General features: G+C 69.5%; 43 protein-coding genes and 1 pseudogene. 20 read left to right on the forward strand and 24 right to left on the reverse strand.

Annotated features, from left to right (window positions below; all coding sequences use genetic code 11):
* From AB4Z01_RS24950 to AB4Z01_RS24960, 3 genes and pseudogenes are all read right to left on the reverse strand, one after another.
* Positions 1 to 161 (reverse strand): annotated as a pseudogene (locus AB4Z01_RS24950) (IS66-like element ISBrsp5 family transposase); the annotation flags it as partial.
* A gap of 169 nt (positions 162 to 330) precedes the next feature.
* A complete protein-coding gene (locus AB4Z01_RS24955) occupies positions 331 to 1,149 on the reverse strand; it encodes a zinc-binding dehydrogenase (protein ID WP_441698597.1) in 819 nt (272 codons plus the stop codon).
* Entirely contained in the window at positions 1,115 to 1,243 is a 129-nt protein-coding gene (locus AB4Z01_RS24960) for a hypothetical protein (RefSeq protein ID WP_441698600.1), read from the reverse strand. Before AB4Z01_RS24960 ends, AB4Z01_RS24955 begins: the two co-directional genes overlap by 35 nt.
* Before the next feature lie 125 nt (positions 1,244 to 1,368).
* Between AB4Z01_RS24960 and AB4Z01_RS24965 the strand changes: the two genes are divergently transcribed.
* Entirely contained in the window at positions 1,369 to 1,965 is a 597-nt protein-coding gene (locus tag AB4Z01_RS24965) for a helix-turn-helix domain-containing protein (protein ID WP_441698559.1), read from the forward strand.
* A 6-nt stretch (positions 1,966 to 1,971) separates the two neighbouring features.
* Here AB4Z01_RS24965 and AB4Z01_RS24970 read toward each other — a convergent pair whose 3' ends face one another.
* Positions 1,972 to 2,820 carry a hypothetical protein gene (locus AB4Z01_RS24970; RefSeq protein ID WP_441698560.1) on the reverse strand — a complete coding sequence of 283 codons (849 nt, stop codon included), beginning with the start codon at positions 2,818 to 2,820 and terminating at the stop codon, positions 1,972 to 1,974.
* A complete protein-coding gene (locus AB4Z01_RS24975) occupies positions 2,817 to 3,263 on the reverse strand; it encodes an ABA4-like family protein (protein WP_441698561.1) in 447 nt (148 codons plus the stop codon). Before AB4Z01_RS24975 ends, AB4Z01_RS24970 begins: the two co-directional genes overlap by 4 nt.
* A 75-nt stretch (positions 3,264 to 3,338) precedes the next feature.
* On the opposite strand from AB4Z01_RS24975, the gene AB4Z01_RS24980 reads away from it, so the two are divergent.
* Positions 3,339 to 3,977, forward strand: coding sequence for a TetR/AcrR family transcriptional regulator (locus tag AB4Z01_RS24980; protein WP_441698562.1), 639 nt, complete (start codon positions 3,339 to 3,341; stop codon positions 3,975 to 3,977).
* Between the two features lie 8 nt (positions 3,978 to 3,985).
* Here AB4Z01_RS24980 and AB4Z01_RS24985 read toward each other — a convergent pair whose 3' ends face one another.
* From AB4Z01_RS24985 to AB4Z01_RS25015, 7 genes are all read right to left on the reverse strand, one after another.
* Positions 3,986 to 4,915 (reverse strand): histone deacetylase family protein, encoded by a 930-nt coding sequence (locus AB4Z01_RS24985; RefSeq protein WP_441698563.1) that lies wholly within the window; start codon positions 4,913 to 4,915, stop codon positions 3,986 to 3,988.
* Between the two features lie 13 nt (positions 4,916 to 4,928).
* The gene (locus AB4Z01_RS24990; RefSeq protein ID WP_429226874.1) at positions 4,929 to 5,159 is read right to left on the reverse strand and encodes a sulfurtransferase TusA family protein; all 231 of its coding nucleotides are present in this window, start codon (positions 5,157 to 5,159) and stop codon (positions 4,929 to 4,931) included.
* A 47-nt stretch (positions 5,160 to 5,206) separates the two neighbouring features.
* Positions 5,207 to 5,575, reverse strand: coding sequence for a DUF423 domain-containing protein (locus AB4Z01_RS24995; RefSeq protein ID WP_441698564.1), 369 nt, complete (start codon positions 5,573 to 5,575; stop codon positions 5,207 to 5,209).
* A 200-nt stretch (positions 5,576 to 5,775) separates the two neighbouring features.
* A complete protein-coding gene (locus AB4Z01_RS25000; protein WP_441698565.1) occupies positions 5,776 to 6,780 on the reverse strand; it encodes a 4-hydroxyproline epimerase in 1,005 nt (334 codons plus the stop codon).
* Positions 6,781 to 6,787: 7 nt separating this feature from the next.
* The gene (locus tag AB4Z01_RS25005) at positions 6,788 to 8,011 is read right to left on the reverse strand and encodes an NAD(P)/FAD-dependent oxidoreductase (RefSeq protein WP_441698566.1); all 1,224 of its coding nucleotides are present in this window, start codon (positions 8,009 to 8,011) and stop codon (positions 6,788 to 6,790) included.
* 1 nt (position 8,012) lies between these two features.
* Entirely contained in the window at positions 8,013 to 8,762 is a 750-nt protein-coding gene (locus tag AB4Z01_RS25010; RefSeq protein WP_441698567.1) for a GntR family transcriptional regulator, read from the reverse strand.
* A gap of 223 nt (positions 8,763 to 8,985) precedes the next feature.
* Positions 8,986 to 9,675: a TetR/AcrR family transcriptional regulator gene (locus tag AB4Z01_RS25015; RefSeq protein ID WP_441698568.1), complete on the reverse strand. Its 690-nt coding sequence runs from the start codon at positions 9,673 to 9,675 to the stop codon at positions 8,986 to 8,988.
* A gap of 129 nt (positions 9,676 to 9,804) precedes the next feature.
* On the opposite strand from AB4Z01_RS25015, the gene AB4Z01_RS25020 reads away from it, so the two are divergent.
* Together AB4Z01_RS25020 and AB4Z01_RS25025 are read left to right on the forward strand one after the other, a co-directional pair.
* The gene (locus AB4Z01_RS25020; protein WP_441698569.1) at positions 9,805 to 11,841 is read left to right on the forward strand and encodes a glycoside hydrolase family 3 protein; all 2,037 of its coding nucleotides are present in this window, start codon (positions 9,805 to 9,807) and stop codon (positions 11,839 to 11,841) included.
* Between the two features lie 151 nt (positions 11,842 to 11,992).
* Positions 11,993 to 13,111: an HNH endonuclease gene (locus AB4Z01_RS25025; RefSeq protein WP_441698570.1), complete on the forward strand. Its 1,119-nt coding sequence runs from the start codon at positions 11,993 to 11,995 to the stop codon at positions 13,109 to 13,111.
* Positions 13,112 to 13,125: 14 nt separating this feature from the next.
* Here AB4Z01_RS25025 and AB4Z01_RS25030 read toward each other — a convergent pair whose 3' ends face one another.
* Positions 13,126 to 14,067: a cupin domain-containing protein gene (locus tag AB4Z01_RS25030; RefSeq protein ID WP_441698571.1), complete on the reverse strand. Its 942-nt coding sequence runs from the start codon at positions 14,065 to 14,067 to the stop codon at positions 13,126 to 13,128.
* Positions 14,068 to 14,177: 110 nt separating this feature from the next.
* Here AB4Z01_RS25030 and AB4Z01_RS25035 point away from each other — a divergent pair, with 110 nt between their 5' ends.
* Entirely contained in the window at positions 14,178 to 14,537 is a 360-nt protein-coding gene (locus AB4Z01_RS25035) for a carboxymuconolactone decarboxylase family protein (RefSeq protein ID WP_441698572.1), read from the forward strand.
* 24 nt (positions 14,538 to 14,561) lie between these two features.
* Here AB4Z01_RS25035 and modC read toward each other — a convergent pair whose 3' ends face one another.
* The 5 genes from modC to AB4Z01_RS25060 form a co-directional block, all read right to left on the reverse strand.
* Entirely contained in the window at positions 14,562 to 15,686 is a 1,125-nt protein-coding gene (gene modC, locus AB4Z01_RS25040; RefSeq protein WP_441698573.1) for a molybdenum ABC transporter ATP-binding protein, read from the reverse strand.
* Entirely contained in the window at positions 15,683 to 16,375 is a 693-nt protein-coding gene (modB, locus tag AB4Z01_RS25045; RefSeq protein WP_441698574.1) for a molybdate ABC transporter permease subunit, read from the reverse strand. Before modB ends, modC begins: the two co-directional genes overlap by 4 nt.
* Before the next feature lie 143 nt (positions 16,376 to 16,518).
* Positions 16,519 to 17,310 carry a molybdate ABC transporter substrate-binding protein gene (gene modA / locus AB4Z01_RS25050; protein ID WP_441698575.1) on the reverse strand — a complete coding sequence of 264 codons (792 nt, stop codon included), beginning with the start codon at positions 17,308 to 17,310 and terminating at the stop codon, positions 16,519 to 16,521.
* 110 nt (positions 17,311 to 17,420) lie between these two features.
* Positions 17,421 to 18,221 carry an LOG family protein gene (locus tag AB4Z01_RS25055; RefSeq protein WP_441698576.1) on the reverse strand — a complete coding sequence of 267 codons (801 nt, stop codon included), beginning with the start codon at positions 18,219 to 18,221 and terminating at the stop codon, positions 17,421 to 17,423.
* 79 nt (positions 18,222 to 18,300) lie between these two features.
* Positions 18,301 to 19,269 (reverse strand): glycosyltransferase family 2 protein, encoded by a 969-nt coding sequence (locus AB4Z01_RS25060; RefSeq protein WP_441698577.1) that lies wholly within the window; start codon positions 19,267 to 19,269, stop codon positions 18,301 to 18,303.
* A 557-nt stretch (positions 19,270 to 19,826) separates the two neighbouring features.
* Here AB4Z01_RS25060 and AB4Z01_RS25065 point away from each other — a divergent pair.
* The 7 genes from AB4Z01_RS25065 (at position 19,827) to AB4Z01_RS25095 (ending at position 27,780) form a co-directional block, all read left to right on the forward strand.
* A complete protein-coding gene (locus AB4Z01_RS25065) occupies positions 19,827 to 20,741 on the forward strand; it encodes a hypothetical protein (protein WP_441698578.1) in 915 nt (304 codons plus the stop codon).
* Positions 20,738 to 22,114 carry a hypothetical protein gene (locus AB4Z01_RS25070; protein ID WP_441698579.1) on the forward strand — a complete coding sequence of 459 codons (1,377 nt, stop codon included), beginning with the start codon at positions 20,738 to 20,740 and terminating at the stop codon, positions 22,112 to 22,114. Before AB4Z01_RS25065 ends, AB4Z01_RS25070 begins: the two co-directional genes overlap by 4 nt.
* A gap of 54 nt (positions 22,115 to 22,168) precedes the next feature.
* Entirely contained in the window at positions 22,169 to 23,041 is an 873-nt protein-coding gene (locus AB4Z01_RS25075; protein WP_441698580.1) for a class I SAM-dependent methyltransferase, read from the forward strand.
* 46 nt (positions 23,042 to 23,087) lie between these two features.
* Complete coding sequence (gene galE / locus AB4Z01_RS25080; RefSeq protein ID WP_441698581.1) at positions 23,088 to 24,074, forward strand: UDP-glucose 4-epimerase GalE; 987 nt, start codon at positions 23,088 to 23,090, stop codon at positions 24,072 to 24,074.
* Positions 24,075 to 24,214: 140 nt separating this feature from the next.
* The gene (locus AB4Z01_RS25085; protein WP_441698582.1) at positions 24,215 to 25,675 is read left to right on the forward strand and encodes an oligosaccharide flippase family protein; all 1,461 of its coding nucleotides are present in this window, start codon (positions 24,215 to 24,217) and stop codon (positions 25,673 to 25,675) included.
* A gap of 149 nt (positions 25,676 to 25,824) precedes the next feature.
* Positions 25,825 to 26,769: a polysaccharide pyruvyl transferase family protein gene (locus AB4Z01_RS25090; RefSeq protein WP_441698583.1), complete on the forward strand. Its 945-nt coding sequence runs from the start codon at positions 25,825 to 25,827 to the stop codon at positions 26,767 to 26,769.
* A gap of 12 nt (positions 26,770 to 26,781) precedes the next feature.
* Positions 26,782 to 27,780, forward strand: coding sequence for a glycosyltransferase family 2 protein (locus tag AB4Z01_RS25095; protein ID WP_441698584.1), 999 nt, complete (start codon positions 26,782 to 26,784; stop codon positions 27,778 to 27,780).
* Between the two features lie 3 nt (positions 27,781 to 27,783).
* On the opposite strand, the gene AB4Z01_RS25100 is transcribed toward AB4Z01_RS25095, so the two are convergent.
* Together AB4Z01_RS25100 and AB4Z01_RS25105 are read right to left on the reverse strand one after the other, a co-directional pair.
* Positions 27,784 to 28,848 (reverse strand): glycosyltransferase family 4 protein, encoded by a 1,065-nt coding sequence (locus AB4Z01_RS25100; protein WP_441698585.1) that lies wholly within the window; start codon positions 28,846 to 28,848, stop codon positions 27,784 to 27,786.
* A gap of 145 nt (positions 28,849 to 28,993) precedes the next feature.
* Positions 28,994 to 30,625, reverse strand: coding sequence for a glycosyl hydrolase family 28-related protein (locus tag AB4Z01_RS25105; RefSeq protein ID WP_441698586.1), 1,632 nt, complete (start codon positions 30,623 to 30,625; stop codon positions 28,994 to 28,996).
* Positions 30,626 to 30,842: 217 nt separating this feature from the next.
* On the opposite strand from AB4Z01_RS25105, the gene rfbC reads away from it, so the two are divergent.
* From rfbC to AB4Z01_RS25125, 4 genes are read left to right on the forward strand one after another with little or no spacing between them, the layout of a single operon-like run.
* Entirely contained in the window at positions 30,843 to 31,403 is a 561-nt protein-coding gene (gene rfbC / locus AB4Z01_RS25110) for a dTDP-4-dehydrorhamnose 3,5-epimerase (protein WP_441698598.1), read from the forward strand.
* Positions 31,400 to 32,434, forward strand: coding sequence for a dTDP-glucose 4,6-dehydratase (gene rfbB, locus AB4Z01_RS25115; RefSeq protein WP_441698587.1), 1,035 nt, complete (start codon positions 31,400 to 31,402; stop codon positions 32,432 to 32,434). Before rfbC ends, rfbB begins: the two co-directional genes overlap by 4 nt.
* Positions 32,431 to 33,285, forward strand: coding sequence for a dTDP-4-dehydrorhamnose reductase (gene rfbD, locus AB4Z01_RS25120; RefSeq protein WP_441698588.1), 855 nt, complete (start codon positions 32,431 to 32,433; stop codon positions 33,283 to 33,285). Before rfbB ends, rfbD begins: the two co-directional genes overlap by 4 nt.
* Positions 33,286 to 33,318: 33 nt before the next feature.
* Positions 33,319 to 34,146, forward strand: a complete 828-nt coding sequence (locus AB4Z01_RS25125; protein WP_441698589.1) for an NAD-dependent epimerase/dehydratase family protein — start codon at positions 33,319 to 33,321, stop codon at positions 34,144 to 34,146.
* 40 nt (positions 34,147 to 34,186) lie between these two features.
* Here AB4Z01_RS25125 and AB4Z01_RS25130 read toward each other — a convergent pair whose 3' ends face one another.
* Both AB4Z01_RS25130 and AB4Z01_RS25135 read right to left on the reverse strand, forming a co-directional pair.
* Entirely contained in the window at positions 34,187 to 36,097 is a 1,911-nt protein-coding gene (locus AB4Z01_RS25130; RefSeq protein ID WP_441698590.1) for an ABC transporter substrate-binding protein, read from the reverse strand.
* A gap of 170 nt (positions 36,098 to 36,267) precedes the next feature.
* Positions 36,268 to 37,347 (reverse strand): LacI family DNA-binding transcriptional regulator, encoded by a 1,080-nt coding sequence (locus AB4Z01_RS25135; protein WP_441698591.1) that lies wholly within the window; start codon positions 37,345 to 37,347, stop codon positions 36,268 to 36,270.
* A gap of 184 nt (positions 37,348 to 37,531) precedes the next feature.
* On the opposite strand from AB4Z01_RS25135, the gene AB4Z01_RS25140 reads away from it, so the two are divergent.
* The 4 genes from AB4Z01_RS25140 to AB4Z01_RS25155 all read left to right on the forward strand — a co-directional run bounded on the left by AB4Z01_RS25140 (position 37,532) and on the right by AB4Z01_RS25155 (position 41,967).
* Entirely contained in the window at positions 37,532 to 38,356 is an 825-nt protein-coding gene (locus AB4Z01_RS25140) for an ABC transporter substrate-binding protein (protein WP_441698592.1), read from the forward strand.
* 68 nt (positions 38,357 to 38,424) lie between these two features.
* Positions 38,425 to 39,942, forward strand: a complete 1,518-nt coding sequence (locus AB4Z01_RS25145; RefSeq protein WP_441698593.1) for an amino acid ABC transporter permease/ATP-binding protein — start codon at positions 38,425 to 38,427, stop codon at positions 39,940 to 39,942.
* 19 nt (positions 39,943 to 39,961) lie between these two features.
* Positions 39,962 to 41,092 carry an NAD(P)/FAD-dependent oxidoreductase gene (locus AB4Z01_RS25150; RefSeq protein WP_441698599.1) on the forward strand — a complete coding sequence of 377 codons (1,131 nt, stop codon included), beginning with the start codon at positions 39,962 to 39,964 and terminating at the stop codon, positions 41,090 to 41,092.
* Positions 41,093 to 41,160: 68 nt separating this feature from the next.
* The gene (locus AB4Z01_RS25155) at positions 41,161 to 41,967 is read left to right on the forward strand and encodes a class I SAM-dependent methyltransferase (protein ID WP_441698594.1); all 807 of its coding nucleotides are present in this window, start codon (positions 41,161 to 41,163) and stop codon (positions 41,965 to 41,967) included.
* A 129-nt stretch (positions 41,968 to 42,096) separates the two neighbouring features.
* Here AB4Z01_RS25155 and AB4Z01_RS25160 read toward each other — a convergent pair whose 3' ends face one another.
* Together AB4Z01_RS25160 and AB4Z01_RS25165 are read right to left on the reverse strand one after the other, a co-directional pair.
* Positions 42,097 to 42,522 carry an organic hydroperoxide resistance protein gene (locus AB4Z01_RS25160; RefSeq protein WP_441698595.1) on the reverse strand — a complete coding sequence of 142 codons (426 nt, stop codon included), beginning with the start codon at positions 42,520 to 42,522 and terminating at the stop codon, positions 42,097 to 42,099.
* A 64-nt stretch (positions 42,523 to 42,586) separates the two neighbouring features.
* On the reverse strand, positions 42,587 to 42,910 hold a 324-nt coding region (locus AB4Z01_RS25165), incomplete at its 5' end, for an alpha/beta fold hydrolase (protein ID WP_441698596.1).

Below are 42,910 nucleotides of genomic sequence, written 5' to 3' on the forward strand. Positions count from 1 at the left end.
TTGCTGCTATTGCTGCTATCCAGCCCAAGCCGACGTTCCAACTCGGCAACCCGCGCCGTCAGCACTGCGTTCTGCTGCTCCAGCATCCGGTTGCGCGCCTGCAACTCGCCAATTAGGGCCAGAAGACCTTCCTCGGACAACGATGGGGGTGGCGGCGTCATCCTTCCTTGACTCACAAACCTCCCAGATCGGTCAAGAGGTTAAGGTCCTCCTGGGCAGTTACGCGTAGCGAAGCAATCCAGGGGCCGCCCGTACCGGCCCCTGGATTGCTTCGTCGGCTTCGCCTCCTCGCAATGACGGTGAGGGGATGGGGCTCTGTGAGCCGGCGGCTCAGCCCACCCCGTCCGGCACCAGCACGATCTTGCCGGTGACGCTGCGGCTCTCCAGCCGGCGATGTGCATCGGCGCCGCGCGACAGCGCGAAGACCTCGATCTCCGGCAGGGCGAACTCCCCGGCCCGCAGCGCGGCGAACAGCGCGGCGGCGCGGGCCAGCCGGCTGTCGCGGCTGTCGAGATGGTCCCACAGGTCGCCCCCGACCACCGCCTTCGACTGCTCCATCAACTGCCGAGGGTCGATCGCCGGCGGGTCGCCGCCCGCGGTGCCGTAGGCCACCACCGTGCCCCGCGGCCTGGTGGCGGCCAGGCTGTCCGCCAGCGTCGTGCCGACCGAATCATAGGCGATGTCGACCCCGCCATCGCTCAGCCGCCGCACCGCCGCGACCCAGTCGCCGTCATAGGTCAGGCTGTGGGCCGCGCCCCGGGCGACGGCGATCGCCACCTTCGCGGGCGTCGAGGCCAGGGCGATGACGGTGGCGCCGCGCCGCGTCGCCATCTGCACCAGCAGCTGTCCGACCCCGCCCGCCGCGGCATGCACCAGCACCCGCGACCCGGCGCGGACTGGGGCGCTGTCCGCCACCAGATACTGCGCCGTCAGCCCCTGCAGCAGGATCGCCGCCGCCTCGCGATAGCCGATGTCGTCCGGCAGCGGGATGGCGCGGTCCACCGGGACGGTGACGCGGGTGGCGTTGGCGAAGGGCACGTCGGCGAAGCCGATGCGGTCGCCGCGGCGGATGCCGTCGACCCCGTCGCCCAGTGCCACGACCTCGCCCGCGCCCTCATAGCCGGCGATGTGCGGTGCCGCGCCAGCCAGCCGGTAGTTGCCGCGGCGGCACCGCCGGGTCCGGCAGTGTCCGGTATTCCAGCACCTCGGGGCCGCCGAACCGGTCGAACACCAGCGCTTCCATGATCTCGTCTCTCCACAGCCGCCGGTCGCGCCGGCCTCGATTCTGTCTACTATAGTGGAAAATTCCATCATAGTGGAAATGCGCTTGACCAGCTAACACCACCGACCGACAAGCGGATCGGTGTAATGGCGAGATCGATCATGCCCCTGATGGACGATAGCGCCCCACCGATCGACCTGGCGGAGACCGCCCGCCGGTTGCGTTCGGAGCGGGGCTGGACGCTGGAGGAGGCGGCCGGCCGTACCGGCCTGTCGCGGTCGGCGCTGTCGAAGATCGAGCGCGGAGAGATGTCGCCGACCTTCCAGGCGATGCAGAAGCTGGCGCGGGGCTTCGAGATCGAGCTGGCCGCGCTGTTCGGCCCGGCCGATTCGCCCCTGCGCGGCCGCTGGATCGTGGTGCGGGCCGGCGATGGTGCGGCCACCGAGATGCCGAACTACCGCCTGCGGCCCTTCAGCGGCGAGCTGCGCAACGCGCCCTTCCTGGCATCCGAGGTTACCCTCCGCGCCCGGTCCCTCGACGATTTCGAGGATTGGGAGCGGCACGACAGCGACGATTTCCTCTATGTGCTGGCCGGCCGGGTGACGCTGCTCAGTGAGCAGTACGACCCGGTCGAACTCGGTCCCGGCGACGCCGCGTATTTCGACGCCCGGATCGGGCACGCCGCGATCGCCTCGGGCGAGGAAGAGGCGCGGGCGCTGTGGGTCACAGCGCCCGCGCGGTAGACTTGGTCACAGCGCGATCAGCGGCTTGCCCGCCATCGCCTGGGCGAAAGCGGCGAGGGTGACCAGGACATAGAGGGCTGACACCAGCCAGACCGCTGGCCGCGCGCGCCGGGGCCAGGCGGCGGCCAGGCCGGCGCCGGCCAATGGCAGCAGCTGCTGGGCGTGGACGCCGAGGAAATGCGGCACCCGCAGGTCGCCGCCGGTCGTCGACCAGCCGAGCAGCAGCAGCCCGGGGTGGTCGGGGATGCCGCCCACGGCATGGCCGCCATGGGCGGCGATGGCCACGCCGGCGCCGACGCCGAGGACGAAGGTCAGCACCAGCCCCAGCACGATCGCCAGGCGCAGCGCCGGGGACAGCCCGGTGCCGTGCCGGGCGATCTCGCGCGCCAGCGGCAGGGTGGTCGCGGTCAGGGCCACGGCGCCGATTCCCATCAGCGCGAACATGACCGTGTGGAACGGCGTCGACTCGTTGAAATGCGAAGGCTGGCCGAGCGCGGCCTGCCAGGTGATGTAGACCAGCTCGAACGTGCCGGCGCCGATAAGGGTCCAGCGCGCGGCGCGGATCGGGGCCGCGCCTCGCCGTGCCTCGGGAAGGTCGCCGATGAACCAGGCGCTGGTCAGGGCGAACAGCCCGACCGAGAGCAGGAACTTGACCGGCTTGGCCCAGACATCCTCGCCGTGCAATTGGCGGGCATCGAACGCCCCGGCGACGCCCAGGACGACGGCGAGCGCCAGCAGGGCCAGGCCGAAGCCGGCCAGGATTGGGTCGCGGCGCCGGACCGCCCGGAGCAGGGTCGACGGCCCGCGCATCGGGCGGCGCGGCAGCGGATCGAAGGCCAGCGAGGACATGGTCATGCCTCCGCGACGAGGCCCGGCGCGCGGCGGCCGAAGCCGGCCCGCAGCAGCGCGAAGGCCAGCAGGCCGATCGGGCCGAACAGGAAGGTCAGCACGAAGCAGGGGAGCAGCAGCAGATGCGGCAGCCCGGCCCGCTCGCCTTCGCGGGCGATCCAGCCGCCGACGAACAGGTCGAAGGCCAGGTAGTGCAGCCAGCCGGCGACCAGCATGCCGGGCGAATCGAACAGCGCCCGCACCGCGGCGATCGAGCCGTAGCCGCCCTGGGCCGCCCCCCAGGAGACTCCGACCAGGCCGAGATAGGCGGCGGCGAACAGCAGCGGCACCGCCAGCCCGGCGGCGGTCCGCAGCCGGGCCTTGTGACGCGGCAGCAGGGGCGCCGCGGCCAGCGCCAGCCAGCCGAGGATCGCGAGCATGTTGCCGCCGCGGAACAACAGGTCGAGCATGGCTTCCTCTCTGTCTGAACAGTGTTAAGATGAGACGCTATCACCGAATCTAAACACTGTAAAGTTAGAGAGCCGATGGCAGATGAGACCACCGAGCCGCGGGAGCGGTACCACCATGGCGATCTGCAGCGGGCGCTGATCGCGGCGACCGAGGCGATCCTGACCGAGCGCGGGGTCGAGGGCTTCACCCTGCGCGAGGCGGCGCGCCGCGCCGGGGTGTCGGCGGCCGCCCCGGCGCATCATTTCGGCAGTGCCGCGGGGTTGCTGACCGAAGTGGCGCTGCTGGGATTCGAGACGCTGACCCGCTTCCTGCGCGACGGCGCGGCGGAAGGCGGCGAGGACGCCGCCGCCCGGCTGCGCGGACAGGGGATGGGCTATGTCCGCTTCGCCCGGGCGCATCCGGCGCGGTTCCTGCTGATGTTCCGCAAGGACCGGCTGAACTGGGAGGACGGGCGGCTGCGCGCGGCCGGGCAGCTCGCCTTCGCCGAACTGGAGGATGCGGTCCGCGCCTATCGCGGCATCGCCGCCGGCGGGCCGCTCGACCGCGCCGCCCTTACCACCGTGCTGGCCGCCTGGTCCGTGGTGCACGGCTTTGCCCATCTGGCGCTGGACGGCAAGTTCGATGGGGTCGGGGAGGCGCACGGAGTCGGCGCCTTGGACGAGGCGATCCTGCCGGAGATGCTGGCCGGGCTGTGGCCGAGGCAGCCGGGATAAGGCCCGGCTCAGCCGGTCATCAGCGTGTGCACATGGGCGGCGGTGGACAGGGCCAGGGCGCGCAGGTCGTAGCCGCCTTCGAGGGTGGAGACGACGCGACCGCCGCAATGCCGGTCGGCCAGGCGCATCAGCTCCAGTGTCGCCCAGGCGAAATCGCCTTCGTGCAGCTCGAGATTGGCCAGCGGGTCGCGGGCATGGGCGTCGAAACCGGCGGAGATCAGCACCAGGTCCGGCGCGAAGCTGTCGACCGCCGGCAGCACGATGCGCTCCATCGCGCGGCGGAACTCGACCCCGCCCGACATCGGCGGCAACGGCGCGTTGAGGATGTTGCCGGCCACCCCCGTCTCGTCCTCGGAGCCGGTGCCGGGATACAGCGGCGACTGGTGGGTCGAGACGTAGAACAGGTCGGGCTCGGACCAGAAGATGTCCTGGGTGCCGTTGCCATGATGGACGTCGAAATCGACCACCGCGATCCGGCCCAGCCCATGCGCCATCCGGGCGTGCATGGCGGCGATGGCGACGCTGTTGAACAGGCAGAAGCCCATGGCTCGCGTCGCCTCGGCATGGTGGCCCGGCGGCCGTACGGCGCAGAAGGCATTGCGCGCCTCGCCCGCCAGCACTGCGTCGACCGCGGCGCAGCCGGCCCCGGCGGCCCGCAGGGCGGCGGCGCCCGACCCCGGCGACAGCACGGTATCGGCGTCGATCGGCTGCAGCCCGCTCTCCGGCACCGCGGCCAGCAGGCGGCGGACGAAGGCGTCGGGATGGGCGCGGGCGATCTGCTCGATGGTCGCTTCCGGCGCCTCGCGCCGCTGCAGCAAAGCGAAGCTCTCGCTCTCCAGCGCGGTCAGCACAGCGCGCAGCCGGTCGGGCCGCTCGGGATGCCCAGGGCCGGTGTCGTGGCCGAGGCAGGCCGGGTGGGTGAAGAGCAGCGTGTCCATGCCCTGTCCTGCCTTATCCGGCCTTGCGGATGCTGTAGCGGGTGACGCCGTCCGGCTCGTCGGCGACCGCGACCAGGACATGGCCGGTGGCGTCGCAGAAGGCCGGAAAGTCCTTGCGCGCCGCGGCGTCGGTGGCCAGCACGTCCAGCACCTGGCCCGGCGCCAGACCCTGCAGCGCCTTGCGCGCCTTCAGGACCGGCATCGGGCAGATCAGGTCGCGCGCATCGAGGTCGAGATCTGCCATGAGTCAGACCCTAGCGCGGGCGGCGGCCGGGGCCAACGCCTCGTACCTCAGCTTTCCGCCAGGCGGAAGGCGGCCAGCACGGCCAGGGCCCAGCCGAGGATCAGCAGCACGCCGCCGATCGGGGTGATGGCGCCGAACCAGCGCGGCGCGCCGAAGGCCATCAGGTACAGCGTGCCGGAGAAGATCACGGCGCCGACCAGGAAGGCCCAGCCGGCCCAGCGCAGCATTCCCGGCGCGCCCAGCAGCGCCAGGGCCAGCAGGGCGACGGCATGGACCAGCTGGTACTGCGCCCCGGTGTGCACCCAGCCCAGCCGCTCCGGCGCCGCCGCGGCCATGCCATGCGCGGCGAAGGCGCCCATCGCCACTGCCACCATGCCGTGCAGCCCTGCCCCGATCAGAAGCACCCGGTCGACCATTCCCGTTCTCTCCACACGCGGAAGGCTTTTCCGAAACCCAACATCGTCATTGCGAGCGCAGCGAAGCAATCCAGGGGCCCCACGCAACGGCCCCTGGATTGCTTCGTCGGCTTCGCCTCCTCGCAATGACGGCGTGAAGTGAGCGCTCCGAAAAACCCGCGAATCGCCTGGAAGACACAATAGCGAGACCGGCGCCGCCGTCACATGACCGTGAAGCCGCGGACGAAGGGGTCGCGGTCGTCGAGGAAGATGGTGTTGTAGCCGGTCAGCCAGGCCTGGCCGGCGATCGAGGGGATGATCGCGTCGAAGGGGCCCACCTTAGCCGTGCCCTCGACCCGGCCGTGGAACAGGCTGCCGATGATGCTCTCATGCACGAAGGCGTCGCCGGTCTTCAGCTCGCCGCGCGCCGCCAACTGGGCCATGCGGGCCGAGGTGCCGGTGCCGCAGGGCGACCGGTCGATCGCCTTCTCGCCGTAGAACACCGCGTTGCGGGCATGCGCCTCCGGGTGCTTCGGCCGGCCGGTCCACTGCACATGGCGCAGGCCGCGGATGGTCGGGTCCTCCGGATGCACCATGTCGGCGCGCTCGTTCACGACCTGGCGGACGATCGGCGACAGGCGCTGGATCTCCCCGGCCGACAGCGCCTCCAGATCGGCATAGCCCGGCTGCGGCTCGATGATGGCGTAGAAGTTGCCGCCATAGGCGATGTCCGCCACCAGCGGGCCGAAGCCCGGCAGCTCGAACTCCAGCTTTTCCTGATACAGGAAAGACGGGACGTTGCGGATGCGCACCGAGGTGACGTGGCCGGCGGCGTCCTGCTCGTATTCGGCGTCGACGATGCCGGCCGGCACCTCCAGCCGCAGCTTGCCCGGCACCTTCGGCCGCACCAGCCCTTCCTCGACCATCACCGTCACCGTGCCGATGGTGCCGTGGCCGCACATCGGCAGGCAGCCCGAGGTCTCGATGAACAGGATGGCGGCGTCGGCATCGTCGCGGGTCGGGGCGTAGAGGATCGACCCCGACATCACGTCATGGCCGCGCGGCTCGAACATCAGCCCGGTGCGGATCCAGTCGTAGTCGGCGACGAAGGCTTGGCGCTTCTCGCTCATCGTCGCGCCCTTCAGGGGCGGGGCGCCGCCGGCGACGACGCGGACCGGGTTGCCGCAGGTGTGGGCGTCGATGCAGAAGAAGCTGCTCTTGGTCATGGCACTCTCACTGGAACCGTTCGATGCCGAAAGCGGCGGGGGCCGGGGTACCGGACAGGAGGCCGGCGGCGAGGCGGGCGGTGGTGGCCGACAGGGTCAGGCCGAGATGGCCATGGCCGAAGGCGAAGACGATGCGTGGGTCATGCGGATGCGGCCCGATCACCGGCAGGCTGTCGGGGGTGGAGGGGCGGCGGCCCATCCATTCGGTGCCGCCGGTCTCCGGGATCGCCGGCAGGTAGCGCCTGGCCTTCCGCCGCAGCGCCCGGGCGCGGGCCAGGTTGGCCGGCGCGTCCACGGCGGCCAGCTCCACAGCCCCGCCGATCCGCAGCCCGTCGGCCAGCGGCGAGGCGACGAAGCCGTGATCGGCGAACACCACCGGCATCGGCAGCCGCAGCGGCGCCTCCGGAATGGTGGTGTTGTAGCCGCGCTCGGTCTCCAGCGGCACCTTCAGGCCAAGGCCGCGGACGATCTCGCGCGACCAGACGCCGGCGGCGACCACCACCGTGTCGAAGGCGCGGGCGGTGCCGTCGGCCAGGCGGACCGAGACGCGGTCGGCGCCCGGCTCGACCGCGGCGACGGTGCCCGTGACCAGCCGGTCGCCCAGGCTGCGGCGCAGGCCCTGCAGCACGCCGAGCGGGCTGTCGACCATCCAATAGGCCCGGCACAGCACGGCGCGGGCGAAGCCGCCGGCCAGGTCCGGCACCAAAGCGCGGGCCTGGTCCGGCGTCAGCGGCTCGAAGTCGTAACCGCCGAGGCGGCGGCGCAGCTCCCATTCCGGCAGGGCGGCGCGGAAGCTGGCCTCGGTGTCATAGATGTCGATCGCCCCGGTCTGGCGCAGATGGCCCGACAGGCCGGCGCGGCGGGCCAACTCGTGGTGGTCGTCCAGCGCCCCGCGCGTCAGCCCGCCCAAAGCCGCGGTCGACCGCTCCACCTGCTCCGCCCTTGCCGCGGCCAGGAAGCGCAGCAGCCAGGGGGTCAGCGCCGGCAGGTCGCGCCAGCGCAGGGCCAGGGGGCCCAGCGGATCCATCAGCCAGCGCGGCACCGATTTCAGCACGCCGGGCCGGGCCAGGGGCGTGATCTCGGGGAAGGCCAGCAGCCCGGCATTGCCCGACGAGGCGTGGCGGTCCTCCGGCCGGCGCTCATAGACCGTGACCTCGTGCCCGTCGGCCGCCAGCCAGGCCGCCGTCGCGCAGCCGATCACGCCGCCGCCGATGATGGCGATGCCGGCCATCTCAGGCCGGCAGCGAAGGCTGGGCCGGCTCGGCCGCGGGGCCGAGCGCGACGTCGCCGGCCACGCCGCTGGCCAGAAAACCCTGGATCTGGCGCACCACCTGGCCGGCATGGGCGCGGGCCAGACTGTCGGCGCGGTCGGCGTCGCGCTCGGTGATGGCCTGGATGATCGCCTCGTGCTCGGCCACGAACTCGGCCGGCAGGCGGTCGTCGAAGCTGGCGTAGTAGATCCGGTTCAGCCGCCGCCCCTCATCCAGCAGCCGGCCGAACAGCTCGGTGTAGTAGCGGTTGCGGCCGGCGCGGGCGATCGTCAGGTGGAAGTCGCGGTTGGCGTCGGCCATGCCGATGGCGTCGGCCGCCGCCACCGCCCGGCCGAAGGCGGCCTGGTGCAGGCGGATCTCGTCCAGATCCTTGGCGGTGCGGCGCAGGGCGGCCAGCCGGGTGGTGACCCGGTGCATCAGGGTCAGCGCGTCGAAATGGGCGGGCAGGGTGGAGAAGTCGATCGGCGCGACGATGGTGTTGCGGTTCGGCAGGGTCTCGACCAGCCCGTCGGCGGCCAGCCGCACCAGCGCCTCGCGGATCGGGGTGCGCGACAGGCCGAAGCGCTCGGCGATGCGGGTCTCGTCCAGGGCCGAGCCGGGGGCCAGCACCAGGTCGAGGATGTCGTGCTTCAGCGCCTCATAGACCTTGGCGACACCGCCGCCGCGCGCCTTGGTCTCCCCGGCCTCCTGTGGTTTCGCCGCTCGCGCCAAAGGCGTGTCCTTCCTGCATTCCCGTTCCGGCGAGATGATAGGCTGGCGGAATGCAATTTGTCGACAAACCTTGGGGCTCAAGAAAARGGGCGGCGGAAGAACCGCCGCCCCGAAAGGCTGGGCCGCGGGCCGGGCTTGGGACGGGACCGGCACGCAACCTGGGAGGCTGTCGGGGAGTGCCCGAGTACCCGACGCGATATATCCCATGGAATACAGCGTCTGGTCAACCGTCGGGCTGAGCCTGGATGCTCTCCTCCAGGCGCCGGACATAGGCGTCGAAACCCGCGGCCAGGTCGACGGTGTCCGGGTCGCGCAGCCATTGGATCTGCAGCCCGTCCATCATCGCGATCAGTTCATAGGCGAGCTGCTGCGAGTCGAGGTCCGGGCGCAGCTCCCCCGCGTCGATGCCGGCCTGGAATGCGGCCCGCATGAAGGACAGCAGATAGGCCGAGCGCCGGCGGAAGAAGGGCTGTGCCGGATGGCCGTCGATCAGGCTCTCGCCATTGAGGATGGCGAAGACCTGGACCAGGTTGCGCTTGCCGGCGTTGTGCCGCATCACCCGGCGGGCGTCATCGAGCACCTGCCGCCAGGTCAGCCCGTCCGGGGAGAGCCGCCGGCCGGTCCGCGGGTCGCGGTCCTCCGTCTCGGCGGCGAGCAGCCGGCCGGTCTCGTGGTCGCGCTCCTCCATCGCCGCCAGCAGAAGCGACATCTTGCTCGGGAAATGGTGCAGCAGCCCCGGCAGGGTCAGGCCCGCCCTTTCGGCGATCGAGGCGATCGAGGTCCCGGCATAGCCGCCCTGGGCGAACATCTCCATGGCGGCGTCCAGGATAAGCTGGCGCCGGCGCTGCCCCTTGGGCGACCGCCGGGTCTTCAGGCCTTCGGGGGGCGCGGTCGGATCGGTCTTCGAACGCATCCCGCTCTCTAGCACGGCCGCACGGCCTTGCGGAGCACCGCACGCATGATCCGGCTTGGTAAACTTACCGAGTGATTGGTAGGTTTAGCGAAACGGGTTCCAGAATCACCAACCCAGAGGGGAGAGAAGATGCCCTTGTCACGGACTTGGCCTGCCGTCGCCGCGATCGGCCTCGGCGGATGGCTGGCGAGCGGCCCGGCGATCGCCGACACAGCGCCGGCCCTGGAGTCGCGGTCGGCGCCGATCCTGTCGGAGCGGGGAGTCCAGTACCGGGACCTGAACCGCAACGGCCGGCTGGACCCGTATGAAGACCGCCGCCTCCCGGCCGCGCTGCGGGCGCAGGACCTGGTCCGGCGCATGACGCTGGAGGAAAAGGCCGGCGCCATGCTGCACGCCACGCCGACCTCGACGGCGACCGGCGACGGCTGGACTGCGGAGTCGCTGTCGGCGCTGATCGCCGGCCGACATGCCGGCGCCATGATCAGCCGCCTGGCCGGCACGGCGCAGGCCCAGGCCCAGGCCGCCAACCAGGCACAGGAAGTGGCCGAGCAGACCCGGCTGGGCATTCCGGTGCTGCTCAGCTCCGATCCGCGCAACCATTTCCAATATGTCCCCGGCGCCAGCGTCGAGAACACCGCGTTCTCGCAATGGCCGGAGACGACCGGGCTGGCCGCGATCGGCGACCCACGGCTGGTGCGCCGCTTCGGCGACATCGCCCGGCAGGAATACGAGGCGATCGGCCTGCGCATGACCCTGTCGCCGCAGGCCGACCTGTCGACCGAGCCGCGCTGGCCGCGCATCAACGGCACCTTCGGCGAGGATCCGGACCTGACGAGCCGCCTGGTCGAGGCCTATGTCGCCGGCTTCCAGAACGGCGGGCGCGGCCTGAACCGCGGCAGCGTCGTCACCGTGGTCAAGCACTGGGTCGGCTATGGCGCCGCGGTCGACGGCTTCGACGGCCACAACCATTACGGCCAGGACCTGACCTTCCCGGCCGGCCGCTTCCAGGATCATGTCCGGGCCTTCCGCGGTGCCTTCGCCGCCGATGTCGCCGGGGTGATGCCGACCTATTCGGTGCCGCCGCAGGGCCTGACCCTGTTCGGCCGGCAGCTGGAGCGGGTCGGCGCCGGCTTCAGCAAGCAACTGCTGACCGACCTGCTGCGCGGCCGCTTCGGCTTCGACGGCGTGATCCTCAGCGACTGGGCGATTACCTCGAATTGCGACGCCAACTGCCGCGACGGCTGGCCGGACGGGCAGGCGCCGGGCTTCGCCGGCTTCGGCACCCCCTGGGGAATGGAGCAGGCCACCGTCCAGCAGCGTTTCGTCAAGGCGATCGACGCCGGCATCGACCAGTTCGGCGGCAGCGGCGACGACCCGGCGCCGATCGTGCAAGCGGTGCGCGCCGGGCAACTGAGCGAGCGGCGCCTCGACCAGTCGGTGACCCGCATCCTGCTGCAGAAGTTCCAGCTCGGCCTGTTCGAGAATCCCTATGTCGACGCGGCGGCGGCCGGGCGCATCGCCGGCAATGCCCGCTTCACGGCCGAGGGGCGCGCGGCGCAGCAGGCCTCGCTGGTGCTGCTGGAGAACCGTCCCGCTGCCCGCGGGCCGCTGGTGGCGGCGGCGGATGGCAGCGCTTGGCGGCCGGGGCCGAACCGGCGCCCGATCCTGCCGCTGAGCCCGTCGCTGCGGCGGGTCTGGCTGCACGGCGTGGATGCGGCGACGGTGCGGGCACATGGCTTCACCGTGGTCGCCGACCCGCGCCAGGCCGACTTCGCCCTGGTGCGGGCGGCGGCGCCGTTCGAGACGCTGCACCCGAACTACACCTTCGGCAGCCGGCAGCATGAGGGGCGGCTGGACTTCCGCGACGGCGACGCCGATTACGAGGCGATCAAGCAGGCCGCGGCGGCGGTGCCGACCATCGTCACGGTCTATCTCGACCGGCCGGCGATCCTGGCGAATGTGCGTGACAAGGCGACGGCGCTGATCGGCAATTTCGGCATCACCGACGACGCCCTGCTCGACGTGCTGCAGGGCAAGGCCCGGCCGCGCGGCCGGCTGCCCTTCGAGTTGCCGTCGTCGATGGCCGCCGTCCTGGCCCAGGCCTCGGACGCGCCCTATGACAGCCGGGCGCCGCTGTATCGCTTCGGCGCCGGGCTGAGCTACTGACGATCCGGGAGCTCCCGGCCGCGCCGGGGGCTCCCTTCTGACGTCTTGCGGACGGCTGGCCGGAACGGCGGCGACCGCCCATACTGGGTCCGCGGACACTGGCGCCCGGCCAGGAAGGTCGGGCGAGACGGTGCCGGGGAGGACGCATGCCATGAGCGAGACCGCGGGGCTTCGCCCCTACCTTCTGGCCCCGATTCCAGAGCTGGACGAAGCCGTCGACCTGCTGAGCCGGGCCGCTGACGCTCTGCTGGCGGGGAACGACGATCTGGCCCGCGACTGCATCGAGCGGGCGGACATACCCGCGGTCCATGCCTGGGCGTCCAAGGCGATGGGAAAGATCGACGAGGACATCCACCGATACCGGCCCGCAGCAGACGTTGTCGACGCGGTTGCCCGGGCAGAGCGGGCGGCGCTGCGCATGCCGGGCCGATCGGTCCTGGACAGGATCTGCGCGCGCGACGGGTATCGCTGCCGGTTCTGTGGCAGCAGAGTCGTCCTGTCGACAGCGCGTCATGCGATGGAGGCGAGGCTTCCTGGCGCTGTTCGCTGGGGAAACGGCAACCGTGAGCGGCATGCGGCGTTCTTCGCCCTGGCCGCGACGATCGATCACCTCGTGCCTCATTCCAAGGGTGGCGGCAACGACCCCGAGAACCTGGTGACGACCTGCCAGGCCTGCAATTTCGGGAGGAATGACTGGCTACTCGAGGAGGTCGGCCTGATCGACCCCAGGAGCCGCCGGCCGGTGGTCGACGATTGGGACGGGCTGAAGCGGCTCGCTGTGCCAAGGCGTCTCACGGTGCCGTCCATCGCTGCTCCGGCTCTCCGGCCCCCTCGTGCAAGAGCCAAATCGGACCCGGCGAGGGCCGAGGAGGAGCAGGCCAACTGGCTGGCAAGCCTGGAGCGAACCTCCGGCGTGTCCTCAGAGCGTCTGCTGGCGCTGCTGGATAGCTTCAGTGATCTGCAGATCTCCCGGGCGCTCAAGGATGTGCTGCTGGTGAAGATGAGCGTAGGTGGTCGGACGCTCAGAGTGCTGGGTATCGAAGCGGATGGTGGCATCCAGATCCCATGGTCCATCGGCGACGCCAAGGACCGCTTCCGAGACTTCGCCGAGACCCTCGCCGCCGCGATCCCGGGAGCCATCGTCTATGAGACTCCGAAGATGTGGCGGGTCGGTCGGCGAGGAGAGCGCATCACCGTACGTGATATCCTGGACGCGCCCGATGGGCTGCGGGCGGCGCTGCGGGTGTTGAACGAGGCCCTGCGCGCCTGATCGTCCCGCCCGTCTCAGGCCGCGACTTCTCCGGACCGCCGAATCTCGCCGGGGCGGGTGCCGTGGCGGCGGTGCATGGCGCGGCTCAGGGCGCTTTCGGACTGGTAACCGACCTCGGCGGCGACCTGTGCCGCGGGGTGGCCCTGCAGCAGCTGCCGGCGGGCCAGGCCCAGGCGCAGGTCGGTGAGGAAGGCGAGCGGCGGGCAGCCCGCCGCGGCCCGGAACGCCCGGACCAGCGTGGCGCGCGAGGTCACGGCTCGGGCGGCCAGGTCGTCCAGCGTCCAAGGCCGCGCCGGCTCGCGCAGCATCGCCAGCACGGCGCGAGCCGTGGGGCGATGGCCGAGCAGGCGCAGCAACCCGCCGGACGCTCCGCCGGTGCCCAGATGGGCGCGCAGCATCATCACGAACAGGGCGCTGGCCAGGTGGAGGGTGATCGCAGCGGCCCCGGTGCCGTCGGCATCCAGCTCGTCGCGGATGGCCTCCAGCAGCAGCTTCGTCCGCGGCGCATCCGGCCAGTCCGGCCCGCGCAGCAGGATCCGGTCGGGCAGGGCGGCGATCAGCAGGCTCTCGCCGGCCGCCTCGAATTGCAGCCGGCCGCAGATGATCTCGGTGTCGGGCTCGACGCCCAGGCTGGCCTGATGGCGGATGGCGTTGCGGTAGGCCTTGGTCACGCCCGCCGGCTCCCCGGCCGCGCCTGGCCGAGCGCGCATCACATGCGGGTCGCCATGCGGCAGCAGCAGCATGTCGCCGGCCTGCAGCCGCAGCGGGGCGTGGCCGGGGCCGTCAAGCTCGCATTCGCCACGCGTGACGATGTGGAAATAGGCCCAGCCGGGACCGCCGGCCGGATGCGGCGACGCCCAGATTCCGCCGAACGCGCAGAGGTCGTCGAGGACCGGGCGCACCTGCAGCAGCGGGGCGAGGCTGCTCAGGGGATCGTCGGGCGTGTCCGAGAGCATCGGGTGCAATCGCAGGTTTGATCCGATCGGTCATGCCGTCGCCCCTGACAGCTATATTCCAGGCACGGTGGCGCGCCTAGATCTACTCCATCAACCATGGAGATCGCATCATGCACATGCACGATTGGAACACCTACCGGCAGCAGCTCATCGCCGGGGTCGGCGAGCTCGGCAAGCTCAGCCCGGACACGGTGCGCGGCTATGCGGCGCTCGGCGGCGCGGGCGCCAAGACCGGCCATCTCGACGCCAAGACGCGCGAGCTGATCGCCCTGGCCGTGGCCATCTCGCTGCGCTGTGACGGCTGTATCACCGTCCATGCCGATGCCGCCCGCAAGCAGGGCGCGACGAAGGAGGAGATCGCAGAGGCGCTGGGAGTCGCGATCAGCGTTAATGCCGGCGCCGCGCTGGTCTACTCCACCCGCGCATTGGACGCCTTCGCCGCCGCCCAGGAGGGCGCTGCGTCGAGCTAGACCCCGCGGTCCGCGGCCGGCGCCTCAGCCATCCTCCAGGTCGGCATCGGCGCCGTTCGGACCGCGCAGGACGCCGCCGATGCTGTGGCTGTCGAAGGCGACGCTCTTGATTACCGCATGCACCGGCCGGCCGGGCGCCAGATCCAGCGCCTCGACCGAGCGCCGGGTCAGCCGGGCCAGGAGGCCGTCGCCGGCGCAGTCCAGGCGGATGTCGGCGGTCGGGCCGCCGCCGGACGCGATTGCCAGCACCGTCGCCGGCAGCACGTTCAGCGCGCTCAGGTGGTCCGGCGGGCGGGTGGCCAGCATGACGTCGCGGGCGCGGATGCGGATGCGGACCTTGCTGCCGTGTGGCAGCTCGACCCGCGGGACGGTCAGGAAGCCGGCGGCGACGCGCAGCCGGGTCAGCTGCCAGCGGTCGTCATGGTCCTCGACCGCCGCCTCCAGCACCGCGCCGGCCTCGGCCCGCGGGAACAGGTCGGCCCGGCCCATCACCTCGGCCACCGGCCCGGACGCCGCCACCCGTCCGTCGGCCAGCACCACCAGGGTGGTGGCCAGCCGCGCCACCTCGCCGATGGCGTGGCTGACATAGATGATCGGGATCCGCGCCTCGTCGCGCAGCCGCTCGAGATAGGGCAGGATCTCGGCCTTGCGCGCTTCGTCCAGCGAGGCCAGCGGCTCGTCCATCAAGAGCAGGCGCGGGCTGGACAGCAGGGCCCGGCCGATCGCCACGCGCTGCTTCTCGCCGCCCGACAGCAGCGCCGGCCGGCGCTCCAGCAGCGGGCCGATGCCGAGCAGCTCGACGACGCGGCCGAACTCGGTGCCGCGCTCGGCCTTCGGCGTGAACCAGCGGCCGTACAGCAGGTTCTGCCGCACCGTCAGATGCGGAAACAGCCGGCCCTCCTGGAAGACATAGCCGATGCGGCGGCGATGCGGCGGCAGGGCCACGCCGCGCTCGGTGTCGACCAGGGTGCGGCCGTCGACAATCACCCGTCCGTGCTGCGGCCGCACCAGCCCGGCGATGACGTTGACCACCGAGGTCTTGCCGGCGCCGGAGCGGCCGAACAGCGCGGTCAGCCGGCCCTCGCTGCGGAAGCCGATGTCGAGCGCGAAAGCGCCCTGGCGGTGACGGATCTCGACCTCGAGGGTCATGTCGCGTGCACCTGCACGCCGGCGCGCCGGGCCATCACCTCGGAGGCGATCAGGGCGGCCATCGACAGGACGACCGAGACCAGGGTCAGGCGCAGCGCGCCGAGATCGCCGCCCGGCACCTGGGTGAAGGTGTAGATCGCCGAGGGCAGGGTCTGGGTCTGGCCGGGGATGTTGGAGACGAAGGTGATGGTGGCGCCGAACTCGCCCATCGCCTTGGCGAAGGCCAGGATGGCGCCGGCGATCACGCCCGGCAGGATCAAGGGCAGGGTGACGGTCAGGAACACCCAGAGGGGCGAGGCGCCGAGGGTGCCGGCGGCGGCCTCCAGCCGGCGGTCGACCGCCTCGATCGACAGGCGGATGGCGCGGACCATCAGCGGGAAGCCCATCACCCCGGCGGCCAGGGCGGCGCCGGTCCAGCGGAAGGAGAAGACGATGCCGACCTGGGCCAGGACGGAGCCGATCGGCCCCATCTTGCCGAACAGCAGCAGAAGGATATAGCCGGTGACGACCGGCGGCAGCACCAGCGGCAGGTGGACCACGCCGTTCAGGATCGACTTGCCCCAGAACCGGCCGCGCGCCAGGGCCAGGGCGACCAGAACGCCGAGCGGCAGGCTGACCGCCATGGCCCAGAGCGAGACCTTCAGACTCAACAGGATCGCGGTCAGCTCGTCGGGGGTGAAGTCGAACACGTATGCTTTCTCAAAGACCGCAGCCCCACGCTGTCATTGCCGGGCTTGACCCGGCAATCCAGGGGCCATCAAGAGCGGTTCTGGCGGCCCCTGGATCCTCGGGTCAAGCCCGAGGATGACAGCTCAAAGCAGGGACCTTCCGTTTACGGCGTCACCACCGAGAACCCCTGCTTCTCGAACAGGGGCTTGGCGGCGGGGGATTTCAGGTAGTCGACGAAAGCCTGGGCCTCGGGCTTGTCGCTGCTGGTCAGCACCGCGACCGGATACAGGATCGGCGGGTGGCTGTCGGCCGGGAAGGTGCCGATGACCTTGACCCCGGTGTCGGCCGCGGCGTCGGTTTGGTAGACGATGCCCAACGGGGCCTCGCCGCGCGACACCAGCGCCAGGGTGGCGCGGACATTTTCGGCCTGGGCGACCTTGTCCTTGACCGAGGCCCAGACGCCGAGCGTCTCCAGCGCCGCCTGGCCGTATTTGCCGGCCGGCACCGCCTTGACATCGGCCATGGCCAGATGGCCGTCGCCGAGCGCCTTGGCCAGTGCGAAATCCGGCGCGATGGTCAGCTGCACCGTCGAATCTTTCGGCGCCACCAGCACGATGCGGTTGCCCAGCAGGGTCGCCTGCGTCTCCGGCTTGATCAGCTTGCGGTCGGCCAGATACTTCATCCAGTCGAGATCGGCCGAGATGAAGACGTCGGCCGGGGCCCCGGCCTCGATCTGCTTCGCCAGCGCCGAGCTGGCGGCGTAGGAGATCGTCGCCTTGTGCTTGGACTCGGCCTGCCACTGGGCGTTGATCGAGTCCAGCGCGTCCTTGAGGCTGGCGGCGGCGAAGACGGTGATGTCCTGCGCCTGGGCGCCGGCGGGTGCGCCGAAGGCCGTGGCCGCCCCCAGCGCCCCGGCCAGGAGCGCGCCGAGCCAGCCGCGTCGTGTGATCCGCATCGTCCTGTTCCCCGCTCCCGATTGCCGGCCGGCTGCCGGCCTGTCGGGCGCGATCTTACAGTGTCGCTATATCCGGGCAAACATTTCGCTGAAGGCCGCACGCCCGTCGATCACGACCGGCGCTTCAGCCCCTGCTCGGCCAGGATCGACCAGATCCCCTCGGCGCTGTCGGCGAAGTGGAACAGCTGCRGGTCGCGGGCGTCGATCATGCCGTGCTCGACCAGCGCGTCGAAGCCGATCACGGCCCGCCAATAGGTCTCGTCGAACAGCACGATCGGCAGGGGCGAGGAGGACTTGCCGGTCTGGCGCAGGGTCAGCAGCTCGAACAGCTCGTCGAAGGTGCCGAAGCCGCCGGGGAACACCACCAGCGCGTTGGCCCGCATCGCCAGATGCATCTTGCGCATGGCGAAATAGTGGAAGCGGAAGGTCAGGGCCGGGGTGGACCAGGCATTCGGCTCCTGCTCGTGCGGCAGGGTGATGTTGAAGCCGATGGTCGGCGCGCCGGCCTCGGCAGCGCCGCGATTGGTCGCCTCCATGATGCCGGGGCCGCCGCCGGTGGCGATGACGTTGTCGCGCAGGCCGCCATGGTCGGTCAGGGCGCCGCCGCGCTCCGATGCGATGCGGCCGAACTCGCGCGCCTGGGCATACCAGTGGGCGTGGCGGCCGGCCCCGTCCTCAGTGGCGCGGGCGCTGCCGAAGACGACGATGGTGGAGCGCACGCCCCAGGCCCGCAGCGACTCCTCGGCCTTGGCGTATTCCAGCATCAGGCGGACGCCGCGCATGGAATCGCCGAGCAGGAAATCCTGGTCGAGCTCCGGCAGGCGGTAGGAGGGCGACGCGATCTGCGCCGCATTGGAACGGTCCGGGGACGGCCGATCCGGGGATGGATGGTCGGGGGCTGGCTTGCTCATCACCCCTCTAAAGCAGATCGCGGACCGGCCGGGAAGGGGGCCTATGCCACATCCGTGCGGTGGCGGCAGCCCGCGCCCGTCAGGCCCAGTAGCGCCGGTTCAGGCTGATCCGGCGCTTCAGCGGGCGCGGGATCCGGGCCTCGCGGCGGCCGCAGTGATAGGCGGCCAGCTTGACTGCGGTGCGCAGGATGGCCGACGGGATCGCCAGGGGCTGGTTCCGGGCCAGGTGGCGGAGCTCCGACTGCACGAAGCGCTTCCCCTCGCCCTCGGCCTTGCCGAAGCGTTCCAGCAACCAGGGCGCGCGGGCGTGCATCACGCCGACGTCGAAGTAGCGGCGGAACTCCTCACCGATGCTGTAGCTGTGCGAATGATGCACCTGGGCGTCGGCGACATAGGCCTTGGCCCAGCCCGACAGCAGCATCCGGCCGGTCACCGCCGCGTCCTCGCCGAAGATGGTGCCGGAGGGGAAGCCGCCGACCATCTCCAGCGCCCGCCGGCGATAGGCGGCGAAAGAGTTCGAGCAGAAGCTGGCCTTGATCCCGGCTGCCGCGGCGTCCTGCGGCCGCAGGACGAAGCTCTCGGGCGGGTAGTTGAACAGCCGGGCATGGGCCTCGATCGCCCCGGCGCCGAGATGCGGCAACTGCCGGCCATAGGCGACGCCGACCTCTGGGTCGGCGAAGGCGGCGACGATCCGGGCGATGGTCTCGCTGTCGGCCGGCACCGCATCCTGGGTCAGGAAGACGACCACCTCGATCTGCGGCGACAGGCGGTTGACCGCGCGCTGGCGGGTGCCACCATGGTCGAATTGCGCCTTAGGGATGACCACCACCTCGGCCCCGGCCGCCTGGAAGCGGGCCACCGTGTCGTCGGTCGAGCTGGAATCGATGACCAGGACGGAGCGCGGCTGGAAGGATTGAGTCCGCAGGGCCGGAAGCAGGGTGTCGAGATGCTTCGCTGCGTTCAGCGTCGGAATGACCAGCGCGACGCGGTCCTCGGCAATCTTCGGCCCGACCGCAGACACAGCCTTCTCCGCGTCCAAGGACATCATGCCCGTCTCATCATCTTGTGCAATGCAGCATTTGTACGGGAATTCGGCATCACAGGCCAGTCGCATTCATTCCTAGAAGAGGTCGCCTAGAAGAGGGTCGGACGCATCCTGCCGCCGGCCGAGCGCCGCTTGACACACCGAGCCGACCCTTAACACACCAGATCCGATTTTGGTCCGGCGTCCCGGCTGCGGCCCGGCGCCGGTCAAGACACCCTGCATTGGGGCGGGCCGTTGGACAACATGCCCTCGACCAACGCGGTCTCATGCAGGACAAGCATCTGACTGGCTGAAGCCGGCCAAATTGCGGCAGGATTAAGGTAATTCTTCCGCCTTTACTGGGCCGGCTGGGGTCTCTTATTTTCAGTTGAAGTTTTGATCTGGCCGTATAGACATCGTTAGGGGCGTGAGGCAATATCCCGCCGCCGCCGAAGGATGCCGATGCCGATAGGGTGCCGGCCTGACCGCTGACGCGTGGTGATCGAAATTCTACAACGCTGCAGCGCCCTGCGCTGCGCGTTTCTGCAAACAGTCTGGACAACGGCCATCTGATGCGTTGGTTGAGCGCCCCCTTCCGCTGGTATCGTTCGATGTATTTCGAGCGCCCCTGGCTGTTCATTCTCGTGACGCTGATCCTGTGCGAGGCCGCCGCCGTGGCCTTCATCCTGGTCAGCCCGAAGAAATACACGGCATCGGCGATTATCATGCCGATCATCGCGGACAAGCCCGACCAGCGCCTGCTCGGTGGCGATTCCACCCAGGGCGTGGCCAGCCTGCTGTTCGGCGGGCAGAAGGCGCCACCCGAATTCGACCGGTTCATGCAGACGCTGGCCAGCACCACGCTGGCCGAACGCCTGCTGCAGGACCCGGAGTTCCTCCAGGCCTTCTTCGCCAATGAATGGGATCCGGAGACCCGGAGCTGGGTGCCCCCCCGAGGGCCGGCCGCCTGGGTCAAGGCGCAGGTGGCGAAGGCCGCCGGCTTGCCGCCCTACGCCCCGCCCAGCGCCGACCGGATCCGGGACGCCATCCAGGACAACATCAACATGAAGGCCGGCGTGGCCAGCAACGCCCAGGTCCTGACCTACGATCACACCGATCCGCAGGCGGCGCTGTATGTGCTGCGCACCGTCATCGCCGACAACGACCAGGTCAACCGCGAGCAGATCGCCAACCAGATCTCGTCGCTGATCAGCCGCATCAACGCCCTGCTGTCCTCGGCCACCGACCTGACCATGCGCGATACGCTGATTCCGCTGCTGGTCGAGCAGCGCCGCCGGCAGCTGGCGGTGCAGGGCGATACGCCCTTCGCCATCGACGTGATCGACCCGCCGACGGTATCGGTGCAGCCGACTTCGCCCAAGCCGCTGCTGCTGCTGGTCATCATCGGCGTCTTCGCCATCTTCGCCGCCTCCGCCGCGCTGATCTTCCGCATCACACTGCGCGGGCTCGGGGACCTGGCCAACGCCTCGCAATGACCAGCGACGGCTATCTCTACACCTTTTCCTGGAGCCTGCCGGGCCTGTCCTGGATGGGCTTCGCGTTGCTGCTGGTCGGCACGACCAAGATGCTGTCGTTCTTCGTCTTTCCCAGCATCCGGAACGTGCCGTTCATCCTGTCCATTCCCTTCGTCGTCATCGCGGTCGGCTGGGGCGCCTTCTGGTGGACCGAGCAGTACATCTCGGCGAATGGGCTGAGCCAGGGCACTGCCGAATCCTTCCTCATGATCCTCGCGATCGGGTCGGCGGTGACGTGCCTGGCGGCGGTCGCGACGATCCGGGCGCTGACCGCCCCGCGCGGCTATGCGGTGTTCAACGGCCTCCTGGTCGATGACGTGAACCGCGGGGCCGGGCTGATGCTGGTCATCGCGGCCATGCTGATGCTGGCCGGGGCGGCCGCCTTCATCGGCGCGTTCTACCTGCTCACCGGCATCGTCCCTGCCTTCGCCGAGAACCCGCTGCTCGCCAAGTATTTCGGCGGCGAATACTCCGCCCGGGCGGCGCCCTACATGCCGCTGTTCCGGGGCGGCATGGTGCTGTACCAGGTCGGGGTGCTGGTCGGGATCCTGCTGCTGCCGAGCCGGGTCAATGTCGGTCGGCTCATGTTGTTCCTGCTGCTGGCCCTGCTGGGGTGCGCCGCGGTGCTGGCGCTGCTGTCGCTGCGCCGCGGCGTCGCGGCCCAGCCGATCCTCGAAGGGCTGCTGATCCTGCTGGTGATCCGGGGCCGCCTCGGCTGGGTCATCGTCGGCGTGGCGGCGTATGTGCTGGTCTTCACCTTCGGCTCCGCCGTCAACCAGATCCTGTTCTATATGCTGGGGCTGCGGACCGAGGTTGGGCTCGACGCCATCATCAAGGGGCTGTCGGACATCTATGACCTGTGGTGGTTCATGGATGCCTACGACAAGGCGGGGCCCGAGCCGACCATGGGCATGACGGTGTTCGGCGGGCTGGTGCCCTACGATTTCCGTTGGAATCCCGCCAACTACACGAAGTGGATCATCGGCGCGGACCTGAACACCGGCTCGGGTGGCTTCCGGCTGCCGATGTCGGTCTGGGGCTATGACGCCTTCCGCTATCCCGGCCTCGTCCTCTGGTCGGCGATCGACGGGTTCACCATCGTCGTCCAGGCCTTCCTGTTCCGGCTGGTTGCCGAGAAGGGCGGCAGCCGGTATGTCCTGGCTATCAACATCATCACCTACAAGGCGGTCTTCCTGATCTGCAACAACCTGTTGCAGTGGAAGATCGACGACCTCCTGGTGATCATCCTGTTCCTGATGCTCCGGCTGGCTCCGGCCACGACCCGGCTGCTGGGGCGCAGGCAGACGAAGAGTATCGTGCCGCAAACGGGTTGAGGCGTGTTGGGGGTCGCAAACACGCTTCGTCGACTGCCCTGGAAGGTGGGGTTTATGAGCATCAAGCAGACTATTAAGAACATCGTCCCGGCGCCGGTCTTTTCCGTGATCCGGGACGTTCCCTGGGCGATCCGGGACTTCGTCGACCGCGGTTCGCAGGACCAGGTGATGCCGCCGTTGCGGCTGATGCGCGACGGCCCGCGGGGGCGGGATGTCTGGGCCCAGAACGGCCGCGAGGCACTGCATTTCTACAGCGACGTGCTGCGGCTGGACCGCAGCGCCGTCATGCTGGACATCGGCAGCGGCATGGGGCGCAAGACGATCCCGCTGCTGTCCTATCTGGACGACAAGGCCCGCTACATCGGCCTCGACATCGACCGGGACCAGGTGCGGTGGTGCAGCCGCAACATCACGCCGCGGAACTTCCGCTTCACCTTCATCCATGTCGACCTGTTCAACAAGTTCTACAACCATTCCGGCGCCATCCCGCCGTCCAAGTTCGTCCTGCCGTTCCCGGACAACTCCTTCGACGTCGTCTCGCTGTGGTCGGTCTTCACCCACATGTATCCGGACGACGTGGCGCATTACCTCGCCGAGATCGGTCGCGTGCTGCGCCCCGGCGGCCAATTGGCGTCGTCGTACTACCTGATCAACGACGACACCCTGGCCGGCATGAAGAATGGCACGATCGATCTGACCCTGTATCCGGGCGATCGCTACTGGACCAACAATCCGAACATCCCCGAGGACCTGACCGCGCTGGACGAGGCTTGGCTGCGCGGCGCCTATGCCGCGGCCGGCCTGTCCATCGAGACCATCCTCCGCGGCGGCTGGACCGGCGCCAAGGTCGATCCGGCGCTGGTCAACATGAACCGGCAGGACATCGTCGTGGCCCGGGCCACGCCGCCGGCGGGTGCCGCGGCCTGAGGCCGCGGACCGCTTCCGCCAGCCATTTCCCAGAGGTCGTAAACCGATGAGCAACCGCGTCGTTCTCGTCACCGGCGGCGCCGGCTATATCGGCAGCCATGCCTGCAAGGCGCTGGCGGCCGCCGGCTTCGCTCCGGTCGTGCTCGACAGCCTGGTGCGTGGCCATCGCGATTTCGTCAAATGGGGGCCGCTGGAGCATGCCGATATCGGCGACGCCGCGGCGCTCGACCAGGTGATGGCGCGGCACCGGCCGGTGGCGATCCTGCATTTCGCGGCGCTGACCTATGTCGGGGAATCGGTCGGCGACCCTGCGATGTACTACCGCAACAACGTCGCGGGGTCGCTGTCCCTGCTCGAGGCGGCCCGGCGCCACGACGTGCGCCATCTCGTCTTCTCCAGCACCTGCGCCACCTACGGCCTGCCGGAGCGCATGCCGATCGTGGAGGACACGCCGCAGGCGCCGATCCATCCCTATGGCGCATCGAAGCTGATGATCGAGCGCATGCTGGGGGATTTCGCCGCGGCCTACGGCCTGCGCTGGACAGCGCTGCGCTACTTCAACGCCTGCGGCGCCGATCCCGACGGCGAGGTGGGGGAGCGGCACGACCCCGAGACCCATCTGATCCCGCTGACGCTGATGGCAGCGGCCGGCCGGCTGCCTCATATCCGGCTGCTCGGCAACGACTATCCGACCAAGGACGGCACCTGCATCCGCGACTACATCCATGTCGCCGACCTGGCCGATGCCCATGTCCGCGCCCTGCGCTACCTGCTCGATGGCGGCGCGCCGCGGGCCTTCAACCTCGGCACCGGCACCGGCCACACCGTGCTCGACGTGATCCGGACGGCCGAGCGCGTCACCGGCCGGCCGATCCCGGTGGAGCTGGCGCCGCAGCGCTCCGGCGACGCGGCGGAGCTGGTGGCCGATCCCTCGCTGGCGGCGTCGGTCCTCGGGTTTCGTCCCGCCTTCGACCTGGAGGGATCGATCCGGACGGCCTGGAGGTGGTACCAAAGCGAGATCGGCGGGGCGTGACGCCCGGCGGGGCGTGACGCCCGGCGATGCGGCGTCGTCGATGATCGCGTGACGAGGCGGGTGAGACAGCAGACGACACGCCGTCTTCGGTCCGGCGACCGCGACCGGTGCGTGACCAGTTGAGCAGATCTGGCGGATCAATGTCGAAGAGATTGGAATCCCGCGTGATGCGGGCCGCGCCCTGGGCGGTCGCTGAAGCGGTGTCCAACGCATTGTCGGGCGTGGCCTCGATCTTCGTGGCGGGCTGGCTCCTGGCGCCGGCGGATATCGGCCGCGCCGGCATCGCCATCGGCCTCGTCATGCTCCTCGGCCTGGCGACCGGGCTGGGCATCCAGGAATCCTTGATCCGCCACCGCTCGGTGCACGCCAGCGTCACCGACACCGCCTTCACCGGCCTGATGGTGCTGGGGGTCGCCGGCGTTGCCGTGTGCTGGCTGATCGCCGCCCCGGTCGGCTGGCTGTTCGACGACCCGACGCAGTTCCTGCTGCTCGGCGTGACCGGCTTCCTGCTGCTGCTCAACGCGGTGATGGCGGTGCCGACCGCGCTGCTCACCCGCAAGATGCGGGCGAATGTGCTGACCCGCCGGATGATGCTGTCGCGGATCTCGCAGGTGGTCGTCATCGGCGTCCTCGGCTGGCTCGGGGCCGGGGCCTGGGCCATGGTCGGCGGCGTGCTCATCTCCAATGCGCTCTCCGCCCTCGTCCTGTGGCGGGCCATGCCGCGGGTGCCGCGGCTGCGCTTCGACTGGGGCGAGTTCCGGTCGCTGGCGTCGTTCGGCGGCTCGATGAGCATCGAGCAGCTGCTGTGGCAGGGCACCACCCGCATCTTCGCGCTGCAGGTCGGCTATTTCCACGGCGCCGTGGCCCTGGGGTACTTCCAGTTCGCCCAGCGGCTGGTGGAGGAGGTCGGCAATCTGATCCAGGGCAACATCGTTCGCTTCGGCCTGTCGTTCTTCGCCGATCTCGACCGCAACGACCGCGACGCGAACCGGGCCTTCCTGACGGCGACCAGCCTGCTCACGGTCGCCGGCGGCGTCGTGTTCATCGGATTGACGCTGGTGGCGGATGACCTGGTCCCGCTGGTCTTCGGCCGGCAATGGCAGCCCGCGGCCCCGCTGATCCAGATCTTCGCCGCGACCTGGTTCTTCCTGCTGTCGCGGGCCCTGGCCGGGCCGCTGCTGCGGGCCAAGGGGCATCAGAACGTCATCGTCCCCTATGCCCTGGTCGCCTGCGTCATCACCCTGGCCAGCGGCTTCATCACCGCCGAGCAGGCGCTGGTCGTCGTGGGGCTCGGATGGGCCGCCCGCAACCTGGTGTCGCTGCCCTGGAGCTTTCTCATGGTCAGCCGCTATGCCCGGATCCCGGTCCGCGCCCAGCTCCGCTCCATCGTCCGCCCGCTCGCGCCGATGGTGGCGATGACCGCCGCGGTCCTGCTGGCCCGGTATCTGCTCGCCGATGCGCCGGCCGGGCTGCGGCTGGTGACGGCGATCCTGGCCGGGGTGGTCACCGCGGCGGTCACCGTGCCATTGTTCAACTGGCGGATGATCCGGGGGCTGCGCGAGACGGTCGGCCGGATGCGGGTCGGCGGCACCGGGGCGTGACGCAGGCCCATGCGCCATGGCATTGCCATCTTTCCCGGCTCTATACTATAACCTCCGTCGAACTCCGGACGCGGCCTGCTGTATATCTCTCCGTTTGATCAATAGGGCGAATCTCTCAAGCTCGGAAGGCGTGGTTCAAGATGCACGGCATGGATTATCTTAAGGGCCGCCTTTCTGTCATTGATCAATATATAAAGCCCGGCAGTCGGATTCTATATATCGACTATCCGCTGCACTTCAATGTCGGCGACCTGTTGATCCTCAAGGGAACTGAAGCATTCTTTGCGGATCGACGATACGACGTGACCCGGCGTTACTCGTATTTCGGCTTTCCATGGCACGAGCGCAACTTCCCGGTGGTGCCGAAGGATGTCACGATCGTGCTGCATGGCGGCGGCAATTTTGGCGATATTTACTATCCGCACCAGCTTCTGCGGGAGAAGATCATCAATCATTATCGCGATCACCGGATCGTGATCTTTCCGCAGACCATGCATTTCAGCGAGCCGGCCCGGATGCACCAGGCCGCCGAGGTCATGGCGCGGCACAAGGATCTGCATTTCCTGGCGCGGGACCAGCGGACCTACGACGTCTTCCGGCGCGAATTCTCGAACAACACCGAGCTGTGCCCGGACATGGCCCATTTCCTGTGGGGGAAGCTGCCGCGGAAGGCGCCCGGCGCCACGGGCGGCGGCACGCTGTGGATGATGCGCCGGGACGAGGAGACGGTCGCCCTCCCCGAGATGTTCCGGGGCCAGATCGACCAGCCGCTCGACTGGCCGGACTTCTGCAGTCGCCGGGATCGGATGGTCAACCTGCTGACCCGCCGGACTGACCAGGTCAACGGGGTGGCCGGCCGCAAGCTGTTTCCGATCGACCGCTTCTGGTACGGCTACACCGACCGCATGGTGGCGAACACGATCGACCGGATCCTGGCCTATGACCGGATCGTGACGTCGCGCATGCACGGGCACATCCTGGCCTGTCTCCTGGGCATGAAGACGATCCTGCTCGACAATTCCTACGGCAAGAACTCGACCTATTTCGAGGCGTGGACCAGCCGCGTCGACGATTGCGAGCTGTTTGCGGCCTAGAGGCAGGAAGCGATGCAGGTCCCAGCGCCAAGATTGTCGGTCATCATCCCGACCTACAACGTCGAAGACTACGTGCAGGAGGCGGTCGATTCGGTGCTCCGGCAGACCGCCCCGGTGCATGAGATCATCATCGTCGATGACGGCTCGACGGACCGGAGCGGGCAGATCGTCGACCAGCTGTACGGCCATATCCCGAACGTCAGGATCCTGCACACCAAGAATTGCGGCCTGGGCGAGGCCCGCAACAACGGCATCGCGGTCGCCACCGGCGACTTCATCTATTATCTCGACTCGGATGACGTGCTGGACCCGAATTTCGTCCAGTATTTCTACGACGTGCACGGCCGGCATCCCGAAATCGACCTGTTCTGCTTCTCGACATTTTCCTTCACCGGCCCGACGCAGGATGCGGCGAATTCGGTCGCGGTCCGCTACAACCTTGGCCTCGAAGGCCCGTTCCCGAGCGGCGAGGACGCCTTCAATGCCCTGTACCGGCGGCGCAGTTTCTACGCGATGGCCTGGCTGTATATCCATCGCCGCTCGGTCTCCCGCGACAACGGCATCAAGTTCCTGCCGATCCTGCACGAGGATGTCGAATATACGCCGAGGCTGTTCATGAAGGCGGGGCCGACCTATCTCAGCAGCCGCGATTTCTACCTCTGGCGCATCCGGCAGAACTCGATCTCCTTCAGCAAGCTGACCGAACGCCATGTCATCGGCTATGTCCGCTCGATGGAGGCGATGCAGGGCCTCATCGACAACGCCGGGCTGAAGCCCGAGACACGCCGCAACCTGCGCCGCTTCAAGACGCGCCTCCTGGGCATCACGATGGGCATGATGCGCACGGGCGACTTTCCGCTCGACCATCCCGAGCTGCGCTCGATTCCGGAGATGGCCCGGCGCCACGCCTGGGCCAATCCCAAGCTCTTCCTGGTCACTCACTGCTTCCCGGCGTTCCGGGCGGCGAAGGCGGCCAAGCGGATGCTGCGTCAGGCGCTGCGCAGCGCCTGACGCCTATGCCTCCGCCGCCGCCCGCAGGGTGCGCCTGACGCCATCGGCGCAGCGGTCCCAGGTGAAGCCCCGCGCCCGCTCCAGCCCTGCCGCCCGCCGCGCCTCGACGGCCGCCGTCGGGCCGCGCAGCACCTCGACCAGCCCGTCGGCGATGGCGCCGGCATCATGCGGGTCGACCAGCAAGGCGGCCGGCCCGACGATCTCGGCCATCACGGTGTCACGGCTGGTCACCACGGGCGCCCCTGCCGCGAGCGCTTCGAGCGGCGGCAGGCCGAACCCTTCGTACACGGACGGATACAGGAAGGCCGATGCGCCGGCATAGAGGCCGGGCAGCAGGGCGTCGTCGACGTAGCCCAGCAGCCGGACATTCGGGATCTCCGCCCCCAGCGCGGCGTCCTTGAAGATGCGCTGGTTGCTCAGGCCGCCGCCGATCGCCAGCACCGTATCGGGACCCAGCTTCGGCTGCGCCAGCCGCCAGGCCTCGATCGCCCGCTCCAGATTCTTGCGCGGCTCCAGGGTGCCGATGATCAGCACATAGGGCCGGCCGGCAAGATCGTAGCGGGCCAGGGCCTCCCCGGGTGCGGCATCGAAGAAGCGCGGATCGACGCCGGGATAGGCGACGTCGATCCGGTCGAGCGGACGGCCGGACAGCTCGGCGATGCGGCCGGCCGAGAACTGCGACACCGTCAGCACCCGCGCCGCCCGCCGGGCGACCGAGGTGACGATCATCTTGTACCAGGCTGCGAAGCGCGGCGTGAACCATTCCGGATGGTCGACCGGCGACATGTCGTGGATCGTCACCACCTGGCGCCGCCGGGCCACCGGGCCGGTGTTGGCGGGGCTCCACAGCACCGCGTCGCGGCGATGGAGGGCCAGCGGGCCCTGCTCCCAGAGATGGCCGAGCATCCCTTTCGACGGGGTTCGCGGGGCGATCGTGTCGTGCGGGCCGATCCGGGTCCGGATCTCGTTCAGGTAGCGCTGGGCCCCGGTCACGCTGTTGTGGAGGATGCGGGTGTTGACCAGCACACCGCGGTCGCCCGCGGCGCCTTTTTCGATCGTAGTCGTCAAGCCCGCCCTCCGTCGTCGTCCCGCCCCAGCAGGACAGCCCCTGTACCCCAAGCCCGCGGCGGAGCCCAGGGGAAAACCCGCCCTGCGGCCCTGCGATTCGGGCCGGTGATCTATATATCGGACTCCGGGGCGGAATTGCGGCGGGTCAGTGGCCCATGCTCTCCGACACGATCTCGACCACGATCTTGCCGGTCCCGTTGACGCGGAATTCGGGGCTCTTGCCTGCCAGCCAGCGCATCTCGATCTTGCCGCCGTCGGCGGCGTTCTGGTCCTGCAGCACCGACATCTGGTCCGCCTTTTCCTCGCCCGTGGCGCGGGTGAGGCGGGCATGCAGCGCCGGGCCCTGGCCGGCCCGGCTGACGATGTAGACCTGGCCGCTGCCCTGGGTCATCGGCTGCTCGAACACCGGCTGCCATTCGCCGCCGGCGACCGTCCGGGTCTCGTTGAACATGCGGAACTGCGAGTCCGGGGTCGCGGCGTTGGAGACGTCGAGGCCGTTCGGCTCGAGCAGCACCCGCTGGGTCGACGGGTTGCCGATATAGAGCCGGTCGGAAACATTCATCCCCCCCGTCCGGCAGTTCTGGAAGCTCGCCTTCATCGCGCCGGATTTGGGGTCGGTGATCGCCAGCTCCGGCACGAAGGTGACGCTCCGGAAATGGGCCCGGGATACGAACTGGCCGCTGTTGTTGGCCACGTCGTCGTCCAGGACCCGGCCCTTCGAGCCCTTGCCGTCAGTGACGAACTCGTCGCCGGTCGAATCGATCCCGGCGAAGTACCGCCCGCCGAAGATCGCCACGTTGTTCTCCTTGCCGGTGGTGATCCACATGGTGCCGCGGGAGGTGATGCTGTTGATGTGGCCCTTGCTGGCCGAATCGGTCCAGACCACCCGGCCCGACTTGGCGTTGCTGTAGAGGTAGCAGGCGTTGAAGGACAGCAGGTTGACCGAGCGGCCGAGCACCTCGATGCCGTGGCCGCCGCAGGCGCTGAAGCGCGCATTCTGGCAGTCGATCACCAGCTTGGCGCCGTACCAGATGCAACGGTCGAAGCTGACGCACCCCCCGGTGCAGTCGGCGCTGATGGCGATCGCGTCGGACTCGGCCGGCTGCGGCCCGCGCACGACGCAGCCGACGAAGCTGGAATCCTCGTTGTGCTGGGCCTGCCAGCCCATCGGGCCGGCATAGTTTTCGACCCAGATGTTCTCGTAGCGGTTCAACTGGGCCTTGCCGAGGCCCTTCGGCCAGCCGGTGTCGATGCCGCCGCACTGGCCGTTGCCGTCGACCACGAAGGCGCGCAGCAGCAGCCCGGCGGTGGCCTGGGCGTTGAGCACGAAGCCCTGCGTGCCCGGCTTGGCCTTCAGCTTGGAGCCGCGCCCATCGCCCTCGATGCCGGGGCCGTGCATCGACTGCACGCCATCGGTCTGGTTGGTGCCGAAGCGCAGATTGCCGACCAGATAGGTGCCGCTCGACAGATAGATCGCCCGAGCGGTGTCGAACGCCCGCTGGATCGCGTCGGTGTCGTCCGTGGTGCCGTCGCCCAGGGCGCCGAACCAGCGGACATCCACGGCGCCTTTGGCCAGGCGGATCCAACGGCCGGCCGAGGCCGAGCCGCGGAACGCCAGCCCGCCATCCTCCGCGACGTCCGACTGGGCGTCCCAGGCGAACTGGCCGCCGCCGCCGTCGCCCGGCCGGTGATAGCCCAGCACCAGGGCGGCACCGGTGCCCTCCAGGCTCGCCAGGTCGGCCACGGTCTCAATGCAGGTCAGCGCAACGGTCGCCACAGCAGCCTCCGTCCGGATCGTCTCGTCCCTTAACCCCGGCCGGCCGCGATTGTGCCATGTTGCCGCCATGCCGCGACCGAATGCCCGAGCCGGAGTCGCAACAGCACGGGTGCCCGGTCGTTGGGGACGAATCAGCTATGGTCGACAATGGCCGGCATCCGCATTAGGTTGCTGCGCCTTCGGCATCGCTGGTTCGTGGGGACATATCTTGGTTCAGGTGGTTGGTACCGATATCGAGGACGTCAAGCTCATCAGGCTGCGCGTGTTCGGTGATGAGCGTGGCCGGTTCTTCGAGACCTGGAACTTGCAGAAGTTCACCGAAGCCGGGCTGCCGATGACTTTCGTCCAGGACAACCAGGCCAGCAGCGCCGCGGTCGGCACGATGCGCGGCCTGCACTATCAGATCGCGCCGCACGCCCAGGGCAAGCTGATCGGCGTGCTCCGCGGCTCGATCTACGACGTCGCGGTCGACATCCGCCGCGGCTCGCCGACCTTCGGCCGCTCGATCGGGGTGACGCTGACCGCGTCCGAGCCCTCGCGGATCTGGATCCCGGTCGGCTTCGCCCATGGCTACGTCACGCTCGAGCCCGACACCGAGGTGGTCTACAAGGTCACCGCCGGCTACGCCCCGCAGGCCGAGGGCGGCCTCCGCTGGGACGATCCGGCGCTCGGCATCGACTGGCCGATCGCGCCGGCGGAGATGACCGTCAACGACCGCGACCGCAACTGGCCGCGCCTCGCCGACGCCCCCGCCCATTTCCACCACGGTGCAGCATGACCATCTTCGTCACCGGCGGCGCCGGCTTCATCGGCTCGGCCCTGGTCCGCCAGCTCGTCGCCGACGGCGAGTCCGTCGTCACCATCGACAAGCTGACCTATGCCGGCAACCTGGAGAACCTGGCCGGGCTGGACGCGACCGGCCGGCACCGCTTCGTCCAGGCCGACATCTGCGATGTCGACGCCATGCGCGCGCTGTTCGCCGAGCACCGGCCGGACATCGTCTACCACCTGGCGGCCGAGAGCCATGTCGACCGGTCGATCGACGACCCGCTGGCCTTCGTCCGCACCAATGTCATGGGCACCGCCAGCCTGCTGGATGCGGCGCTGAAGTACTGGCGCGGCCTGCCCAAGGGCAACGGTTTCCGCTTCCTGCACGTTTCGACCGACGAGGTCTATGGCGAGCTCGACGCCACCGGCCTGTTCGCCGAGACCAGCCCGTACCAGCCGAACTCGCCCTATTCCTCCAGCAAGGCCGGTTCCGACCATCTGGCCCGGGCCTGGCACCGCACCTTCGGCCTGCCGGTGATGGTGTCGAACTGCTCGAACAACTACGGGCCCTACCAGTATCCGGAGAAGCTGATCCCGGTGGTCACCCTCAACGCGCTCGAGGGCAAGGCGCTGCCGATCTACGGCAAGGGTGAGAACATCCGCGACTGGATCCATGTCGACGACCACGCCGCCGGGCTGCGGGCGATCATCGCCAAGGGCCGGCCGGGCGAGACCTATCTGGTCGGCAGCCGGTCGGAGCGTACCAACATCGACCTGGTGCGCCAGATCTGCCGCATCCTCGACGAGCTGCAGCCGGCGGCGAAGCCCTATGAGAGCCTGATCACCTACGTCACCGATCGGCCGGGCCACGACGCCCGCTACGCCATCGACCCGACCAAGGCCGAGACCGAGCTGGGTTGGCGGCCGAAGCACAGCCTGGAGCAGGGGCTGCGCGAGACCGTCGCCTGGTACATCGCCAATCGGGATTGGTGCGCGCGGGCCGGCGAGCGCAGCCGCATCGGCCTCGGGCACGCGGCATGACGCTGGTCGTCCTCGGCGCCGGCGGTCAGGTCGGGCGCGAGCTGGCCGAGCTGGCCCGGGCGCGGGGCCTCGCCGTGCGGGCGCCGGCGCGGTCGGAGGTCGACATCACCGACGCCGCCGCGGTCGCCGCGGCCGTGCGCGGCGCCGATTTCGTCGCCAACTGCGCCGCCTACACCGCGGTCGACAAGGCCGAGACCGAACGCGACCGGGCCTTTGCCGTCAACGCGACCGGGCCCGGCGTGATCGCCCGGGCCTGTGCCGAGGCGGGCGCGGTGCTGCTGCACATCTCGACCGACTACGTCTTCCGCGGCGACGGCGACCGGCCGTGGCGCGAGGACGACCCGATCGCGCCGCTTTCGGTCTACGGCGAGAGCAAGGCCGCGGGGGAGGCGGCGGTGCGGGAAGCGCTGCCGCGCCACGTCATCCTGCGCACCGCCTGGGTGTTCGCCGGCCACGGCAACAATTTCGTGCGCACCATGCTGCGGCTCGGCGCCGAGCGGCCGGAGTTGCGCATCGTCGCCGACCAGCGCGGCGGCCCGACCGCGGCGGCCGACATCGCCGCGGCGATCCTGGCGATCCGCGAGCGCGCCCTGGCACCCGGCTTTGCCGGCTGGGGCACCTTCCACTTCGCCGGCGCCCCGGCCACGACCTGGCACGATTTCGCCGCGGCGATCTTCGCCGAGAAGGGCGGCGCCGCCCCGGCGCTGCACCCGATCGCGACCTCGGACTACCCGACCCCGGCCCGGCGGCCTTCGAACTCGGTGCTGGATTGCGGCAAGATCGGCCGGGTGTTCGGGCTGGCGCAGCCCGATTGGCGGCGTGCATTGTCTGCCGTGGTGCGAGCTCTGTAGCACCGCGCCGAAGACGGGTCTTGGGGGTAGCGCGTGGCTGACGTTCTGGTGATCGGGCGGAAGAGCTTTCTCGCCCGCAGCTTCGTCGCCGCTCATGGCCCCGATGGAATCCGCCACGCCGCCTGGGCCGATGTGGCGCGGCCCGAAACCTTCGACGGCATCGACTGCGTCGTCAGCTTCGCCATCGACCCGCGCTACCAGCGCGAGGCCTATGATCCGGCGGTCGACTGCGACCGCACAGTGGCCGAGGCGATCGGCCGGGCGCAGGGCGACGGCCGCATGCCGGCGGATGCGCATATGGTGATGGTCAGCACCCGCAAGGTCTACGGCCTGGCCGGGGACGAGCCGCTGGTCGAGACCCGCACGCCGACGCCGCAGGACGCCTATGGCCGCAACAAGCTGGTGACCGAACAACTGCTGCGGGACCGGTTCGGCCCCAACCTCACCATCCTGCGCCTGTCCAACATCTTCGGCTTCGAGGACCTGCCCGGCCGCCGCACCTTCCTCGGCCTGCTGCTGCGGTCGCTGCGCGAGGAGGGGGTGATCCGCTACGACGTCAGCCCCTTCACGCCGAAGGACTTCCTGCCGGTCGAGGCGTTCGCCGCGGCGCTGGTCAAGGTGGTTCAGGCGCGCCCTGGCGGGCTGTTCAATCTCGGCTCCGGCGTGGCGCTCGAGGTCGGCTGGCTGGCGATGTGGATCCTCGAGGGCTATGGCCGCGGCAGCCTCAGCATCATCGATCCGTCCATTCGCGATGCCTTCGCGATGGATGTGGACCGTTTCGTCGGGCGTTTCGGCCCGGTCGCCGATCGCGACGATATCCGCGCGGCCTGCCTGGCCATCGGCCGGCGTCTGGCCGCCTGAAGCGAAAGCGCCCGGCCAGGGGCCGGGCGCTTCGGGTGGATCAGGACGGATCGACCCAGAAGGTGTCAGGGCGGTAGATGCCGAAATGCGCCCCGGGGTCCCAGGAGAAGATGCCCTTCTCCGGCACGTTGTGCAGCCGGGATTTGACCACAACGGGCTGCAGTACGCCCTGCACCGTGCCGATCGAGGTCACCTCGTCGGCCTGGATCTTGACCATCTCGCGGATGATGGCGTCGCGACGGGCCGCGTCGGTGGTGCCGCGCCATTCACCGTACAGCGCCATCAGCTTCTGGCCGAACTCGACATCCGGCTTCTCGCCGGCGGCGCCGGCGGTCTGCACATACTGGCCCCATTTCGGGTATTGCAGCCAGTTCTGGTCGACCGGCGCCAGCTGCGAGGGCCCCGTCGTCGGGGTGATCAGGCCGTTGTCCCAGCCCGTCCACACCGACATCACCGTGTCGCCGGCGAAGATCCGCTGCAGGAACACGTCGCGCTGCGACTGGGCGGTGTGCAGCGCCACGCCGAGCTTGGCCCAGCTCTCGCGGACCAGCTGCAGGATGTCGGCCTCCTGGCTGCGCTCGCCGGCGCTCTCGACCACGATCTCCAGACGCTTGCCGTTCGGCATCAGCCGGGTGCCGTCGCCATCGCGCTTGGTCAGGCCGATCTCGTCCAGCAGGGCATTGGCCTTGTCGAGGTCGAGCTGGGCCCATTCCGTCGCCAGCGCCTCGTCGTAATAGGGCGATTCCGGCAGCACGGTGTTCTGGCCCGGCCGGGCCTGGCCGAAGAACACGGTCTGGTTGATCTCGTCCCGGTCGATGCCGAGCGACAGGGCGCGGCGGAAGCGGACGTCGCGGTTCAGCGTCCGCCAGTCGGGGTCGTTGCAGTTCAGGTTCGGATAGAGGGCGACCTCGGAGCCGAGCGCCGTCGGCCACAGCCGCACCTTGTAGCCGCCCTGCTGCTCCCCGGCCTTGAGGAAGCTGATGTTGTCGAAGCGCAGGCCGCGGGCCTGCAGGTCGGCCTCGCCCGTGCCGGCCTTGGCCGGGATCAGCGAGCCTTCGACGACGTTGACGATGACGCGGTCGAGATAGGGCAATTGCCGGCCCTGGCCGTCGACCCGGTGGTAATAGGGGTTGCGGACGAAGACGAAACGCTCCGCCGGCGCCTTGGTGGTGTTGACCCAGGGCTCCAGCACCGGCAGATCCGGATTGGCCGAATCGATCAGCTTGCTGCGCTGGGTGTAGAGGGCGACCCAGTTGCGGGCGCCGGCCTCCTTGACCATGGCCTCGATCGCCGCGGCGTCGGCGTATTTCTTGTGGAACTTCTTCAGGTAGTGCGCCGGCGCGAAGATGTAGAGCGGGGCCGCCCCCGCGATCGACGGCAGGAAGTCCGGGTTCGGCTTGGACCAGGAATAGCGCACGGTCTGCGCATCCGGGAACTCGACCTTCGGCATCTCGCCATCGACCAGCAGGCGTGCATCCGGGCCGTAGGGCATCAGCTCCTTGTCCAGCGACACATCCTCCCAGAAGTAGCGGAAGTCGTCGCTGGTGAACGGCTGGCCGTCGGACCATTTGTGGCCCGGGCGCAGATGCAGGGTGAACACCTTCTCGCCGTCGACATCGACCGACTGCAGGATGTCCGGATGCAGCTGGAAGTCCGGGCCGTAGCCGACCAGACGGGCGTAGCTGTAGGTGTTCATGATCCGGATGTCGCGGGCGCGACCGGCCATCCAGCTGATCTCTCCGCCCGGTTTCCCGGGCTCTTTCTTCTCCGCCGCCAGGTCGACCACCAGCGGCGCCTGCGGCACGCGCTCGGCCACCGGCGGCAGCTTGCCGGCCGCCACATCCGGCTCATACATCGGCGTCTCGACCAGCGCTGCAGCGCCGGCCGGAATGGCAACAGACAGCACGACGGCAGCCGCGGCGGCCGTGGCCAAACGAAGAATCCAGGTCATCTGCCTACCCTGTTGTGGGTTCCCACCTTGTTGCGGGTTGTGGTCGTTTCCCTCGAAGACCCGCAGTATTCGCCGCAAAAGGGCGGATTGTGAAGCGGGACATTTGGGGCAGGACGGCAGTCCGTGCCGGCCGATCGTCCGATCCCGAACCGTTCGTGCCCCCGGCGCGCCTATTCGGCCGCGCCGGCCGGATTCCGCCGCGCGACCGAGGCGCGCACCACCAGCCTGGTGGGAATCACCCGGTGGCGCGCCGGGCCGTCAAAGCCCTTCAGCCGCGATATCAGCAGTTCGGCCACCGCCGTGCCGAGTTGGTGCACCGGCTGGTCGATCACGGTGACCGGGGGGCTGGTGACGCTGGTCCAGTCGGCGTCGTGAAAGGTGATCAGCGACAGGTCGTCGGGAATCGAGCGGCCGAGCTCGCGCGCGACCTTGAAGATCTCCAGCCCGATCAGGCTGTCCGAGGCCAGGATCGCGGTCGGCGGCTCGGGCGACCGCAACAGATCCATCGCGAGCTCTCGCGTCGCCGCGCGGCCGATTGCCCCGAGCCGGACGGCCGGCAAAGGGATCCTCGCCTTGTCGCAGGCGCCGAGAAAGCCTTCGACACGGTGCCGGACCGAGGCGGTGTGGATGTCGGCGAGGTCGCGATAGGTGTGCTCCGGCGTGTCGCAGGCGGTGACATAGGCGAGGCGGCGATGGCCGTGCTCGATCAGCAGGCGGGTCGCCGCCTCGGCTGCCTCGCGGTCGTCGACCGTGACCGTGTCGACGGAGAGCTCCGGAATGGCACGGTCGAGCAGGGCCAGCGGCCGGCCGGAGCGCTGGATGTCCCGCAGATGGTCGATCTCGCGCGACCGTGACGGCGTTACGATCAGCCCGTCGACCCGCTTGGCGATCAGTGTGCGGATGGCGTCCTTCTCGGCCGCGATGTCCTCGCCGGAATTGGCCAGGATCACGGTGTAGCCGGCGGCCCGCGCCACATCACTGATGCCGCGCACGGCGGCGCTGAAGAACGGGTTCTCGATGTCCCCGACCACCACGCCGATCGCGCCCGACCGGCCCGTGGTCATGCTGCGCGCCAGCTCGTTGGGCCGGTAGTCGAGGGCCTTCGCCACCGCCAGCACCTTCTCGCGCACCGCGTCGCTGACGATGCCGTAGCCGCCCAGGACCCGCGCCGCCGTGGCCTTCGAGACGCCTGCCGCCCGGGCGACGTCGGCGACGGTGACGGACGGCTTCGCGAGCGGGGGCTGTTCCATCGGGCTGCTCTACAGGAGAGATTGACGGACGGTCAACGCGGCTCTAACAATTTCACGAAGAGACCGGTCTCATATATATAGAGACCGGTCTCTTTAGAAAAGAGAACGGTCTCAGTGACCGAAACGAGAGTCCGGCGCGATCTGGACACGGGCAGGCTGACGCAACCACGCAACGGAGGGAGATATGAGGAATTTTGCGGCGATGCTGACGATGGGCGGCCGGGCGCTGGCCGTTGCCCTTGCCTTGGGTGGCGCGATCGCCGGGTCTGCCATGGCAGAGACCAATGCCTACGGCCTGATCGACCCGACCGTGATCACGGTCGGCACCATGGGCGATGCCAAGCCCTACACCTTCACGACGGCGGACGGGCAGTTCACCGGCTTCGACATCGAGCTGTTCCTCAACGTGGCCGAGCGGATCGGCTTCAAGAAGGACCAGGTCGTCTTCACCGGCCAGGAATTCTCCGCCTTGATGCCGTCGGTCGCCAACGGCCGCTTCGACGTGGCGGTGGCGGCGATCGGCACCACCGAAGCCCGCAAGAAGACGGTCGATTTCTCCGACGGCTATCTCGCCGGCTACCTGTCGGTCCTGACCTCCGACCCGAAGGTCACCGATGCCGGCCAGCTCGCCGGCAAGCGGCTCGGCGTGGTGCAGGGCACGCTGCAGGAGATCTATGCGGCCAAGAATTTCACCTCGACCGATCTGGTGAAGTTCCCCGACAACAACTCCGCCGTCGCCGCCCTCAACAACGGCACGGTCGATGCGCATTTCCTCGATTACGAGGCGGCCAAGGACTACGCCGGCCGCTATCCCGCTCTGAAGATCGCGGTCAACATCCCCAGCTTCGACGCCCCGGCCGGCTTCGTCATCCGCAAGGGCAACGACGCGCTGCGCACGGCGCTGAACCAGGGGCTGCACGCGGCAATGCAGGACGGCACCTGGAAGACGCTGTACCAGAAGTGGTTCCCGGGCTCGCCGATGCCGGACCAGTACCTGCCCAAGAACTAGGCCGCATCCTGCCCGGCCGGCCGCGGCCGGGCAGGTCCTCCTGCCGCCGACAACCGGGATAAGACAGCTTGGACTGGATCGAAACCCTGCGCCGCAGCTTCCTCGACTGGGATGCGATGGGCGAAGTGCTGCCCATGATGATCGCGGTCGGGCTGAAGAACACGCTGATCCTGGCCTTCGCCTCGACCGTGCTCGGAGTCGCCATCGGCATGGCGCTCGCCGTCATGGGCATCTCGCGCTCGCCCTGGCTGCGCATTCCGGCGCGGATCTACACCGATGTGTTCCGCGGCCTTCCGGCGATCGTCACCATCCTGCTGATCGGGCAGGGCCTGGCCCGGGCGGGGCGGGAGCTGTTCGGGCCGTCGCCCTATCCGCTCGGCATCCTTGCCCTCGGGCTGATCGCCGGCGCCTATATCGGCGAGATCTTCCGCGCCGGCATCCAGAGCGTCGACCGCGGCCAGATGGACGCCTGCCGGGCCCTGAGCATGAGCTACGGCCAGGCGATGCGGCTGATCATCGTGCCGCAGGGCATCCGCCGGGTGCTGCCCGCGCTGGTGAACCAGTTCATCGGCAATGTGAAGGATTCCAGCCTGGTCTACTTCCTGGGCCTGCTGGCGTCGGAGCGCGAGATCTTCCGCATCGGCCAGGACCAGGCTGTGGTCACCGGCAACCTGTCGCCGCTGCTGCTGGCCGGCGTGTTCTACCTGCTGATCACCGTGCCGCTGACCCATCTGGTCAACCTGATCGACACCCGGCTGCGCGTCGGGCGCAGCCTGTCCGGCGCAGGGACCAGCGGCCTGGTCGAGGTCGGCGAGCTCAGGGGCGCCATCGCGCAGGGCGCCGAGGCGGACACCCGCTTCAATGGCGGCAGCCTGAGCGTGCGCGGCCTCAGCATGGCCTATGGCGAGCATGAGGTGCTGAAGGATGTCGACCTGTCCGTGAAGGCCGGATCGGTCACCTGCGTCATCGGCCCCTCCGGCTCCGGCAAGTCGACGCTGCTGCGCTGCCTGAACCGGCTGGTGGAGGTCAAGGGCGGGGACATCCTGCTCGACGGCGACAGCATCCTCGGCATCAGGCCGGACCGGCTGCGTCGCCGGATCGGCATGGTGTTCCAGCAGTTCAACCTGTTCCCGGACCACACCGCGCTGGAGAACGTCGCGCTGTCGCTGACCCGGATCAAGCGCCTGAAGCGGGACGCGGCCGACCGCATCGCCAAGGCGCGGCTGGCCGAGGTCGGGCTGGCCGCCCGCCAGCATCACCGCCCGTCGCGGCTGTCGGGCGGCCAGCAACAGCGGGTCGCGATCGCCCGGGCGCTGGCGATGGAGCCCGAGGTCATCCTGTTCGACGAGGTCACCAGCGCGCTCGACCCGGAGCTGGTGAAGGGCGTCCTCACCCTGATGGCCGATCTCGGCCGCCGCGGCATGACCATGGTGGTCGTCACCCACGAGATGGGCTTCGCCCGGCGGGTCGCCGACCAGGTGGTCTTCATGGATGAAGGCCGGGTGGTCGAGGCCGGGCCGCCCGAGGCGATCTTCGACCGGCCGCAGAGCGAGCGGCTCAAGCGCTTCCTGGCGGAAGTCCTCTAATCCAGGCGAAAGACCCGTGATGAAGAACAGAGTCTCGAACGTCGTCGTCATCGGCGCCGGCATCTTCGGCGTCTCCACCGCCGTCCAGCTCGCCCGGCGCGGCGTGGCCACCGTGCTGGTGAATGACGGCCCGGTCGCGAACGGCGCCTCCGGCCGCTCGCTGTCCTGGCTCAACTCGTCGCGCTGGCGGTCGGACGCCTATCACCGGCTGCGCATGGCCGGCCTCGACCGCTACCGCACCCTGGCGCACCGGCACCCGGATGCGGACTGGCTGCGATTCGACGGCGGGCTGACCTGGGACGCCGATGACGATGGCAACCGGATCGAGGCGGCGTATCGCCACGAGGTGTCGCTGGCCTATGACGCGCAGCATCTCGAGCCAGCGCAGGTGCCGGCGGTGACACCCGGCGTCGACATCTCGGCGATCACGCCGCAGGGCGCGATCTTCAATCCCGGCGAGGGCTGGGTCGACCTGCCGAGCCTGATCCGCCTCCTGGTGGCGGAGTTCCAGGACCGCGGCGGCCGGCTCGTCACCGACGCCGGGGCGGCGCGGGTGATCGTCGAAGGCGGCCGCGCCGTCGGCGTGGCGACAGCGCGGGGAGGGGAGCTTCGAGCGGATGCCGTGCTGCTCGCCACCGGCCCGTCGGTCCCGCGCATGGCCGCCGAGGCCGGGCAGAGGATTGACGACGGCACCCCGGTCTCGCTGCTGGTGACGACCAGGCCGGCCGGCGCGCCGCTGAAGGCCGTGCTGAACACGCCGCGCGTGGCGATCCGCCCCGCGCCCGGCGGCGCCTTCGCGCTCGACTCGGCGTGGTCGGAGGAAGAGGTGGAGATCCGTCCGGACGGCAGCTATGGCGTGAAGCAGGAGACCATCGACGGCCTGCTGGCGGAGGCTTCGAAGGTGCTGGAGGGCAATCCGACCCTGGAGCTCGATCGCTATGGTGTGGGCCGCAAGCCGATCCCCGGCGACGGCGACCCGGTGTTCGGCGAGCTGCAGGCCATCCCCGGCTATTTCGTCGCCTTCAGCCACAGCGGCGCCACGCTCGGGCTGATCGCCGGCGAGCTGCTGGCCTTCGAGATCGCCACCGGCGAGCGGCACCCGATGCTGGCCCCGTTCCGGCCGGAGCGCTTCCGGACCGCCGCCCGATAGGGAAGGGTTTCAGGTCCGGCACGCGCCGCGGTGCGAGATGAGGTAGCATGGGCGCAAGGGAGGCCGAGATGCCATCGAGCTTCAACGTCAATCAAGCGGCCGGCTACGAGCAGTTGATGGGGCGCTGGAGCCGGACGCTCGCGCCTCTGCTGATCGACTTCGCGGGCATCGCCGACGGCGAGCGGATCCTCGACGTCGGCTGCGGCACCGGCAGCCTGACCTTCGCGCTGCCGCAAGCCGCGGATGTGAAGGAGGTCGCCGCGATCGACTACTCGCCCGTCTTCGTCGAGGAGGCGAGGCGCCGCAACAAGGATCCGCGGATCACGGTCCAGGAAGCAGACGCCTGCGCCCTGCCGTTCCCGGATGGCGGTTTCGACCGCGCCCTGTCGCTGCTGGTTCTCCACTTCGTCAGCGACGCGGCGAAGGCGGTCGCCGAGATGTGCCGCGTGGTCCGTCCGGGTGGTGTCGTCGCCGCCGCGGTCTGGGACCATCTCGGCGGGCTGCCGGCGATGCGGATGATGTGGGACACGGTGGCCGCATCGAGCGACGCCGCGCGTGCGGCGCGCAGCCGGTACCTGTTCCAGCCGATGATGCGGCCCGATGAGATGAAGCAGTGCTTCATCGGGCAGGGGTTGGCGGAGGTGGAGCAGACGTCGCTGGCGATCCGGATGGACTACCGGTCGTTCGACGATTACTGGGAGCCGATCGCCGCCGGCGAAGGCCCATTAGGCAAGTACATATCGGCGCTCGACCCCGCCGGGCGCGCCGAGGCCGACGCCGCGGTCAGGGCCGCTTACGACGGCGGCCAGCCGGACGGGCCCCGGTCCTTCGCCGCGGTCGCCTGGGCCTGCCGCGGCATCCGTCCGGTTGTCTGAAGGACGGCCGAGCCGGTTCAATCGCTGCCCGTGCGGGATCTCACGCCGTCACCATAGGCCCGATACTGGATCGCTTTCATGGGTCGGCACCTTTTGGGATCCGCGGCTCGGGCGGGGAACCGCCGGAATTCAGTCGATCGACACGATCTTGGCCACGTCGACATTGCCCCTGATCGCGTTGGAGTAGGGGCAGATGGCGTCGGCCGCGCGGACCAGCGCGTCAGCCGTTTGCAGGCCGATGCCGCGGATCGTGACGGCGAGCGCCACCGACAGCACGAAGGCATCGGCCGGGTTCCGGCTCAGGCCGACTTCGGCGACGACCCGGATATCGTCGTCGCCGAACCGGTGCCCGGCCTGCCGAGCCACGCGCAGCAGGGCGTTCTCGAAGCAGGCGGCATAGCCGCCGGCGAACAACTGCTCCGGGTTGGTGGCGCCGCCCTTGCCGCCGAGGGGCTGGGGCAGGGCGAGCTTGAGGTCGAGCAGCCCGTCATCGCTGCGGATCCAGCCCTGGCGGCCGCCGGCCGCCGTGACCCTGGTCGAGTACAGCACGGTCATCGCTTGCGCCTCCGTCAAAGGCTGCGAAGGGTTCGGGCTCGCCGGCGCGGCCGCCCGGCGCGGCTCACTGGGTGGCAACCGTCTCAGCCGACCGAGCCGCCTGCTCGATGACGGCGGCGACCTCCTTCGGGCGGGATTCGTAGACCGAATGACTGGCGCCCTGCAGCACGGTGACGTGGCTGTGGGCGCGCTCGTAGTAGAAGCGCTCGAGGTCCGGACTGATGATCTTGTCGGCGGCCGCGACGATGCCCCAGCTCGGCTTGGTCTTCCAGGCTGCGACCGTCATCGGGGTGGAGAACACCGCCGCCGCGGTCAGAACCTGGGACTGGGCCTCGAACTTCGCCTGGTCGAGCGGCAGGTCGGCGGCGAAATGCGAGGGGAAGAGGTC

Source organism: Inquilinus sp. YAF38 (genome assembly GCF_052113205.1).
Classification (GTDB): Bacteria; Pseudomonadota; Alphaproteobacteria; order DSM-16000; family Inquilinaceae; genus Inquilinus.

Excerpts from the sequence above, each read along its gene's own strand:
- AB4Z01_RS24960 (WP_441698600.1), bottom strand. The coding sequence starts at position 1,243 with ATGGAAGCGCTGGTGTTCGACCGGTTCGGCGGCCCCGAGGTGCTGGAA.
- AB4Z01_RS24965 (WP_441698559.1), top strand. The coding sequence starts at position 1,369 with ATGGCGAGATCGATCATGCCCCTGATGGACGATAGCGCCCCACCGATC.
- AB4Z01_RS24970 (WP_441698560.1), bottom strand. The coding sequence starts at position 2,820 with ATGACCATGTCCTCGCTGGCCTTCGATCCGCTGCCGCGCCGCCCGATG.
- AB4Z01_RS24975 (WP_441698561.1), bottom strand. The coding sequence starts at position 3,263 with ATGCTCGACCTGTTGTTCCGCGGCGGCAACATGCTCGCGATCCTCGGC.
- AB4Z01_RS24980 (WP_441698562.1), top strand. The coding sequence starts at position 3,339 with ATGGCAGATGAGACCACCGAGCCGCGGGAGCGGTACCACCATGGCGAT.
- AB4Z01_RS24985 (WP_441698563.1), bottom strand. The coding sequence starts at position 4,915 with ATGGACACGCTGCTCTTCACCCACCCGGCCTGCCTCGGCCACGACACC.
- AB4Z01_RS24990 (WP_429226874.1), bottom strand. The coding sequence starts at position 5,159 with ATGGCAGATCTCGACCTCGATGCGCGCGACCTGATCTGCCCGATGCCG.
- AB4Z01_RS24995 (WP_441698564.1), bottom strand. The coding sequence starts at position 5,575 with ATGGTCGACCGGGTGCTTCTGATCGGGGCAGGGCTGCACGGCATGGTG.
- AB4Z01_RS25000 (WP_441698565.1), bottom strand. The coding sequence starts at position 6,780 with ATGACCAAGAGCAGCTTCTTCTGCATCGACGCCCACACCTGCGGCAAC.
- AB4Z01_RS25005 (WP_441698566.1), bottom strand. The coding sequence starts at position 8,011 with ATGGCCGGCATCGCCATCATCGGCGGCGGCGTGATCGGCTGCGCGACG.
- AB4Z01_RS25015 (WP_441698568.1), bottom strand. The coding sequence starts at position 9,675 with ATGCGTTCGAAGACCGATCCGACCGCGCCCCCCGAAGGCCTGAAGACC.
- AB4Z01_RS25020 (WP_441698569.1), top strand. The coding sequence starts at position 9,805 with ATGCCCTTGTCACGGACTTGGCCTGCCGTCGCCGCGATCGGCCTCGGC.
- AB4Z01_RS25025 (WP_441698570.1), top strand. The coding sequence starts at position 11,993 with ATGAGCGAGACCGCGGGGCTTCGCCCCTACCTTCTGGCCCCGATTCCA.
- AB4Z01_RS25030 (WP_441698571.1), bottom strand. The coding sequence starts at position 14,067 with ATGCTCTCGGACACGCCCGACGATCCCCTGAGCAGCCTCGCCCCGCTG.
- AB4Z01_RS25035 (WP_441698572.1), top strand. The coding sequence starts at position 14,178 with ATGCACATGCACGATTGGAACACCTACCGGCAGCAGCTCATCGCCGGG.
- modC (WP_441698573.1), bottom strand. The coding sequence starts at position 15,686 with ATGACCCTCGAGGTCGAGATCCGTCACCGCCAGGGCGCTTTCGCGCTC.
- modA (WP_441698575.1), bottom strand. The coding sequence starts at position 17,310 with ATGCGGATCACACGACGCGGCTGGCTCGGCGCGCTCCTGGCCGGGGCG.
- AB4Z01_RS25060 (WP_441698577.1), bottom strand. The coding sequence starts at position 19,269 with ATGATGTCCTTGGACGCGGAGAAGGCTGTGTCTGCGGTCGGGCCGAAG.
- AB4Z01_RS25070 (WP_441698579.1), top strand. The coding sequence starts at position 20,738 with ATGACCAGCGACGGCTATCTCTACACCTTTTCCTGGAGCCTGCCGGGC.
- AB4Z01_RS25075 (WP_441698580.1), top strand. The coding sequence starts at position 22,169 with ATGAGCATCAAGCAGACTATTAAGAACATCGTCCCGGCGCCGGTCTTT.
- galE (WP_441698581.1), top strand. The coding sequence starts at position 23,088 with ATGAGCAACCGCGTCGTTCTCGTCACCGGCGGCGCCGGCTATATCGGC.
- AB4Z01_RS25085 (WP_441698582.1), top strand. The coding sequence starts at position 24,215 with ATGTCGAAGAGATTGGAATCCCGCGTGATGCGGGCCGCGCCCTGGGCG.
- AB4Z01_RS25090 (WP_441698583.1), top strand. The coding sequence starts at position 25,825 with ATGGATTATCTTAAGGGCCGCCTTTCTGTCATTGATCAATATATAAAG.
- AB4Z01_RS25095 (WP_441698584.1), top strand. The coding sequence starts at position 26,782 with ATGCAGGTCCCAGCGCCAAGATTGTCGGTCATCATCCCGACCTACAAC.
- rfbB (WP_441698587.1), top strand. The coding sequence starts at position 31,400 with ATGACCATCTTCGTCACCGGCGGCGCCGGCTTCATCGGCTCGGCCCTG.
- rfbD (WP_441698588.1), top strand. The coding sequence starts at position 32,431 with ATGACGCTGGTCGTCCTCGGCGCCGGCGGTCAGGTCGGGCGCGAGCTG.
- AB4Z01_RS25130 (WP_441698590.1), bottom strand. The coding sequence starts at position 36,097 with ATGACCTGGATTCTTCGTTTGGCCACGGCCGCCGCGGCTGCCGTCGTG.
- AB4Z01_RS25135 (WP_441698591.1), bottom strand. The coding sequence starts at position 37,347 with ATGGAACAGCCCCCGCTCGCGAAGCCGTCCGTCACCGTCGCCGACGTC.
- AB4Z01_RS25140 (WP_441698592.1), top strand. The coding sequence starts at position 37,532 with ATGAGGAATTTTGCGGCGATGCTGACGATGGGCGGCCGGGCGCTGGCC.
- AB4Z01_RS25150 (WP_441698599.1), top strand. The coding sequence starts at position 39,962 with ATGAAGAACAGAGTCTCGAACGTCGTCGTCATCGGCGCCGGCATCTTC.
- AB4Z01_RS25155 (WP_441698594.1), top strand. The coding sequence starts at position 41,161 with ATGCCATCGAGCTTCAACGTCAATCAAGCGGCCGGCTACGAGCAGTTG.
- AB4Z01_RS25160 (WP_441698595.1), bottom strand. The coding sequence starts at position 42,522 with ATGACCGTGCTGTACTCGACCAGGGTCACGGCGGCCGGCGGCCGCCAG.